Genomic DNA, 45,668 nt, shown 5'->3' on the forward strand with positions numbered 1-45,668 from the left:
GTATAACCCTTTAACAATCCCATCGCTTTATTAATGAGATTATGAGAAATAAGGGAAGCGAAGCGGAGTAACTATATTACTTTGCAATATACATTTAATAAAATAATGCTATATTTTATCTTTATATTTTTTTAAGCTTATAAGTTAAGTTTATTTTAATATTTATATTCTCTCTTAATCTAGAAAATATATTTTTAAATTAAAAGAAACTTAAATATTATTTTTCTTTATTTTTTTTCAGCTAAATTTTTTTAATTAATTTTTGCTTAAATCTTGCATTTTGTTATAATTCAATTATAATTTTTTATTTAAGTTTATTTTTATAATTGATTAAGCTTTAATCGAAAGCTTAAAAAAATAAAAACTTTCAAATTTGCGTTTTAAAAGCTTTTTTGTTTCATTAATAAAAAAGTATTTGTTTTAATTGTTTTTTGTCATTTAAGCTTATTTATTCTTTGATTAAAGTTTTGATTTTTATTTATTTGATTTTATTTCAAAAGATGAAATTTATTTTTTAGTTTAAGGTTTAAAGAAAAAAAAGATTGAAACTTTTATTATAAGATATAGAAATAAAATTAAGCTTAAGAATTAGATTTTTCCATAGTTTGAAAGAAAAAAAATTAAGCTCAAGTTAATTTTTTTTAAGCTCAAGTTAATTTTTTGCTTATATAAAACTTAATCTTATAAATATCTTAATTTTATTAAAGTATGGTAAAATAGCGTTTTGTGTGTTTAAACTTAAATATTTTTTAATTTAAGGTTTGGTGATTTTTTGGCTTAAGTTTATTTTTTTCCTTAAAATTATAGTTCAATTATAATTTTTTTAATTAATGTTTGCTTAAATCTTGCATTTTGTTATAATTCAATTATAATTTTTTATTTAAGTTTATTTTTATATATAATACTATATAATACTATATAATATAATATAATATAATATAATATAATATAATATAATATAATATAATATTAATTATCTTTGGAATAAAAGGAGAAAAAATGAATGACAAAAGAAAAGTTAGGGAATTTCTGTCTTATGCGGAGAAATATCTGTCTTATGTGTTATTTTTTTGTATAGGTTCTTGTTTCGTTGCTTTAATGCTAAGTGCGGTCATTGATAGTGATTTTTACTCACTTTTTATTATTTTATTTTTAACAACTACGATCAGTCCTCTTATTTGTATCGGGTTGTTTACATTAATAGAAAAATTGATAAAAATAATAAAAAAAGAAAAACAATGAAAATTGCATAAAAAATAAGGTGAGAACAATAATGCTTGATTATGAAAAATTTCAAACAATGAGTAAAGAAGAATATTTTAAAAAATATAATGTCGGAATTAGGTTTTTGTTTGGGTGCGATCTCAATCAAAAAAATGAAACTGAGATGATAAGTCTTAGAGTTTTTTTGCCAAAGAAGCACTTTCAAGAATACAAAAACATTGATATTTTTAAAACAATGGACTTGTTTAAAGAAACGCTATTGTTTAAAGGATTAACAGAACAAAGCATTAAGATTGATTTTGAAAAAAGAGAATTTGTAATGCCTGATTTTTTTATTAAACACGATATAGAAATCATTCCTTATTTTACGCAAGGTGGCGAAAAAGAAGAAGAATTAAGCAAAGAGAAATTTTTTGAACTTTTAAAGCAAAACAAGATTAAAGAATTAAACTATTTATGCTTTTTATTTTTCGGCTCTTTTTGTAAAGAAGAGTATGAGTATTTTTATAATCAGGAGTTACTAAAATGAAAATATTAGATTTATTTAAAGTCAAGGCTTATTATTTTTGTAGTTATAAGGCAAATAAAGAGGATAAAATTATAACAGGCAGTTGTTTAGTAGATTATAGTAGATATTTTTGGAAAAAAACAGATTTTGAAGTTGTTTATCATCTTATTTCTAATCAAATAAAAAAAGATTTAAAAGCTACTGGTATTTATTTCACGCAATTTCATAAATTATAAATCGGAGAATTAAAATGAATTATGGAACATTAACAATTAAGCCAAAAGTTTTTGGGACAATTTATGTTATTTTGGTTTTTAGTTCTATGGATAAATAAATAATTATACAAAGGAGAAACAGTGAAATTAAAAGATTTTGATTTTAGGATTTGGGATGGTAAAAAATATTTAAAACAGAAAATATACAATGATAATATAAACAATAATGAGTATATTGCAGTTACAGGAAATGTTGATGATGAAAACTATGTTCTTACTATAGAACATAGTTGCGAAAGCAATTATTACGGTGGAGACTATGATGAATATTGTAAAGTTAAAGACTTTACATCATGTAATTATGAGATAGAATTATTTACAGGACTTTATGATAAAAATGGAAAAAAGATTTATGAAGGGGATATTATTAAATATGTTTATATATTTAAACATGAGCTTCTGGATAAAGGTATGATTAAAAAATTACCTAAAAAAGTAAGCATAGGTTGTATAGGAATTGATAATTTTCTTGGTTTTAGAATATTGAAAAATAAAGAACTTCAATGCTTTATGAAAGATATTGCAAATATCGAAATCATAGGTAATATACATGAAAATGCGGATTTATTAGAAGTTAAGGAGTAAAAATTTTATAATATAATATAATATAATACTATATAATACTATATAATATAAAACTTAAAGTAAGGAGAAAACAAAATGATTATTTCTATTGCAAATGAAAAAGGTGGAAGTGGAAAAACAACTATTGCAACTAATTTGGCTTTTAAATTGGCTTTTGAAGGTATAGATTTAATGTTAGTTGATGCTGATCCACAAAGAAGTGTTGAAACATTTATTGATTATAGGGTCAATAATGACTTGGAGTTGCCTTTTAGTTCTATGTCAAAAATAGGTAGTTCTTTAAGTCAAGAGGTTATTAAATTAAAAGAAAAATATGATAGTATTATTATTGATACTGGAGGGCGTGATAGTAAAGAAATGCGTCAAGCTTTTGTAGTAAGTGATTTAATTTTAATTCCAACTATTGCGAGTGGTTATGATTTAGCTGTTTTAAATAAAATGCTTGAGATCATTAAAGAAGCAAGTGTTATTAACGATAAATTAAAAGTTTTAATTTTTATTAATAGAGCTTCTCCAAATCCATTTTTGAAAGAAAAAATTAAAAATTTAAAAGAATATTTAAATGAGAAAGATATTCCTGATAATGTTAAAATAGCAGAAACTATAATTTTTGAAAGAGAAAGTTATAGAAATGCAGTTTATGATGGTTTGAGTGTTATAGAATTAAAAGAAAAAAATAAAGCTAAAGAAGAAATAGAAACTTTTTATAGTGAAATTTTAGAATATTGTAAAAATTAATTATAAGGAGATTAAAATGTCAAAAACAAATCCATTTAAAAAAATTGATTTTGTTGAAAAAGAAAAGAAAGAAAAAGATTTAAACGATAAATTAGAAAGAAAATTTATTGAAGAAGCTAGAGGTGAAACTAGTTATGAAGCTAAATTAAAAAAGAGTAAATTAATAATAATGGAATATAATTTATATAAGAGATTAATTAAATATATTTCCGAGAAAGGAAGCAGAGTTGAGTCCCAAAATTATGTTATTAATTTAGCTTTAGATGACTGGCTTACTAAAAAAGGTTTTTGAAAAAAAAGATAAATGTATAAGATTATATGGACTTGTCAAAATTGCTTATTTCAAAATAAACTTAAATCAATAAAAGCAGCTAAACAAACTAATCATATTTTAATAGATTTAAATTGTAATAATGAGATAATTTTGACATGCTATAAATGCAAGGCACAAAGTATTTTTAAAATTGATTTTCAATTAATTTCAATTGAAAAAGAAAATAAAATAGAATTTGAAGATAAAAGAATTAAAAGATTAAAAATTTTTAATAAAAATAGAGCTAGTAAAAATAAAAGAATTGTTTTTAATGCTCTTAATTCATTATTTAAAGAAAAATATTATTCAAATGGAAAAATAGATATTAAAACTTTATGTGATGATACTAATTTGAATTATCTAACTGTGGTTAAATATATAAAAGAATTTGAAAAAGAAAATGAAGAATTAAAAAATAAAAATGATATAGATTTGTGAATATCATAGTAACTTTAGAATGTAGGAAATTATTCTAAAGTTACTATTTCTTATTTTCATAATTAAACTTTTAGTTCTTTTAAAATTCTATAAGCTTCTTTAATAAATTGTCTTTTATTTATATATTGAGTTAATGGAATTTTTTTGTCGCTCATTCCCTCGTAAGTAACTTTTTTTCCTAAAGTAAGTAAAGAGCTTTCCGCTTGGGCTATAGCTCTGTGTAATTTTCCATTCGCAAATACCATCATCTCACCGTTATTCATGTTTGCAACTTCATTATGTTCGAAAGCAGGTTTTTCTTCAAAGTCATAAGAATCTTCTATGCTTCCTTCCCCTTTAGCAAATTCTCTTCTTTTTGTAAATTTTCTTTTCATAACTTTAATCTTATCTACCATTTTTTGATAAAACTCTGTGGTTTCTGGATGAAGAGTTTTCATAATAATATGCACTCCTGTTACATCTATAATTTCTTTTTTTTCATATTCAGCTTTTGCTATAACATCAATTTGTGCTAATGATTGAAATATTGGCATAATTGAAATACCTAGAGAACGAGATTTAGATTCTAGTCTTCCAAAACCTTCTATAGCGTAAGAGCCAAATTCATCACCAAAAAATGCAAATGGAATTTTTGGTTCTTTTGCAAATTTTGCTTTTTGAGCTGCAACGCCTTTAATTAATCCTAAAAACAATCTTCCAAGTTCTTTAGGAGTGGTATCAGAGTCCATAGTTGGTAAAGTTACAAAAATGATTTTGTTTCTTTGAGTTGCTTCCCATAAAGAAATATCAGGATTTGGAGCATTAAAAATTTTTCCATAATCAGAACTTAAATTTGTTAAAACATTTCTCCATGCTCCAACACAAACGCTTACATCATAAACTCCTTGTCCCGAGTTTTGTGGATTAATTTTTTTATACATTTCATCTATCCAGTTTTTATCGTTTTTATCACCATTTAAAAAATCATTAATATCAACTTCAATTGTTGTTGAAACATATTTCACATAATCCATTAAACCTATATTGTTTTTTGCTAAATCTTTATATTCTATAGCGTATTTTAGTAAGCTAGCTAAACTCATCATATTTGTTAAAGCTGAAAAATCAAAAATAAAATCTTTTTCATTATCTCTTTTATAAACCATAAGTTTTAAAACATTTTTCATAAATTCTTTTTGTTTTTCTTTCCATTCATTCTCTTCGCCAATTAGTAAAGCTATTAAAATTTCGTATATAGCTAAAGCTCCTCCACTTAATAACGGATTAATAGTATGAGTATTATCCATGTCTAATAAATTTAAATGAACAAAATCATCTTCTCTACCCAAACTTGCTACAAGTCCATAAATTTCTTTTGCAAATTCAACCGTTCCTTTTCCATCTATTATAAAACATCCGCCACCTAGTTTCACATATTGTTCTATAAGCCCTTTCATCAAAACCGATTTTCCTGCACCAATAGTAGCCATAACCAAAAAGTGTCTTTTCATTGTTTCGGCATTAATTAATAAAGGACGAATTTTATTATTTTTCTTTTTTCCGCTTTTAACAGCATCGCCATAAAATTTTTTTACTTCAGTTCCTAAAGAAATAAGATAATCTTTATTTTTTTCATTTGGTATAATAGCTTCTTTTTCATCTTTTTCTTCTTCGCACATTGATAAATTTACTGCAATAAAAGCTGTTAAAATGGAAACGATAATAACAAAAACAAGAATATTAGAATTATTTTTATAAAAAGACATAATTATTAAAAATATTATATTTAAATAAACTAAGCTATTTAAAAATAAAATAAAATCATTATTTTTTCTCAAATATTCCAATATATTCATTCTTTGTGGTTTTATATGCTGAACTCGAGCGTCAATATATTCCATTTTTACCTCATTTCATTTTGTTTTTTAAATTCAAATATTTTTCTATTTATTTCTAATAAATCATTACTTAAAATTTTATTGTTTTTTTCAATTATATTAATCTGAGTTATTATTGTGTTTTTGTTTGTTTCGATACTTTTTTGTAATATTTTTAATACTTCTTCTTGTTTTGATAATCTTGTGATAATATAATTTTTATAATCATTATAAGAAGAATTAATTTGTGATGAACAAACACAAGCGTTAAGTGTTTGACTTAGAATATATAAAATAATAAAAAATCTAATAATCATTTTTTAACCTTTGTATATTGTCTTATCGCTGTCATTTTCTAAAGCATAGCTTTCATCGAAAATTTTATCATTTGTAGGATTATCATTATGCTCTCCTTTTAAATATTCCTTAATTCTATTTTTATGTTCTAAATACTTATAATAAATTACAGCACCTTTTCTTTTGATACAATTTAAATGAACTAGATCAACAGCTCCTAAAAATTCAATTTCTTTTTCATTTTTAGCTAAAATATCTAAATTTGCTACTCCTATATTAAATCTTGAAGTATAATTTTCCCATAAATCTAATAGAAAGAATTCCAAACAATTATTATTTTCTTTTAATTTATTTTCATAATTAATATTAATTTCTTGTTGTTTAATAAAATTTTGTGCTTTTTTGAAAATAATATTATGAATTTTATAATTCTCAATTTCATTTAAATTTTCAATTTTTGTTAATTCCATATTTTTATAATTTATAAAAAATTCAGGAACTATATAACCGTTTTTCATTAGTTTTTTTGAATTTTCATTGACTGATACTTCAATTCTATCTCTTTTTATTATTCTTCTATTTTTATAAAATTCATCAATCATTTTAGAGTTAACCTCATCAAAATATCTCTGCTGGTTTGCTATAATATCAAGTCCTTTAACTTTAATTCTTTTTTTAATATATTTAAGCATTAAAATTAAAAATGGTATTAAAATTAAATAGTATAAACTTTTTTCAGGTTTTGAATCATCAGCAATAAAAAATGTAAAACATATAAATGAAACCAAACCAATTACATAAGAAAAATTTTCATAGATAAATTGATTTAAAATATCTGTTTTTGACTTTTTATAAAATATAAAAGCTAATATAATAAAAAAAATAGATACTATCATTTCTTATCTTCCTGTTCGTTTTCTTTTTTAATATCATCAGGATTTGTTGTAAAAATTTTCATTTCATTTTCTGGAATATCAAATTTCATGTGGAAAATTCCTTTTGAATACCAAAAGCACATTTCATGTTCTTCTGTATTTGTTAATGCTATTTCTACATTTTTTGGAATATCAAAATTTTCTTTAGCTTCATTAATTGCTTCTAATTTTTTCAAAGGAGATAGCATAAAAATTCTTGTATCTAAATTTTTTAATATTCTTTTTGGAATATGATCAGCATCTTGAACGATAAAACATAAATGAACGCCGTATTTTCTAGATTCAAACGCTATCTTTTCAAACATAGTTGTAAAATAATTTACTCTAAAATAATTTCTAGCTTCTTCTATAGCATAAAAAATTTTAGGAAAGTCTAATCCTTGGTTTTTTCTTGATAGTGCATACTCTCTATCTTTTAAATAAGTTTTTTGGAATATAGATAAAAATATTGGAGTGAATAAAGAACTTTCTTTAAAATTATTTAAATCCATGGATAAAAAATCAACATCACTAATATCAATTTTATCAAAATCAGAAAAAATTTCTAATTTATCTATACCATCTAATTTTCTAGCTAAATTTAAATAATCTTGTCTCTCATTTTCTTTAATTTGTTGATTTTGTCCTTCTTTATTTGCAAATTTAATTACATCTATTAGTAAAGGAGTTTTTAGAAAATTAAATTCTTTTTCTTTAATATCTTGCAAAAAAGTAGATTCCAAATAATTTAAATTAATTAATTTTTCATAAACTTCTTTATTTTTATCCTTTAAGTCTCTAACTCTATATCTTTGATATTGTTTTGTATGATATATTTTTCTTATAATTGATTTAAAATTTCCACTTTCATTGCTTGTTAATGGTTCTGAATTTTGCGTTTCTAGAATAATAGAAACCAAATCTGTATTAAATGTTAAATCAGCTTCGAATAATTCTTTATTTTCAAAATCGATAAAGCCAACTAGATTGTAAGAAAAGTCATAAAAATTTGAAGCGATATGTGCTATATTATTATCAGGATTTAGCTTTATTAATCTAATTAATTTTTCATCAGAAAAGCCTATATCATAACTTCTAATTCTTACATTAACTCCATTTTTTCCCAAATTGGAACATTTTCCATTTTCAAAATTTAAACCTATCATTTGAGAGATAATTTTTTGTTTAGCCACAGATTTTCCTGCACCTGATTTAGCAATAATACAAGAGTGCGGGTTGAAGTTTTCTTCTTGAAAAGCAAAATTAACAAAAGCTCCATTTTTATCAATTCCGTAAATATCAGGCGTATTAGTTTGTTTTTTGTGAGTAGAAGCTATAAAATTATGCAAAAAGCTATCTTTAACAATAAAATCAAATTCACTATCTCTAAATTTTAAAGGTGTTTTTTGAAGATGAGAACTTTTATACGATTCTTTGGAAATAAATGAAGTTTTTAAATAACTTCCTAAAGAGCCTATAATTTCACTATCATACTTTTTTAAATAAGCTATTGCGTTAACAACAACTAAATTATATTCTTTGTTTTCATAAGATTTTTTTAATTCTACAAAAGGTTTTTTATCTCCTAGCAATTTAGAATAATTGATTAATTTATCAATATGTTTTTCAATTTGCAAAGTTGAAATATCAAAATAAAACCAAATAGATCCTTCAAAATTTAATTTAAATATTTTTTCTATACTAGCTTGATTTATGTCTAAGTGTCTAAAACCTTGAAAAATTTCAATATCATTATAATTTTTTCTTATAGCTTGTTTTGCTAATCTTTTAAAAATCATAAATTCAGGTTCGCTTAACTCCGTGTTTTTTTGTATAGTTAATGCTGTTTTAAGTTTTTTATCTTCTTCATAAAAATTATTTTGCAAATATTGATTATAAATAATATTGCATAATTCAACTCCACTTAATAAATTAACGCCAAAATATGAAGCTAGAATTTTTATTAAAGTTTTGTTGTATGATAGAATATATTGTTTTTGAAATTTTTCTTGTTTTTGCAAAACATAATAAAAAAAAGCATCGTTATTTTCTTTCAAATTTGAAATTAAAGAATCAATTTCATTGGAATTTATATAATTTGGTAAAGTTGAATAAGAAGAGATTTCAATTCCGAAAAGTTCGGAATAAGGAGTATTGCATAAAATAGAATTTTCTTTAATAGAGTCAATTAACAATAAAGAATTACTGTGATATTCGTTAAATAAAGTATATAATGGTGTTGCTAATTTATCAAAAAAGCAAGAGCTTATATTTGTATTTGGATCTTTCTTTTTAAATCCAAAATAAGTTCCAGCTAATGCTAATCCACTTAAAGCTAATAATGTAATATTCATGAAATTTCCTTATTAATAAATATTATCTTAAATATAATTTTTTATTATATTTAAGATAATATTTAGCCAAAATCTTTAAGATAATGACTTAAAAATCTTTTATAATAATCATAGTTTTTTCCCAATTTATTCCCTTTGTTATAGCATTCAATGGTATTTTTTACATTTTTAAATTTGTTTTTGCATTGATACAAAATATCAACGGCTTTAGAGATATTGTAATCAAGATTAAAAATATAGTCTAATTCCTGTAAGGTAAAATTTTGAGAATTAATTTGCATTAAGCCAACATCTATTTTATAACCTTTTTGTATAAAGAATATGGCTATTTTTTTTAAAGTATTAATATCAGAATTAATTTGGATTAAATATTTATTTTTATAATTAAGATTTTTAATTTTAATATTTTTTCCTATGATATTAACTTTTTTATCACTTACAAATGCTATAACATTTGTATTAAAATTACTTTCAATCTTTGCTATAGTATAAAGTATTTTTTTATCAATATTATATTTTAAAGCATTATATTTTAAAGCGTTTGCTATTTCTTTTGAATTAATATTGCAAAAAGATAAACTAAAAGTTAAAAACATTAAAATTATTATTTTCATTTTTTTATCTTTTTAATTTGATTTACAATATTTTTATTTTCATTTTTGTTTTCATAATATTCTTTAACCTTAGGATTTTTAAATTCCATTGCTTTATTAAGATTTCTATCAGAATAAAAGGTTATAATTGCTTCATCAGAGGGGGATAGTGGCGGGATGAGACCCTCCCCTTTGATTTTATCTGTTGCAATTCTAAAACGCACTCCATTATTATTTTGCCACTCATATACTTTTCCACCTCTACCATCATCAAAAGGCTCTTTGAATACTTTTAAATATTCTCTTATAGAATTACCTAAATTTAAAAGTTCATCTAGGGTAATTTCTCCTTCACTTCCCTTTTCTAAATGAAATTTAATGTGTTTTGCACCTTTGCCTTTATCTCTTTTTATATTATGAAAACCCTTAATATAATGAATTATATAATCTATAACAGCATTTTCTATGAGTTCTAAATCTGTATTTATAAGAGTTGAATTTTTATTATTAAAACTTACATTATAAATACCTCTTATTTCTTGCTTAAGTTTTTGAGTCCTATTTTTAAGTTGTTCTAGCTTTTTTTTCACAATATATCCTAAAAAAGTTGAGCAAAAATATTAAATTTAAAACATATAAACAATAAAAGTCCAAAAGATAACATAGACATTAAAAACGATAAATTGACTATTATAGAATTTTGTTTAACATTAGAATAAACTGGTTTTGTTTTGCCTCCCAACTCTCTTCTTAATTCTTCAATTATTTCGTGTTGTTTTTTAGCAAAATCTTCTTGTAATAAAGATTTTAGAAAATTTGTATAATTATTACCAGAATTTTCTTCACTTTGTTCGATTACTTCTTCGATGATCTCGCTAGTTTCATTAATGTGATTAATCATTTCATTATTTAAAGTATTCATCGTTTTCGTTGAATTGCTTTTTAATATTGATAAATGCTGTGCATTAACCACTGTATCTTCTCTTAATTCCTTAACTTCTTTTTGTAAAGTTAAAACTAGATGAACTAGTTTGTCGCTTAATTCTTTATTTTTTAAAGTCATTTCATCATTCATTTTATCTCCTTTAAATATTTGAAGAATTTGATTTTATAAGTGGATAAATTTTTAAACTTTCTATTCTTAAACCATAAGGATTAATATCATTAGATTTACTTAAATCAAAACTTCCTTCACTAACAATTTTAAATATTCCTTGTTGTTGAGTATAAGCTCCTTGGCTTATAATCCAACTTTGTGCAATAACTTTAATAGATAATTCAATCTTATATTTGTTTCCATTGTATTCATATTTATCCAAAGAATAATCTTTTATTGAAATATATTCTGGAAGTTTATCTTCTGCAACCGCTGAAATAAGCCATTGTGTATAAGCGATTAAATCGCCTAAAGCTTTTTTATTAACTTTTATATTTTTTGCATCATCTGCTTTTGAATCAATATAATAATAAAAAATATTTCTAAGGGTAGGAACGCCTTTTAAAACTTCACCATAATTTTTAAAACTATTTTTTTCAAAATTATTAGTAAGTTGAGATTTTGAAACAATGAAGTTATTTACATAGACTGAAATTGCATATTGTTTTAAATATTCTGCTCTTAAAGGCTCTTTCGTAACCTTTAAGGCTCTCCCATCACTAGTTGTTAGAACTACTTTTCCATTATTATCTTCGACAACTTTTTCAAGTTTTTCCATTCTTGAGCTTATATTTGAAACTTCATAAGCGACTATAAGTAACGATAAACCTATAAATAAACCTACATACTTCCAATTTTTTCCAAAAAATTGTTCGCATTTAAAATTAAGATTTTCTTCTTTTCTTATTTCTTTTTTTGAATGATTATTTTTTTCTTTATTGTTTTCCATTGTCATTTTACTCTTCTTTATTTGAATTATCCGAATTTGCATCTTGAATGATTTTATCAATTTCAGCTTTTGCACCTTGTTCATCAAATTTTTGTGCTAAAATTACTTCTTTGTCTGCTAAAAGCTTTGCGATTTCATATTTTTTTTGCCATTTTTCTTCAATTTGAGATATAGTTTCAATTTCAATTGCTTGTTGCTTTCTAATTTTGGCAATCATTTCTGGTCTTAAATCTCTTCTGATACCATTAACATATTCTTGAGTAGGAATAGCTATCTTTTCATATTTTCTAGCTGATAAAGCTTGTCCTATTTCAATATTTTTTGCAAGGTCGAATTGTTTTTTGTTTTGTTGAACTAGATTTTTAGCTAAATCTTCATTGTTTTCATTGTCTTTTCCATTTTGAATTTTACTTCTAACGAGAGAACTTATATCACTTGGACTAGTATCTTTTAATATTTTTTTATAATTTTTAACGCTTTCACTAATTCCTTTTTTATATTCTTCTAAATTTGCAGGAGCTTGCAAATCTTCAATTTTAATTTCAGATGGATCAGTTTTAGCACCATTACTTTTTGCATAATCCATAAATAAATTTACTACTTCTTGATTTCCTTGTTTTAAATATTCTAAAACTTGATTTTCTGGAGAATTTTTATTTGTTATTGAATTTATATCCCATGTTCGTAAATAAGTTTTCATATCTTGTCCATTAGGTAGTTTAGACAAAAATTGTTTAGTTTCATCATCAGCATTTAAACTCGCATACTCTGCAAAATCACTAACTTGTTTTGAAGCATAATCAGAAAATTTTTTAACTTTTGCATTACAAAAAGCATTAGCTCCACTTAAACCAATTTGTTTTCCGCCTTCTCCGCCTATTAAAGAACAAGAGTCTATTTTTAACTTATCAATTGCACTAGCAATTTTACAAATATCAAAATCTGTATCAAAATCAATTTTTGTATCAAAACAAGTTTCAGAGAGAGATAAAGAATTTGAAAAAATATTATCAAATTTTTTATCAAGTTTCCCAAGAACATTATCAACTACATCATCTAATGAAACGGCATTAAGATTTATTATTGCTAATAAGCTAAAAACTAAAAAATATTTTTTCATTTTATCTCCTTTATTTTTTATTTTTTTCTAAATAGTCAAGTATTAAATAGCGAATAACTTTTTCTTTATCTGTAGTATTGTATTTTTCTACCATTTCTGTATTATTCATAGCCATTACATTTTTTTGTATTTGTTCAAAAGCTGTAAAATTATCTTTTAATTCAAAATAAGCCCAACCAATTAAAACAATAAAAAAAACACTTAAAACAAAAAATATTTTTAATAATAATTTAATTGTTTTCATTTCATATCGCTTTATTTACAAATTTGAAATTCTTCACAAAAATTTTGTTTTTCTGTATTTGTAAAAAATAAAACTTGATAAGATGTTCCTTCGTCAGAAAAAACAACATTAGCTTTTTTCAAAATATCTAAATTTCTTGAGTTTTTTTCAACTGATAAAGTTTTTTTATTTGCAAGTTGTGATACTTTTTGTGGCATTTTATTTATATTAGAATCTCTATAAGATAATTGAACACTATTTTTTTCATTTATATTTAATTCTAAATTTTGATTAATATTAGGTTTTATTTGCGGAATAGAAGCGTATTTAGCAAAAAGTTCATCTATATTAATTTCTTTTTCAATTTTTGAAGGTAAAACTCTAAGTTTCACTAAACCATTATCATCAATTTCTTGCCAAACTTGCGGATAGGTAAGATTTTGATTTTTTATAAGATATTTTCCGATTTCATAAGCTTTCAGTTCGTTTTGATAATTTTTCAACATATCCTTAGCCGCTAAAAATGCTTCTTTAACTCCTTGCTCATAACCACTGCTAAAACCATTTTCATAGCCTCTTTGATAGAAAAAATCTTCTGTGCTAGTATTTTGAGCATAAAGGCTATTTGAAATTCCAAATAAAATAAATAGACAAATTTTTAATTTATGATTTGATTTCATTTTACATATTCTCCTTTTTTATTTACTTTTAAATCAATCCATATTTTTGTTTTTGGAACAATTTGATACAAATAAGGTAAGTCTTCTTTTGCTATGTCAGCAAAAGCTTTAACAGCACTTGCAGTTACATTAACAGCTCCTTTAATTAAATAGTCCAAAGGATCTGGTTTTTCAGTATTTGTATTTTGAATAGCTTGCGGATAAACATTTCCTTGCCCATCAGAAATATTTACATAACTGATGTTTTGTTTTTTCTTGCTTTCTTCTAAAGCTCTTAAATATTCATTAGTTGAATTTTTAACTTCATCACTTCCAAGACTTAAAGCTCCATATCCAACTTTTGCTAACATTCTATCATTAACAAAAGTAGCTATATTGTATGAAGTCTTTTTTTCATTTGTTACAATAGAGCTTTTTACTTCAAATCTTACTCCGTTTTTTTCTATATATTTTGGATCAACTACCAAAGAAGCTTTTTCATTCAAATTGATTAAATTTCCAAACATTACTATTGAGCCAACATTTGTTTGACAATCAAGACGAAGGCTTGCTGGTTGTTTTCCAACATTAATTTCATCTTTTATAAAGCAATAGCCTTTAACAACGGCTAATTCTTCAGGGTTAGTTATATTGGTATCTTTAACTAGATTTTCTTCTTTAATATTTGCGACTAAAATGTTTTCTCCAGTTTTGCCAATAATTTCTACGCCTCTTGGATTTTGAGCTTGAAAATAACGATTCCAATTTAATATAGTTTCACTATAATATTTTTTATTGCTATTTTTATTAATATTTATAGGGTCTAAAGATTTTTCTGTAATAACTTTTCTTCCTTCGCTTGCACTTTGTATAATGCTTTGTGATTCTTTTGAAGCAAAAAGACTTAATGGCAATAAAAACAATAAAATATAATTTTTTTTAATCATTAAAATACCTCATGCCTGTTTTATAAATATTTTGTTCATTTTCCTTTTTTTCTTTATAATTAAAAAAATCCTTTAATGCTAAATTAAAGTCTTCTAAAATTTGCGGATCAATTTTTACTTCTTTGTTTGATGTTTCACTTGGTAAAAAGTATTTTTTATCATTTGGAATATCATTTGTTTGAACCTTTGAACTGCAAGCTATAAAAGAATAAGCACAAAATAAATTACATATTACAACAATTATTTTTTTCATTTTTAGCCTTTTTATTTTTAATAGTAATATCTTTTATAGAAAAATAAATATTTTCACCTACAATTTTTACAAATTTTTCACCTGAATTTGTTGTAATATTTTTTTCAATTTCATATTCTTTTCCACTTTTAACAAACCCTTTTTCTATATAATTTTTACTATCTTTTTCACTGCCTCCTAAGCTATAATAAGACATAGCTTTGGTATTATTAAGAGTAAAAATTTCGTATGATTTTTTAGGAATGCTTTTTGGCTTATTAGAACTTTTAATTTGTTTAATAGGAATTTTTTCAATAATTTTCGTTTCAATAATAACACCTGATGCTTTAGCTTCATCAAGTAATTTTTCATAAAATCTTTTATAAAGATAAGGATAAGTAATAATTTCTTTTATATTTTTTTGAATTTTAAAATCTTTTGCATTAAGTTTAAATTTTGAAATTAAAGATTTAATTTTTTCTCTAGCATCTATTTCTCTTTCAAATTCTCCAAAAGTAATAAATTCTTTTGTTAAATGACTTTCATATCCTTCTCGTGATGAAATTACTTGTAAAAATAGTGCTTCATTTAATGGAATGTTTTCAATATTATAAACAATTAAATAAGGTTTATTGATTTCAATTTTCTTATAAGAAAAACCATCAATTTGAGCTTGAAATTTTAAAGCTTCTAAACCAGCTTCAAAGCCATCTTTAAAATTTTTATCATTTGGTTCATAAAAAGCGTAAGAAGTTGAAGATAAAATTAAAAAGCTAAAAGCTAAAAAAGATTTTTTTATATTTGATATTTTCATTATAAAGTCCTTTTAATATTTGTTTGATTTAATAATAAAGTTTTATCGTAACTTAGTATTGAGTTAAAATTTTGTTTTTTAGCAATTTCTAAAAAATCAAATCCGAGATTATGTTCATTAATTACATCATAAATAGCATCTATTTCTTTTTGCAACTTTTGAACTTTTCTTATAGCATTGTTTAATTCTAAAGCTAAATTTGTTAAAACCATTGCAGTTGCAATTTCATTATTCATTTTTATCTCCTAAAAATCTTAGATTATAGCTATAATCCAAATTTTCATCTCTAAAGCGAATGAAGTTATTATTAATATCTTCAATTAAATACCAGTCTAAAAATTTATCTCCAATTTGATATTCTTTTAGATCATATTTAAAAGTTTTGTCTAATAAGGTAATATCTTTTTGAATTTCTTTTAAATAAACAACCATATCTTTAGGTTTTTGAGTTTTGCTAATTTTTTTAATAGCTTCTTCTTGTTTCATTGCTTCAAAAGAAATATCTGAGATGTCAGGAATTTCTTCTTCTTTTTTAGAAACATTTTTATTTGTAATATTTAAATCTTTTTTGTCTTCAAGGACAAAAGGGTTATTTAGTTTGGGTGGGTTTTGATTTTGAATTTCTTTAGCAGGTTCTTTAAATTCATAAGTTGAATTTTTTTCTACATTTTGTGCTTGAGTAGGTGTTTCAATGCTTTTAGCTTCAAATTCATTGGTTTTTTTATTTGGATTAGTAACTATTAAAAAAATAAATAATAAAACGAAAAATATACCAATAATAGTTATTATTGATTTTGTTTTATTTTTTTCATAGTAATTTTTAATATTATCTATGTTAATTTTTTTCATTTTTATTTCCTTTCAAATTTCAATCTTCATTTAATGTAAAATGGAATTGATTATTTCTAATAATTCCATGTTCTTTTATTTCTTCAAATATTGTTTTGTTTTTATAAAATTTAAAATTTTCTAAAATTCCTTTATTTTTTTCTTCTAAATTTTGAACATGATTGCAAATTACTAGAATGCAAGCTTTTAATTGTTCATATTCTTCATTTGTTTTTTTTATTTTTAACTCCATAATTTCATTTTTCATTTTTAACTCCATAATTTCATTTTCTAAAAAATTTAATCTTTCATTTTGCATATATATATTCCTTGTCTATTTATATATAGTGTTATTATCTACTCTATATTTTTTTCCTTGAATAAATATATTTCCATATTTTTCATCTTCTACAATCCGATAAGAAATATCATTAATTTGTATATAGGAATATTTTCTTTTTGGAAGAGAATTATATTCTTTAATATAAGCCTGAATAACCTCTAAATCATCTAATTTTTCTAAATTGGAATAAGAATAAATAAGATTTAATTTATCCATTTCTTCATTTTTTTCATAAAAAGTTGCTAAAATATTTAAAATGTGATTAACATCTTTTAATTTATAAAGAATAGTTAAATTAGCTATTTTAAAATCTGCATTAGGGCGAATTAAAATTGCATTATTTTCATATTTTAAAACTGCCATAGGAGAGCTAGAATCTACATGGCTAACTATACTACCTTGTGGCAATAAAAGAGTAAAAGTAAAATAAGGGTGTAAACTAATACTATCCATGCTCGATAAAGGTCTAATTACAGGTTTATAGTTTATTTCTTTTTGTGAAAATCTATCAAAAGCTTCTTTAATTTCTTGATCTTTTTTCTGTATAGAATCAATTTCTTTAGGATTTAAATTTAAATAAAATTCATTCGCTTTTAAATCATCATATCCATCGGACTTATTTTGAGTTTGTAACTCGTTTGGAGTAGGTGCAATAAAATTTTTTGGTTCTAGTTCATCCTTAGAAAATGCAAAACTTTGCAAAAGCAATGTAAAAAAACATATTTTTTTAAAATTTGTCATTAAATATCCTTGATTTGATTTTTCATTATCATAAAATGAGAAATTATTTTATTTTCTTTATTATAAATTGAAAAAATTCTGTATTTAAAATCAATGTAAATAAGCAAAAAAATGCTAAATAAAATAAAATATTTAAAAGTATAAGGCATTAAAAAAAAGTCATTAATATAAAAAGATATTAAAATTCCAATTATAAATAAAAAAATAATTAATACTTTTCTTAGTAAATTTTCTAAAAAATTAATTGATAAAAGTAAAATAAAAGATAGTATATAGGCAATAATATTTCTGGTATTAAAATAAAAATCATATTGATTAAAAACAAAATAAAAAATAATAAATATAGGTGCATATTTTAAAATTAAAAAAAGATAAAAATTAAAAGGTTTAAAGGCAAATTGATTATTTAGTTCTAAATTTTTATATATAAAATCACTAAAATTAATTTTACATTTTAGTGATTTGTTAAAACTCCAAAAGAAGTAAGGAAATTTTGTAGTTCTAATATTTAAAAGCTTTTCCATTATTCTAATCCTTCTTTTGAAATTTGGTTAGATTGTAAAGAAATATTTTGTTTTAATAAAAACAATATTTCTTTATTTTTAAGATTTTTTTCGCGAGTTAAAGCAATTTTTTCATCAAGCTCTTTATTATTTTTTTCAATAGATGTTAAGAGATCTTGATATTTTTCTTTCACTATTTTTAACTCATTATTTACTTTATCAAAAGCAGTTTTTAAATCATTTTTTGTTTGCTCTTTACCATTTTGAACATTTTGATTGCAAGGGACATAATAGCATTTAGCAAAAGAATTTGTAGTAAGCAATACAATTGATATAAAAATTGCTTTTTTTACCATTTAACGCTTCTCCAAAAATCATATATTTTGTTAGCTAGTTCGTTAAAATCTCCATATAATGCACGAGAAATTAGCATTACTATAACCGCGTATACAAAAAATCCAGCTATTGCACAACCAGCTAAAATTACAAATAATTTAAAAGTTGATTGATCCTGTTCTGCTTTTTTGGATTGAAATTTATATCCCAAAGCTACACCAACTATCATAGCAACGAGAGGCAAAACCACAGAAAAACCCCAAGACATAATAGCACCTAAAATAGTTTTTCCACCTTCACTTGCACTTCCAATAGCTTCAGCAGCTTCTGCAAATTCATCAGCTGCATTTAAATGAATAGCAAAGAAAAGTGCCATTAAAAACATAATCTGTTTAGTATTTTTAGTATTAAAATTTTTTAAATACTTCATTTGAAATCCTTTATTTTTCAATTGTTTTTAAATATTATCCGCAATTTTACAAAAAAACAAAATTTGAAAAATAAAAGATTTCTGAAACTAGAACAAAATTTCCCACTTTAAGAAAACTTTTATTTTTTTTATTTATTTTTTTAATACAATCACAAGAAAATAATAAATAAGGATAAATTCAATGATTGAAATTAATGCAAAAGAGCCAGAAATTTTAGATAAAGAAACAATTTTAAAAGGGAAAAAAATTGCAAATGGTTTAATATCTAGATTCAAAGAATATAAAAGTAAAGCAGATAATGCAACTTATATTTTAAAGCAAAATAGAATAGATATTAATGATAATGACGCTTATGTTGAAAAAGGCTTTTTTGCATTTTTAGCAGATTTGTTGCAAATTAAAAAAATGAATTTAGATTCTGATAATTTAATTTCGGAACTTTGGAAGAATGAAAAATTATCAAGAGAAAGTTTAGCCAATCACTTAAAAGAAGAATTAAATAAATATTCTAATTTAGAAAAAGAAGTTTTAAAAGAAAAGGGTTTAGAAAATGTTAATTTTGAAAAAATAGCTAAGAATTTAGAAAATGAAAAAATTATAAATTTAACTTCTCAAATTTTAGAGAATAAAATAAAAGATTTTAAAAAAGAAAATCCAAATATAGAAAATATTGCTAATATTGAAAATGATTCAAAAATAAAAGAAATTAAACCTAATGATGTTATAAAAGCTTTCAATTCTTCAAATGAAAAAGAATTAACAAAAGAAAAAATTAATATAGCAAAAAATATTATTACTAAAAGATAAAGTATGAAAAAAATAATTTTATTTTTTTTATTTTTGTTTATTTCTAATTCTTATGCTGGAGTTTGGAGTTCTATGTCTAAAAGTGGATTTAATGAAGCCTATACAGAACTTAATGATTTTGTAAAAAATCAAAATTCTTATATTGAAAAATTTTGGAATGAAGAAATTAAACCAATTATAGATAAAATTGCAAAAAATGAAAAAGAAAAAGAAAAGAAATTAAAAATTTTAAGAGAATTAGAGAAAAATAACTTAATAACCGATAAAAAAATTGAATTCTTATTAAATCAAAAAAAAGAATTATTAAGCAATGAAGCAAATATTATTTCAAAATAATAAATTATATTATTATTGTAATATAATTTTATAATTAAAGTATAATTTTTTAATTATAGAAAATAATGTGTATAGATTTGCAAAAATAAGGAACATAATGAAGCAAATATTATTTCAAAATAATAAATTATATATTCAATTTTATATTTTTTTAATAAAATTATATTACAATAATAATATAATTTTTAGTTTTAAAGGTTAAAAATTGATGAAAGATTTAAATGTTTTAGCAACGAAAGATCATTATTATATTGATAAAAAAACAGATATGGAAACTTCACGGCATAGTGTTGTTGCTCAAAAATTTACAAATAGAGAGCAATTTGTTAAATTTTTTGCAGAAAATTTATTCGTTTTAAATAATTTAAGTGGCAATGAAATGAAATTTTTTATTAATTGTTTAAGTTTTATGAATTATCAAAATACTATAATTATTAATAGTGATTTTAGAAAAGATCTTTCTAAATTATTAGATATTAGTCTTCCAGCAATTTCAAATCATTTAAAAACTTTGATAGAGAAAGAAATACTAATACATTTAAATCCAAAGGATTTAAATGAGTCCGAAAAACAATATTTTAAATTAACAGATAGACAAACTAAAATGTATCTTATCAATCCTAAAGTAGTTGGAAAAGGAAGTTTTAGAGATTTAAAAGAAATGCGTCAAATTTTAATTAGAAGATTTAATTTTGATGATTTAAGATTTGAACAAGAAATTATTGATGAAAGAGAATATAATACAAATTTCGATAAAACAAAAAAATATCAAGTCGCGGATATTATTAAAAGTAAAAATGATAATAGCGAGAATACTACTATTATTATAGATGAAAAGAAAGAAGCTATAGATAATAACAATAATGAAAATAATGCTATTTTATCTTTATCTGCTGAGCTTAAAACAACTTTAAATGAGATAAAAAAAGATTATATTAGACAAATTCAAGGAATTGAAAAAATCGTTAATAAAGTTCAAGATCAGCTTATTGAAAATAATCAAATAGAAGAATATAAAGATTTAAAAACTATATATAATGGATTGTCAAATGTTAAATAACAATAACCTTCTTATCGGGGGGGGTAGTTTTATGCCCCCAATTAATAAAAGTAATTTTTGTAATTATTGGTTCATTTTTGAAGATTCCTTTTACACTTTGTCGAAACAAGCTTTATTTGACGAAGCAAAAAATAATTTGCCTGAAGAATTAAAGAAAATTTTTAATAATTTAAGAATTATTGAATTTCCTAATAAAAATGATATTCTAAATTTATTAAGAGAAAATAGCAATGAAAACATTATTGTTTTAACCAACCAAGAACCTTTTAAAGAATATGAAAATTTATTTATTACTAAAAAAATAAAAAACAAATTTGGTTTATTAAGTTCTCAGCACAAAGAAATGAATTTCAGCGAAGAAAAAATTTTAGAAATGGAACTTGGATTAAGCGTTATAAAATCTCCATTCACTCTCAAAGATATTGGTGGTGCGAAAGCTTTAAAAGAATATACAGATTTGTTAATTAAAGCTGAGAAGAATGGTTTTAAAGCAAAGGGCGTATTTTTAGTTGGAATTCCGGGCACAGGTAAAACATTTTTTCCAAAATGCTTTGCAGGAGAGTTGGGTAGAAAACTAATATTATTAAATCTTTCTCAAATTATGGAAAGCAATGAGCCTATTCAAAAGTTAAATAATATTTTTGAATTTTTGCATAAAAAACAAATTGATTCTAAAGATGAAAAATATGTAATTTTAATTGATGAAATAGAAAAAATGATTGGAAGCTCAAGTGTTAAAGAAAAGCAAATGTTAGGAAGATTGCTAACGATTTTAAATGATATTAATACGCCTGCTTGTGAATATAGTTTTAATGCTATATTTTTTGCAACAGCAAATGATTTAAATTCCATTCTAAAAAATAATCCTGAATTTTTAAGACGGGGAAGATGGGATGAATTATTTTTTATCAATTTGCCGACTCACGAAAATGCTGAAGAAATGTTTAAAATATATATCAAGAAGTTCAACTTAAAATTTGTATTAGAAGAAATAATGAATCTTGATTCTATTTTTGCAGAAATTGAAGCTATTTATCAAAAAGAAAATCCAATTTCTAATAGGTTTCCTTATACTCCTGCAGAAATTGAAAATTTTTGCAAAAGATTAGATTTTTGTAAAAAAGCAAAAGGAGATGAGTTTAACAAAAAAGATATTATAGAATGTATTCAACTAATAATTCCACTTGTGAAATCAGCAAAAGAAGGAATTGAAAAAATGGTTGCACAGTCGGAATTGTTTATAGAAATTTAAATTATTTGAAAGGAGTGGTTGGTCTATGTTTATAAAAGATTATTTTAATATTTATGAAAAATTCTCTAAATCATCTAATTTGTTAAGAAAATTTTCCATAATTAGTCAAAAACAAGCAATTTGTAAATATTTAAAACTCAATAAAAATTTCGTAATTAATAATATTAATTATTGTTTTTTTGAAAGTGAAGAAAATTATTTAATTAGCGTATTTACAAATGACAATTTAAACTATATTCATATTAATAGCAGGAAGACAAAAGAATATCCAAGAAGTTTTGAAAATCAGGAGAACTTTGAAGTGTTTTTATCTATTTTCGCAACCATAAGTGTTTTATTAAATTTAAATTATCAAATTAATAATTTAAATGATTCTAGATTATTGCTGAAACAAAAAGAAAAAATTGAAGATATAGCTTATTGTATTTATTATGATGAAAAATTTAATTTAAATCTTTCCAACTATATTAATGACAAATTAAGCTATATAAAAAATATTTATTACTTTGGCGAAGATTTTTTATTTTGCTTATTCAAAAATTTTTATTTAAAGAATATATTGAAAGAAGATCTTTTCAAAATTCTAAACATTGATGAAGAAGATTTTAAAAAATTATATTCCCATTTTAAATTAAAAATTAAAAAAAATATTAGTGATGAAAATGCTTTAAATCGATTAAAAGGTGAACTATGAATTTTCAACCAAGAATTATTAGAGATCAAAATGATGAAGAATGTTATATCATGAGTTTAAGTGATTTTTGCAAAAAAATTGGAATTTCAAATAAAACTTTTAGAATTAACAAAGAGAAATCTTATAAAAATATTGATTTTTATAAAGAAAAGGGTGAAAAAAAGACTCTAGTAAAAATCAAAGTAAAAGATTTGATTATCAAAAACGTTTATGTCGGAGGCTGAAAGCTTTAAAAAAATATTATATAATGTTTTGTAAAAAGGAGAAAAAATGCTTAATCTAAATATTAGTAAAGTAAATTTTGATGAATTAGACATAAAAAATATTACAAAAAGGGGAATTTTAGATACTTTAAAAAAATTCTGGAATGGAAATTTTGATGAGTATTTAGAATATTTGCAAAGTATAGGAATTAATTATTATGAAAAAATTGACAATATTTATAAATTAAAGCAAACTCTAAATAATGATATTGAAAAATTAAAAGAGAATGTTAAAGATGGAAAGAATGTAGGAAAATTTAATTATCAGGCTATAAGTCAATTTAAAAATTTACAAGAAGTTAGAGATAGTGAATATTATAAACTTAATATAGATCTTAGAGAAGTAAATGATAAAAACACAATAACAAAAATTAAAGATGTTTTTTTGAGTGTTGATAGTTGTTCTTTAGTTGATTTTAAAGAAATAAATGAAGAAAGAATATCTTTAATTTATCATAAAAAAGGAGCTTTAATATTTTTTGATAATTATATTATAGCAAATACAAGAGCTGAAAATATGAGCTTAATAGAAAATTATCAAGTTCCAAAAGATAATAATTTTATCGTTTCAAAGTTTTTGTTATTTTTAGCTACAAAATTAAAAACTGAAAATATTAATGAAAGTTTTTGTTATTCTTATAATAACGGAAAGCAGAGAATTAATAATATTAAAAGTATAGAAGAAATTATAGTTTGGGGAAGATTAAAACCTGAAGAAAAAAAACTTGAAAAAGATAAATTAAAACAACAAGATGAGAATAAAGAAATTGCTAAAGAACAAGCAAAAGTTGAAATTAAGCAAGAAATAAATAAAAATAGAGATTCTTTAGAAAAAGATTCTGTAGAAAGAATATTACAAAATTCTACTTCTAATGTAAAACTTTATAATATATCTTCTCTTTCAGAAAGTGATAAAAATCAAAAAGTTGAAAATGAAATAAAAAATGAGAAAGAAGAAATAGAAAATATTATTAAAAATAGTTTTGAAGTTTATCATTTAAAAGAACTTGAAAAAACAAAAGAAAGACTAAAAAGAGCAGAAAAAGAATCTTATGAAGCCTATAAAGATTTAAAAGATTATTTATATAACGGAACTTCCATTTTAGAAGCAATTAGAAATATTCAGCAAAAATATAGAAATGAAGATACTATTAATTTTGCAAGTTTGCTTTTTAGTAAAGATATTTTAAATTTGAAAAACAAAGAAAATGAAATAAATACATTAAAAGATGAAATTGAAAAAAGTATTAATTATGAAAATGAGCTAATGGATGAAATAACTAAACGAGAAGAAACTATCTCAAAGCTTAAAGGAACTCTTCAAAGTAAAATTAATGAAATTACAGCAATGAGAGATGATTTTGAAAAAGAAATAGCAGAAATAAAATTAGTAGAAGAAAAATTAAAAGAAGTAGAAAAAATTTCAGAAGAGCAAGAAATTACAATTAAAGAGCTAGATAATGAAAATGATATTTTATCCAATGAAAATAAAAAATCAAAAGAAGAATTAATAAGATTAAAAAGCGAAAATGAATATTTAAATAAACAAATTGAAGAAAATAAAAATAGAAATTTAAACAATGAAAATCTGACAAAAGATTATTATAAACTACAAATTGATTTAGAAAAAGAAAAAATTCAAAATCAATATCTTTTACAATCTATAGCAGATTATAAAGAATCAGAAAAAGAATATAAAAGCAAAATTGAAGATTTAACTTCTAAATTAATAGCCAATAATGATAAAACTTCTGATCAAGAGAAAAAAGTAGAGTATACTCCAAGAAGTAAAGATATTTTAGGAAAGATTTAAATAATGATGAAAAAATCAAATTATAGGAAAAAATTATGAAAATATTATCAATTAGCTTAATTGTATTAGTTTTTATAAATAGCCTTTATGCATGTGGTGGTTGTGTAGATTCATATTTAGGTAGCGAAAAAGCAAATGAAGGAAAAATTCAATACGATAAAGGCGAAAATCAAATTGCAAATGCTATTGATAAACTAAATGAAATTATAAAAGAAGAAATTATAGCAAATGAAAAAAATGTTTTAAAGGAAAAAGAAATTTTAACAAAACTTAAAACTGAAAAAACATTAGAAGCTAAAAAAGAATCTTTTATTTTAATGAAAAATAATCAACTTCAAAATATAATTAATAATATTAAAGCTAAATAAATGGAACTCACAATAGAACAAATTGAAATTATTGAATTATCTAAAAAAATGAATAAAAGCGAAATATTAATTATTAATGCTTGTGCGGGAAGTGGAAAAACATTCACTTTAAATGAAATAGCTTCAGCAAATCCAAATAAAAAATTTTTATATCTGGCTTTTAATAAAAATATTGTCGAGGATATGAAAAAAAAAGCAAAAAAAAATATAGATGTTAAAACTTTACATTCTTTAGCTTTTTCTTTTGTAAGAAAAAAAATAGGGAAAATGAATTTTATTAATTCTTATACTATATTTGATATTGAAAAATTTTTTCCAAATCAAACTTCTGAAGAACTTTTTTTAATTTTAAAAGATTTTAATGATTTTTTAATTAATGATGAAAAAGAATTTAAAAATAACTATATAAAAAAACTCTGGAATTTGGTTTTAACTAGAAAATTAGATTTTATACATAATTTCTATTTAAAATATTATTTTTTATATGAAGAAAGTAAAAATTTAGTTAAAAAATATGATTTTATTTTATTGGATGAAGCACAAGATACTAATTCTATTATGCTCGATATTGTTTTAAATAATAATTGCTCTAAAATATTAGTTGGGGATACTTTTCAAAATATTTATGGTTTTAATCAAACTATAAATGCAATTGAAACTGTTCAAGCAGATTATAAAAAAAATCTTTCAAAAAGTTTTAGAAGTAAGCAAGAAATTTTAAATTACGCAGATTATTTTTTATTAAAATATACCAAAAAAAATAAAGTTAAAATGACTTCCAATATTTCCAATAAAGAAAAAAATGAAATTAAAAACAAATCTTATATTATGAGAACAAATGCTGGAATTATTGAATTTTTAGACAAAATTAAATATGATAAAAATATTGAACAATATTGTCTATTGAAAAATCCTGATGACATTTTTCAATTAGTATTTGATATTTTAAATTTTAGATCTAATCGTTTTTCCTATATAAGCAAGAGAAATTCTTTTTTACTTAATTTTAATTCAATGCTTGAATTAAAAAACTATGCCAAAGAAGCTTTTGATAATAATTTAAATAAAGTTTTAATTTTAATTGATAAAAAATATGATTTTAAAGTCTTAAATGCATTAGCCATAAAACTTTATAATAAAAAAAATAAAGAAAATATTTTTTTTTATATCACAAATTCTCATATAAGCAAGGGATTAGAGTGGGATAGTGTAGAACTTTATAATGATTTTCCAAATTTAAATAAATTACAAAATGAAATTAAAAAAGAAAAAAATTTGGAAAAAAAACAAGAAATGGAATTCTTTTTAGAACAAGAAGTAAATTTATTTTATGTAGCTATCACAAGAGCAAAATTTCAATTGCTTGACAAATCGGAAAATAAAATTAATGATACAGCCAGCTAGAAAAAATAATTCAAAAAGCTTTTTAAGAGAAGCTGAAATTGCTATATTTGCAATAAAAGATGATAAAGCTAGAAATTATTTTTTAAAAAAACTAAAAGAAGTTTTTGAAAAAAGAAAAAATCCAAATTGCACTTTAACAGGAGAAAAAGCTTTAAAAACTGAAATATTAGCTTATTTAAATCAATTAGATGAAATTAAAACAGCTAACATATGGTGTAGGGATGTATCTATAGATAGACAAGATATTAACAATCTTTTAATGAACATACAAACAGAACTTCTTAATAATAATATTCAAGGAATAGTTGAACTTCATTTACAAGATAGAGAAATTAATTCTCCACATATCCAATTTATAGGAACTGAAGCAGAAAAAGCCGAATACATAATTGCAACAATTTTAGTTAATCTAAAATACGAAACAAGCATAGAAAATGCTATTGGAAAAAAAAGTGATTTTAAACCATATTATGAAATTAATGATAAGTTTAGGACACAAAATTTAGATGATGAGCTAGAATATAGAGAGAATATAAAAAAAAGAAAAGAAGAACAAAAATTTGAACTAGATAAATTAGATGATTTGATTATGAAATTTGAAGAAGAAATGCAAAAAAATAAATCTCTATTAGAAAAATCAAAAAATGTAAAAAATAATTTTTGGAATAAATTAGAAAAATTAAAAGAATATAAAAATAAAATTAGAAATAAAAATTATAATATCAAAAGAATTAGAAGAAAAATCAGAAGAAGATAGATGTATTTCGTTTGGCATTCAGCCCAACCGCTAAAGCAGTTGGGATTTCTGCCTAAATGAGTTTAAAATAAATTTCATAATAATTGAATAATAAATTATTATTTTGAAGTAAAAGAAAATTATGTTTTTTAAGTTCTAATAGAGAATTTACATCTAAAGCAATTATTTTTTTGTTGGTAAAGTTTTGTTTAGTATTAATTGTATCAAGTTCATTAATATAAGAAGTCATTTTATTAATAGAATCAGTAGCATTAGCCAAAAGTGCTATACATGCAAAATTAATAATTATAAAATATTTAAAAATCAATTTTTATTCCTTAATTTTTTAATTAATTTATCCCAGAAAATAAGCAAAAATATCTTTTTAAATGGATTGTCATCTTTCTTAATATTAAAAAAGAATCTATATAAAAATAAACACCCTATAGAATAAATTAAAATGAAACTTTCAAATCCATCAGAAAAGATATAAGAATAAATAAGAGATATAAAAAAGAAATAAATGTTATTTTTGCAAGCAAAAAAATAAAAAATATTTCTTTTTAATAAATATTGCTCTTTAAATACATCTTTTTTATAACTCATTTTTTAATTCCTTGTTTAAAAAAATTATTTGTTTCTTCAGTTTCAATTTCAGATTTAGAAAACTTTTCATTTAAAGCAATAAATAATTTATTAATCTGTTCTCCATTATCTTTAATTTCAGGTATTTTGTTATATAAATTATAAATTTCATTTTTTGATTTTTCAATTTGCTCTTTAGTAATATTAAATTCATCTTTTTCTAAAAATTCTTTTAAAATAGAAAGTTTTGAAAGATATAAAAAGTATAAAGTTTCATCAGAACAATTGATATTTTCAATTTCTACTGAAAATATATTTTCGATAGAAATGTTTTGTTTATCATCTAATTTTTTTTCTTCAATTATATCGTTTAAGCCTTTCAATATATATGAATGAAAATTATTTAATTTTTGAGCATATTGTGCATCAGAAAATTTATCCAATAAATTATTGTCTCTACCAAAATTAATAAATTGATTAAAAATACTATTTAATTTATTAAAAGTTTTATAATCTAATCTGGCATTTAAACATATTTTGATTTTATTTCTAATTTCCGAAGATTTTTCGTAAATTCTTTTTGCATGAATAGTTATATCTTTAAAAACTATTTTTTCTATTTCATTTTCTGTCATACTTTATTGTCTCCTATTATTATAATTTTTATTGATTTCTTGATTCTCAACTTTTTCATCTTGTGTTTCTTGTGCTTCTTGTTTTCTTTCTTCAGCTATTTTATCCATTTCTGCTTGTGCTTTAGCGATTTTTTCATATAAATCATTATTTTCTTCTTCTAATTTTTCTTCTATTTGCTCTTCTTTTTTCTCATCGTCAATATCTTTATTAGTATTTTCTTTTTCAATTTCATCTTTTAAATCTTCATTTTCTATTTGTAAATTTTCTAAATTTCCATTTTGCTCTTCTTTGTTTTCTACTTCTTCTTTATTTTCAACATTTTCTTCTAATTTTTCACCTTTTTCACCTAAAATTAATAAAGTTTTATTTGAATTTTCAGCCATTTCTTCTTTTAATTCTTGTAATTTTTCTTTTTTTTCAATCATTAAATCATCAAGTTCTTTTTGCAAAATAGCATTTTTTTTCTTTACAGACTCTATCATTTCTTTAATTTCTGCTGTGCTAAATGTTAATAATTCTGTTTGAAATTTCAACATAAAGCCTACATTATTTAAAGTTTCTTTTCTTTTGAAAGGATAATAAATCTGTTCATCATCTTTAATAAAATCAATCATCTTTTGAACATCACTTCGTTCAGTTTCAGTTTCATTTGGATATTTTTGTTCATTTAAAATAGAAATATCTTCTTTAATATCATTTACTTTGGTTGCTAAAGTTTCATTTTCTTCTAATACTTCACAGAGTTCATCTATTATTTTTTTATGTTCTAAATTCTCTAAATCTTCAAAATTCTCTAAATCTTTTAAATAAGATTTAGTAAAATTATTATAATAATTTTCCAAGTTCACAAATCCTTCTTGCTGAAATTCTAATAATAAAGCTCCTGTTTGAGTTAAAAAGAATTGTTTATAATTTTCATCTTCTTGAATATTTTTATCTATATACTTTTTCATTTCTTCTGAAAAATTATCAATATCATTAATATCAATTTTATTTTCTTTTTTAAAAGTATCTTTTAATAAAGTTAATTGCTCAACATATTCTCTATATTTTTCATCATTTTTAAGATTTGCATGATTTTTTAGAGTTTCAATAATTTCTTCCATATTTTTCTCCTTATTTTGTAATATTTTATTTATTGTATACAATTTCTTTTTTTACTGCTTAAAAGATTTCTGAAAGTAGAACAAAATTTCCCACTTTAAGAAATAATTAAAAATTTTTATACTTTTGATTGCAAAATATCTTTTGCTCTAATAAAATTATTTATATTTTTTTGATTATTAATCAATATATCAATTTTTTCTTCATCTGTTGAATTATCATCTATTTCATTTATTTTAATTTCTTCAGTTTCAATCTCAATAATATTATTTTTTTCTTCATTTTTAATTTCGATTTTTTTTTCTATATCATCTTTACGCAAATTAGAAGCTACAAATTTACCTTTTTCGTTTAATAGTTTTGAATAATCTGGTAATAAATTTTTAATTTCAGGACTATTCATATTTATTTTAATTCCATTTTTTCTTAATTTATTTCTAATAGTAAAAATTTCATTGATATTTCTTAAATCTTTTTTAAGTGTATCTAAAAGTATTTTTCTATCATAAGTATCTAATTTATTTTCACTTAAAAATTTTTCTTTTAAAAAAATTTCTTCGTCTGTATTTTTTAATCTTTCATTTAAATTATTAAGAAAAGTATTTGATTTTTCAATTGTGTTTGTTAATCTTATTAAAATATTGTCTATCTCTGGATAAGAATAAAAAATTGAACCATTATCAGCCTTAAAAAACAAATTATTTGGAATATACTCTTTGTCATATTTATTAATTAAAACGCCTTGAACACAGAATTGCTTTGTAAGTTCTCCAATAAAAGTTCTAAAAACTAATTTTAAATCATTTGCTTTAAGAATTTCAACTTCAGCTTCATTTTTAAAATTAATAAAAATATCTTTTATTTTTTCATTAATTTTATTTTTTAAAGATTTATGACTTTCTTCATCTTCTTTATTTTTTGGTTTTTTAGTAGTTTTTATACCAAAGCATTCTAAATTATAATTTTCCTTTTTAAAGTCTTTATTATGTATAAACTCATTTAAAAATTCTATATCATTAAGTAATAATTCTTTTTTTTCTTTTAAAGAAGTCAAAAGTCTTTCATTTTGAAGAATATTTTTTTTGTATTGTTCGAAGTATCTTTCTTCTGTTTTTAACATAGTTGAAATTTTATGTTTTTCTAAAATAAAAGGATTACCAGTAGCAATAGCTTTCATTTCTGAAACATTAGCGATTTCTGCATCAATACTTTCAAAATTTCTTTTTCCGTCTAAAAGATTAATTTTTTTAAGTTGTGCTAAAGGTAAAAGCTTTTGTTCATTGATTTGAAACATTCTTGAATCGTAAGTTTGTTCAGTTGCATATCTATAATGTGAAATTTCAAAATTATCTTTATCTTTTTCAAAAAATAAATTTCCTTGTCTTACAACTCTTCCTGCTCTTTGTTGTAAATCACTAGGTTTCCATGGACAATCTAACTCATGTAAAGCAATAACTCTTTTTTGAACATTAGTTCCTGCTCCCATTTTTGCTGTAGAACCTATTAAAATTCTAATTTCTCCAGCATTAACTTTATTAAATAATTCTTGTTTTTGAATATCTGAATTTGCATCTCCAATAAAAGCAATTTCATTTTGTGAAATACCGCTTTTAACTAATTTTTTTAAAATTTCTGCATAAAGATCAAATTTATCTCCAACTTCTTCCATTAACTCTTCAATAGTATATCGTTTAATTATTTTTTCTTTTCCTTTTTCATTAATTTCTACTTTGGCGTAAAATTCTTCTTCAGTTTCTTCATCTGTTAATAAAACTAATTTTAAATCAGCTATAACTTCTTCAATATTGTTATATCTTGCTTCATTTTCAGCATTTATATTTATTTTTTGAGAATGAAATTTTGAAACACCCATATCGCAAAATATTAATTGAGTAGAAGAAGGATAAGTCTGATCATTATAATGAAACATAACTTTCTCAATTAATTTATTAATTTTAGAATCTTCATAATCACTTGCACTATTATCAATCAATCTAAAATCTAATGCCGCTTTTTTAGCATCAGAAGTGCATTTAAGCATATTGTTATTTCTTGGATCTTCTTTTAGATTATCCATTCTATCAATTATACTTCCTTTGTTATAAAATCCTTTTTCATTTTCAATTCCTATATAACTTTCTATATCATAACTTCTTGGAGAAATAACATTTATAGGGCGTCCATTTTTAATTTTTGGAACTAATCTTCCTGTTTGTTTTTCTATATCTTCATTTGTTACAATATCAACATTTTCTCTATAAGCAGACATTAGTTCTGGAACATTAATAAATTGAGATAATCTTGAGGTTAATTTGTAATTAACTCCGCTACTATCAAGTTCTTCATTAAAAGTAATTTTTGTAAAAGTTTTTTGCCAATCATCAAAATGAGAAACTCCCAATTCTTCTAATATTTTTGGTTGTAAAAACTTTTGCATAATATAAAATTCTGCAATAGAATTGCTTACTGGAGTTCCTGTCAAAAAATACAATTTATAATTATTTTGATGACAATAACTTGTAGCACAAAGCATTTTCATAGCTTTAAAAGAATCATTTAATGGAAGTCCTTTAACACTATCCTGATTTGTATCAATATATAAGTTTTTAAAATTATGAGCTTCATCAACAACTAAAGCATCTATTCCTAGTTCTTCAAAAGCAATTTCTTCATCGTATTTTTTTCCAATAGCTCTTTTTTCGAGTTTAGCTTCTAAATATTTAATTTTTTTATCTATAGTTTTTCTTAAATTTTTTAAATCTTTTTCACTTGAAACCTTTATTGTTTTTGTTAAATAGTTTTTTAAATTTTCAGCATATTCATATAAAATATTTGTTTGAAAACTTTCCATAACGTTAATATTTTCAAAAGTAGAATGCTTCATAATGATTGCATCGTAATTACCATATTTAATTTTATATAAAAATTCTTTTCTATCTTTTTTATCTTTAATTTTATCCCCTACTAATATATTTGCATTTGGATAAGCAAATAAAAATTCTTTTTCCCATTGAGTAGCTAAATGATTGGGAACTAAGAAAAGAGCTTTTTTAACTATTCCCATTCTAACTTGTTCCATAATCAAAGTAATCCCTGCTAAAGTTTTTCCTGCACCAACTTCGTGTTCTAAAAGCATGCTATTTTTTAAAATACCTTTAAAAACAGCATTTTTCTGATGTTCTCTTAAAGTTATATTCTTATTTAAATACGGTGTTTCTAAATATTTTGAAAAACTAAAATTAGTTTTATTGTAAACATTTAAAACTTCATTATATTTTTTTTCTATTTTTTCTCTTACATTTTTATTATTAAAACAATAAGATTCAAAATAATCTTTAACAGCTTCTGCGTTCTCTAAAGCAATTTTTGTTGGAATGTTTTCATTAACTTTAACTTTTAATTGTGGATTATCATCTTTTTGTTCATAATGAAAAACTTCTAATGATTTTCCATTAATTATTTTTTCTATTAATGTTTTTAAATCAAAAAATAACTCACTTTTTTCATTATAAACCATCAAATTAATACCATTATCGTTTAAATCAGTATTTTTAATTTCTTCTTCAACCAAAATATTTTCATCTCTATATTCATCATAATTTTCTTTTAAAATTTTAAAATTCTCAAATACATACAAACTATTCACAAAATTAATATCTATAATAATTTTATCAGGAGAGTGAAAGAAAGTGTTTTTAATAAAATCTTTATAAATCTCAATATCTATATAACTTGCACCAAAATTAAGCTCTATATCTTCAAATTTAATATATTCTGGAAAATATTTTTTTAATTCTAATGCAACTTCTTCAAGTGGTAATGAAAAATTGTTAAAACTAATGTTTTTTTCAATCATTTCTTTAATTTCGTTATATTTAGCTTTAACATTTCCTGTTAAAAATTCATCTGCTAAGATATAATCACTTTTATGTTTATCTCTATCAGAGTTCAAAACATGAAAAATAAGTCTTTTTTCTAATAAATCAACTAAAATTTTTTCCAAATCTTTGTCTTTTGAATAATTTTTTAAAGTATTTAAATCTATATAACCTTTTTCTGTTAAAGTTTTTTGCAAAGCTTCTTCATTGCTTTGTGCCAATTTTCTTTCATAAGGAATATAAATCCTTTCTTTTAAAAAATCAGCTTCTAAATAAGTATTTTTATTATTTAATGTTACTTTCTTTTCTGTAGAGAAAATAGAAAAAGAATTTATTTTATCAAGTTCAATTATATCTTTTAATCTATGTTTTAAAATCAATCCATTTTTATCTTTTTTACTATTTCCTAAAGAGTTCAAAAATTTAGAATCACTTAAATTTAAAATATTTCTTCTTATAAATCTTAAATTTTCTTTTTCCCTTTTTAATACTTCATTATCAATAAGATGATTTCTTTCATTTGCTAAATTTTCTTTTATTAAATCTCTATACTTAATAATTTCACTAGCAATTTTTTTTTCTTCGTGGTTTAAATAGCTTTTATATACAAATTTACTTTTATTTTCTTTAATGATATTTTCTTCATTAATTAAATATTTTTTTTCTAAAGGTAATTCATCTTCAAAATAAGCTTCTTCACAAGAATCTATGTCTTTTTTAATATAAATTTTATCATTCATTAAAAACATACTACCAATGTTAAGTTTTTTTATATTTTGAAATTCTTTTAAACTTAAACTATCATAATCAATAAAAGTATATTTTTTTTCAAAAGGCGGATTATCTTTAAAAATGAAAGAGTGTATTCTTTCCATACGATTTATTATTTCATCATTATAATTATAATCTGGTGCTTTTACTTCCATTGAAAATCTACCAAACTGATTAGAACCTAAAATAGGATTTCCAATTATTTGCTCTGGATTTTGAATAAAATAATTATTAATTTCTACATAATCTTCATCACTTAATTTAAACAGATTTACATCCATAAAAATATTATTTGATTCTGTTTCCATTTCAAAAGATTCTTTATTATTTTTTTTATTAAAAATTCTTTGGTAAAAAAATATATCAGTTGAAACATCAGCATGAGAATTTTTAAAAACATCATTTGGCATTCTAAAAGCTGAAATAAAATTTCCTAAATCATTTAAAATTTTTCTATGCTTATTCCCATTGGAATCTAAAAAATAACTTGAAATAATAAAAGATAAAATTCCATTATCTTTTAAAAGCTCACTTGATTTAACAGCAAAATAATTATGGATTGATAGATTATTTCCTAAACTACCCATATCTTTAATTTTTAATTGTTCATAAGGTGGATTACCAACAACAACATCATATTCTTTTTTATTAAAATCAACTTTTTCAAAAGAATTATTATAAATTCTTACATTTGGATGTAAAAATTTAGCAATAGTTGCTGAAATTAAGTCTTTTTCTACAGCATCAAATTCATAATTTTGCGGAGCACAAGAAAAGAATTTTCCAATACCACAACTTGGTTCTAAAGCCTTAATTTTATTATTTTTACTTACACCTAAAGAATCTAATCCTTTATAAATATTTTTTATAATAAAATCAGGAGTAAAATAAGCATTATAAGAAGAGTCTTTTAAATCTTTATATAAATCATCATCAATTAATTCTTTTAATTCTAATTTATATTCTTCATATTTTTCATTATAAAATAAATCTCTTAATCCTCCAAAGGCAGTATATCTAGCAAGAATTTTCTTTTCTTCTTCGTTTGCAAAAAGCCTATTTTCATTAAATATTTTTTGAGTAAGTTTAATAGCTTCAATATTTGCTTCAATTCTTTCTTTTACACTTAAATTTACAGGATATTCCCCTTTATAATTTTCCTTATCAAATCTTTTTAAAAATTGATGTGTTTTAAAAGATTTAAATTTAAATTCGCTTGTTCTTGATACTGATTGAGGTTCTCCTTGATCTGTTGTATTGTCATATTCTTTAAATTTATTACTTGTATTAATTTCTGATTGCTCATCGGTATTGTTATGCTCTCTATTAATTTCAAGCGATTTATTTTCTTCTGCATTAATGCTATTTGATATTCCATTGTTATTATCAATAACAATCTCATCGCTTGCTCCAAAATCAAATTGTTGTTCTCTTGGTTTTTCTTTACTAGTGAATTTAAAATTTTCACTATGTAAATTATTGGATGTGTTTTCACTATTTTGTCCCAATAACTCAACTTCTGACTGACTAGAGTTAAAATTATTAATATTCTCATCATTTGAAAGCTCTTTGGAAATATCATCCTTAATTGATCTATCGTTTGTGATATTTTCTTCGCTTCTTCGCTTAAAATTAACATGTTCTTGTTCTTGTATTCTCTCATTAACACCCACAATTCCTCGTTGTAAGTATAAATTTTCCTCTCGATTAAATTGATTACTTGATAACTCAGTTCTTGTTTCAAGCTCATGCAAAGTTCTTCTATTTTCTCCTGATTGTTCTTTAAAATCTCTAAAATCATCTCCTCTTTTTCTGTTAATTCCGTTATTATGCTGTTCTCGAAGTTGAATTGTTGAGTTATTAAACACTCTTGCAAATATTCCATTTTCTTTTCTATCGCTATCATTTCTTTTTTCAAAATTTTCATCATCGATTTTATCAATATATTTTCTAAAACTATCAAAAATTCTGTTTGAAAATTTTCTAATATATGATTTTGTAATGTCGGAATATAATATATCATCAATTCTTGTAATAATGGATTGGTTTCGATTAATTCCATCTTTATATTCAGTTCTTGAAAATTCATCAAAAATGAATCTATCTCCATTTTGTCCAAAACTTCTTTGGCTTGTATTTCTAGTTGCTTTACTTTCTCTATCTCTTTGGAATTCAATTGTTTCAAATTGAGTAAATCCATTTTTATTCTGAAATTGTCCAATTCCTCCTGATATTTCTCCTGAATTTTTGATATCTCTATTTGATATATTTTCTTGTTGCTTAAATCTATCCTCTTGAATTTGTTCTTCAACTCTATTAATTTCATTGGTTTTATGTTCCGAAAATTCATTAAAAGTTTGTCTATTTTCTTGCTCATTTTTGTCAATATTTCTTGTTGTATCGTATTGAGTATCATCAGTTGTTCTTGTTCCCCATCGTTCGCTTCTTCTAATATTTTCATCGCTTGTGTAAAAGTTATTATATTTTCTTTCATCATCATTTCTGGTAAATTCATCATCTCTTGTAAGGTTATATTCATTTTTTAAATCCTTTAATTTAATTTTTTTAAAATAATCTTCTAGCTTAACTTCATAATCTTTACTATAAATTAATATATCATCATTTTTATAAATTATATTTAATTCTATATTATTGTTTATTAAAATTTTATTCAATTCTTCATCATTACTATGATTAAAACTAAAATTACTTGCATTTGTAGTTATAAGTGGATTTTCATTAAGTATTTCATTTGCAATAAAATTTTTAATTTCATATTTTCTTTCTTTTTTTTGAGAATTTTTTTGAATATTTATTAAAAAACCATTAAAAATATTTTCTTCAATTTTTATTATTGTTCCAAAAGATGAATTTATATTATTGTTATTTTCGTGATATAAAAAAAGAATATTGATTTTATTTTCTTCCATATTATTTTCCGTAGACAAATTAATCCTAGTTTTTAAATAAAACTAGGAGATTTAATTAATTCTTATTGTTTTTGAGTTCTTAGGTTTTTAACTTCATCAGAACTAAATAACTCATTTTGATTTTCTGTTTTTTCTTGCATTCTACTTTCTGCTTCAGCCTGTGCTTTATCAACAGCATTAATTTTACTTTGAATATGATTTTGATGTTCTAAAGCTTTTTCTTGCGTTCCTTCTTCTAAAATTTTTCCTTCCTTGTCTGTCTTATTGTAATAACTAAAATCATTGTTTTCTATATAATTAGAAACTTCTTGATTTCTGGCTTCATAATAATCTTTCCAAGCTTTACATTCTTCACTATTTGCTAAAGCTTTTTCAGGATTATTATTTAAAAAAGTTGTAAAAGCTTTTTTTAATTTCTCAATGGATTTTTCTAAGTAATTCATTTTTGCATTAACTAAAGATAAGCCACTGTTTTGATAAACTTCGCCCGTTTCAAGATCAATTTGTTCTTTAAAATATTGATCACGATTAAGTTTAGAATCTACCATTAATTCATTTTTCTCTTTATTAATCCAACTTTGGAATTGACTTGAAATAATAGTATCTTTAGGAATTACTTCTTTGATCATTTTATCGAAAGCATCTGCAATTACTATAGAAAATTTATATTTAGAATTCAAATTATAAGGATTCCAAGGTACAAATATTTCTTTTCCTATTTCATTTGTGTATTTAGACATATTAATCTGATCCGTTTTTTCTTGTGCTTTAAGCATAGCTTGCCCTAAATCTGAACTAATTAGCTTATTATAAGCTTCATCACCTAAATTTTGGAATTTCATTTTTTCTCCTTTTAATTAAAATAGTGGCGAAATAATAAAATAAAAAAAAATTTTTTTCTTAAAAGTTTTCTTAAAGTGGGAAATTTTGTTCTACTTTCAGAAATCTTTTATTTTTCAAATTTTGTTTTTTTGTAAAATACTTCAAAAATTGGCAAAGGAAATAAAATGAAAACAAGAACAAATCGATATTTGTTCATACTATTATCAATAGTCTTTATTTTTTTAGTTAATTTAAAACTTTATGCTAGTGATAATAATTATAAAAAAACTTTAACTTTATCTAAAAATGAAAAAATTGAAAAAATAATTCAATTTTATAAAGAAAGATTAAAAGATATTCCAAATTTAGAAATTAAATTTGTAGAAGAAAAAAATAATTTTCCTTTTGAAGCTTATGTTTTTGAATTCAAAACAAACAAAGAACAAACAAAAGAAGTTATTTTTATAAAAGATAATTTTTTCTTTAATGAGTATGTAGATTTCAACACTTTAGAATTTTCAAAAGATAAAGTCCAAGAAGAACTATCAAAAGATAAATATTCTAATATCATCAAAGAACTCATGAATGATAAAAAATATATTATAACCTTAGGAAATGGAAATAAAGAAGTTTATGTTTTTTCAGATCCAGAATGTCCTTTTTGTCAAAAACACTTAAAAAATATTGATGAAAAATATTTAAAAGAACACACTATTCATTTTATTTTTATAAGCGTTCATGATAATTTTAAAATCTTAACTGCACTCTATAACGATTTGGACAAAGCTAAAACAAAACAAGAAAAACTAGCAATTATTAAAAAATTCTATTTTGGAGACAATGATTATAAAGATTTTAATTTTAAAAATAATGAAAAATATAAAGAAGAAGAAATTAAAAAAATATTTGATAAATATCTTAAATTAGGAGTTAATTACACTCCATTTATAATTAATTGGAAGCTATAATGGAACTGAATGCTATTCCAACTCAACTTATAACAACTGCTTTTGTTTTTGGCTTAGCAGCTCTAGCTTTCTCAACAGCTCCATTTTTATTCACTCTATCTAATGGAATTTTAAAAGCAAGAAATGGAAACACTTCATCAAGTTCAATAATATCTGTTTTTTGTATCGCTTTTATATTACACACAGCTTCTTGTATATTTTTTATCTTAGGTATAAAATTATTAGATATTTTAAATAATTTATATGAAAGCAATTATTATACAAATAAAATATTTCCAATTTTTTGGGCAAGAGGCGAAAATGAAGTATTTCAATTAGCAGGAGCAAGTGGCAGTTTAGAAGAAAAAGGTGCTTACTTACAATTATTCGCATTACAAACTATAGTTGATTGGATAATAATTATTATTCCAATTCTTATTTTTATAACTGCCTCTACTTATGGAGCTATTCAAGCTAGAAAAGATACTATGCACACGGATTATTTAAGTTTTTTTATTTGGATGGGAATATCGAACATTATTGCTTTCTTTCTTTTTTTTATATGGGCTAAAATTGCTAGTTTAGCCCTATTTATACCTAACGGAGCTGATTTAATAAGCAAAATGTTTGAAATGTATAAAAATTTACCTATATAGGAGTAACTATGAGATTTTTTTCTTTCAATACAAAAAATAATGGATTTTTAGCAACAGCAATAAAAAAAGAATATGAGAATTTCGAAATTGAAAAAATATATCAAATGTTTAATAAAAATAAAAATGATTTTATAAAAATTAATTTTGATAAACAATTTGATGATATTTATACTTTTACAAACAAAGAAGATTTAATTGATTTTTTTAAAACAGAAAATATTGATGAAGCGTTTTTTAAGATAAAAGATTTTATTTATTATTGGGATAATGAAAATCAAGAAGTTTATAATTTAGAAGATATCGTTGCAAAAAGAAATATTAAAAAAATTAATGAAGAACATTTTTATTTAATAAATGATGAAAAAATAAACAATAAACTTGAAAAATGGTTTAATTCCACTGATATGATAAGTCTTTCTAAAACAACTCAAATAATATTTGATGAGTGTAAAGCAGATTTACATCATAATATTTATGAAGTTTTTCCTTATTCTATTTTAATGATAGGTGATAAACTTGCTTATTTAAGTAAAAATTTAAGTAATCAAACAAACATACAAATACTTAATGAAAATTTACTTCCAAAAGATTTAAAAGATGAATTAAATTTTATAAATTTTAATCAAAAAAAACCTGAAGAAATACTTGCAAATTTAAATAATTATCTAGAAGCAGAAAAAGATCAAATTACAAATTCTAAAAATAGAAAATTACTTAAAAACTTTTATGAAATAAAAAATAATAAACTTGATAAGCTTATAGAAAGTATTGATTTAGCTACAAATGAAATGAAACAAACTGGCTTATTTGATGAAGAAGAAATAAAGCCAACTTATAAACCAAATTCAAATTATCAAAATCGTGAAGATTTAATTGCAAAAAAAAGGAATAAAAGATGAAGCTATTTATTGCAGAAAAACCTGAACTTGGAAGAGCAATTGCAGAAGGCATTGATGGAAAAGCTGAAAATTATAAAACTCATATTGTTAAAAATAATAATATTATAACTTGGGCATTTGGACATATTATGAAATTAGCAGAACCAGAAATTTATGATGAAAAATATAAAAAATGGAATATTCAAGCTTTGCCACTTGATATAAAATTTCCTTTCAAAAGAATTCCCATTACAAGTTCTGAATCTCAATTAAAATTAATTATAAAATTGATAAATGATAATAAAGTAAAAGAAATTATACATTGTGGCGATGCTGATGAGGAAGGACAAATTTTAATTGACGAAATTCTTTACTACTCAGGAACTAAAAAACCAATCTTAAGATGTTTAATCAACGACATAACACCAAAAGCTATAAAAAAATCAATTAACGAAATGAAGCCAAATTCAGAATTTAATGGACTAAGTGAAAGCGGTTTTGCTAGAAGTGAAGCTGATTGGATAGTTGGACTTAATCTTACAAGACTTTATAGCATTTTAAACAATAATAAATTAATTAGCGTTGGAAGAGTTCAAACTCCAATTTTGGCTTTAATAGTAAATAGAGATTTAGAAAATAAAAATCATATTAGCAAGCCTTATTTTGTAATTAATGGTGAATTTGATATCAATAATGAAATAATAAAAATTCCATTAAAAGTGGAAGAAAAAATTGAAGATGAAGAAATTGCTAAAAAAATAAAAACAGAAACAGAAAATCAAAATGTTAATTTAAAATTAAAAATTAATCAAAAATTAGAATATCCACCACTTCCATACAATTTATTAAATCTTCAAGCAGAAGCAAGTAAACTTTATGGTTTTTCGGCTAAAAAAACCTTAGATATTACGCAAAATCTTAGAGAAAAGCATAAAGCTATAAGTTATAATAGAAGCGATTGTGAATACTTACCAGAAAATATTTATAATGAAGCTCCACAAATTATAGAATTGATTAAAAATAATTTTAATGATGACATAGGACAAAATAATGTAAATTTAAACATTAAATCAAAAGCATTTGATGATACTAAACTTTCAGCACATTATGGAATTATTCCTACTCAAAGTAAAATTGATATTAATAAACTTTCAAAAGATGAAAAATTAATTTATACTCTAATTACTCAAAGATTTTTAATGCAATTTTATGAACCATGTAAATACGATAGCTACAATTTAGAAATAAATATAAAAGATTATGTTTTTTCAACAACATTAAGAGTAGATACAGAACTTGGTTTTAAAGAATATTTCAATAAAAATGAAAAAGAAGAAATTGGCTTTTTGAAAAATATTAAGGATAACGATCTTGCAAAATGCCAAAATATTGAAATTAAAGCTGAAAAAACTAAGCCAAAACCATTTTACACTATGACTACTTTATTAAAAGATTTAAATCAAGTTTCTAAATATGTTAAAGATGAAAAAATCAAAAAACTTTTAATAGAAAAAGATAAAGATAAAAAAGGCGAAAATGGCGGAATAGGAACTCCAGCAACAAGAAGTAATCACATAGAAACTTTAATAAACAGAGGCTATATTGTAGTTTCAAAGGATAAAAAGCAAGTTGTTAATGCTACAGAACTTGGAATTAATTTAATCCAAAATTTAGATCCTATATTGACAAATCCAGACATGACAGCTTTATGGTTTGAATCTCAAAAAGAGATACAAGAAGGAAAACTAAAAAGAAGCGATTTTTTAAATTCAATTAATGATTTTATTTTAAAAATAATTGATAATGAAAAGAGTTTAAACAAAAAAATTGTTTCTAATGAAGAAAAAGAAAAAATAACTTGTCCTAAATGTCAAAAAGGTTTTTTAAGAGAAATAAATGGAAAATTTAGAAAATTCTTTTCTTGTTCTGAGTATTCTAATGGTTGTGATTTTAAGGCGAAATCTGTTAATGGAAAACCTGAATTAGAAAATAAAAGCACTAATTTAAATACATCTTTTAAATGTCCTCAATGTAATCAAGGAAACTTAATAAAAAGAGAAAGTAAAAATGAAAAAAACAAATTTTGGTATGGTTGTTCTGAATGGAAAAATGGTTGTAAATTTATGTGTCCTGAATTAAATGGCGAACCTAATTTAAATGCTAAAAATAATTTTCAAAACAATTATAAGCAAAAGGTTAAATACAAATGAAAAAAATAATTTTATTTTTATTGCTGTTTAATTTCTTATTTGCAGAAGGAACAAATAATGGGCAAGGAGTTGTTTCTGAAACTACTAAAGAAGAAATGCAAAAAATATTTCCTAATAGTGATGATGACATAGATTCTAAAAATGGATGTAGTTGGGAGTGTAGAAAGGTTAATAGCGGATATGGAACTCAAATCATAGGATTTGATTTTAAAAATGGGACAACTTTTTGTAGAGTTTATAAAAATGAAAATTTTGATTTAGATTTAAAATTTAATGCTTCAAAAACTAATTTATCTTGTGCTAAACAAGTGTATACAGGACTTGATACTGAATTAAAAAATTATGAAAATATAGATAGAAAAATTAATTTAGAAAGTATAATTAAATGGACGCCAAGCGATACTAAAATTAATTTTGCAAAATATTTAGTTGCTTTAGCAACTTTAAATCCAAATATTATTGATAGAGAAAAAACTTATAATTTAGGAGAATTAACCTTAAAAGATGGTATAGATAATTTTAGCATTAAAACTATACAAAAAAATCAAAGTTTTATGGATTTTTTGATAGCTCCAAATTCTGTTTTAAATCAAAATAAAGGATTTTCTACTTCAAGTATAAGTTTGCAAGAAACTTCAGCTGTAGATGGTTTTAATAAAAACAATATGGCGTATTTTTCAAATCTATTTTTAGCCAATGAAAAAATTTATCAACATTTACAAATTCTAATTCTTGTTTTAGTTGGTGGATTTTTTCTTACTTCAATTAGTGCAGAAAAAATTCAAGCTTACTTAGAAAATAGGGGCGAAAATGAAGGAAAGCAAAAATTTTTACATAAATTTTATATTCCAATGATTATGATAGGAACATTTTTTATGCCTATACCCGAAGGAAATGGTTTAGCTCACTCAACAATTATGCAAAACGTCATTAGATATTTTGCATTAAAATCAACAGATATTGCAGATATGGCTAGTGCAATTGGTGGAAAAACCTATATGGATAAAATTTATAAAAGTATAGGTGGAGTAAATATTCAAGGTATTAAAGCCTTATTAGAAAAAAAGAAAGAAAATGAGTTTCTTATAAGTCAAGGAGATGAAATTTATAAAAAAACTTGTTCTTTAAGATATAAAAACCAACTATCTGCCATTAGAGAAAGCTATATCACTTCTTTAACAGATGAAGATAAAGAAAAAATAAAACGATTTTTAGCTGAAGATAGTAATGATATGGCAGGAAAAAATGGCGATATTTCCTTGGAAGCTTGTATAGCTTTAGAAGCTGATATTTTAAAAGCAAGAAATGAAATAACTAAAATAAATTCTCAAATGGAAAAAATTGATAAATTAAGAGATAACACTCAAAAAATCAATGAAATGAAAAATCTTGATGCTTATTTTGCAGTAAGAGAAATGCAACTTGGATGGATAAATTCTTTATTTACGCCAAGTAGTGCAATTTTAGCAGAAGTAACTATGTTTAAAGAAGAGCAAGGTGATGAAGATGAACAAAAAGAAAGGATGATTAAAGCAACTAAAAAAAATATTCAAAACACTAAAGAAAATATAAATAAAGGAGATATTGAAATTAGTAAAGATGATATTACAGATAGCTCTTTAGGATGGATAGCAGGTAAATTAGTATGGATGATGTTACCAGGAGCTTCAACTATAAAAGATTTTGTAATGGAAAATACTGGAAAATTCATGGCTGTAATTCAAGCAGCAGCAGCTTCTACTGTGCCAATCATAGGAACAGTAGGTGGAGCTATCGTTGGATACATAACAGGAACAGTTGCCTCAACAATTACAGGATATGCTATAGCTATAATGTTAATAGAATGGACTTTTCAAAAAATACCATTATTGGTTTGCACTACAGCTTCTATTATAATATTTGTATCTTATTTAGTTTCTTTGATAAAATATTTTTATATTTCACCATTCGTTGTAGCTTTCTCCTTAGCAACTAAAAGAATGGATAAAATTATTGAATTCTTAATTAATGGTATGGCTATATTTTTAAAACCCGTATTAATTATTCTCTTTATATATTTATCATTATTTATAAATGTTTTAGTAGACGAATTTTTCTTATTTGTTTCTGTAGAACAATTTACAGGAATTAAAACTAGCGTATATAATTTTCACACTAACTTTATTATAGGTGCAATCACAGGCTTATTAACTATATTTGCAAAAATTGCTTCAGCGGTAATTATGTGGAATTTAATTATTAAAGGGCCTTCATGGGCTTTATCATTAGTAGGTATTGATGGAAAACAAAGTGAAATGATTTCTCAAGGTATGGAAAACACTTTAAACAAGAGAGCAAATATTGTTTAAAGAAATCTCAAC

Annotated in this window: 48 protein-coding genes; 22 read left to right on the forward strand and 26 right to left on the reverse strand. The window is 22.7% G+C overall.

The annotated features are described in order from the left end of the window. Positions 1-999 precede the first annotated feature (999 nt). The 7 genes from AJ936_RS00050 to AJ936_RS00080 all read left to right on the forward strand — a co-directional run bounded on the left by AJ936_RS00050 (position 1,000) and on the right by AJ936_RS00080 (position 4,081). On the forward strand, positions 1,000-1,242 hold the full coding sequence (locus tag AJ936_RS00050) for a hypothetical protein (RefSeq protein WP_070273886.1): 243 nt from the start codon (positions 1,000-1,002) through the stop codon (positions 1,240-1,242). 31 nt (positions 1,243-1,273) lie between these two features. Continuing rightward, positions 1,274-1,753, forward strand: a complete 480-nt coding sequence (locus AJ936_RS00055) for a hypothetical protein (RefSeq protein ID WP_070273887.1) — start codon at positions 1,274-1,276, stop codon at positions 1,751-1,753. Next, entirely contained in the window at positions 1,750-1,968 is a 219-nt protein-coding gene (locus AJ936_RS00060; RefSeq protein ID WP_070273888.1) for a hypothetical protein, read from the forward strand. The genes AJ936_RS00055 and AJ936_RS00060 overlap by 4 nt, the downstream gene beginning before the upstream one ends. Positions 1,969-2,088: 120 nt before the next feature. Then, positions 2,089-2,592, forward strand: a complete 504-nt coding sequence (locus AJ936_RS00065; protein ID WP_070273889.1) for a YopX family protein — start codon at positions 2,089-2,091, stop codon at positions 2,590-2,592. Between the two features lie 75 nt (positions 2,593-2,667). Then, a complete protein-coding gene (locus tag AJ936_RS00070; RefSeq protein WP_070273890.1) occupies positions 2,668-3,330 on the forward strand; it encodes an AAA family ATPase in 663 nt (220 codons plus the stop codon). A 16-nt stretch (positions 3,331-3,346) separates the two neighbouring features. After that, positions 3,347-3,622 carry a hypothetical protein gene (locus tag AJ936_RS00075; RefSeq protein WP_070273891.1) on the forward strand — a complete coding sequence of 92 codons (276 nt, stop codon included), beginning with the start codon at positions 3,347-3,349 and terminating at the stop codon, positions 3,620-3,622. Positions 3,623-3,754: 132 nt separating this feature from the next. Beyond that, entirely contained in the window at positions 3,755-4,081 is a 327-nt protein-coding gene (locus AJ936_RS00080) for a hypothetical protein (protein WP_126221500.1), read from the forward strand. 62 nt (positions 4,082-4,143) lie between these two features. Here AJ936_RS00080 and AJ936_RS00085 read toward each other — a convergent pair whose 3' ends face one another. The 20 genes from AJ936_RS00085 to AJ936_RS00185 all read right to left on the reverse strand — a co-directional run bounded on the left by AJ936_RS00085 (position 4,144) and on the right by AJ936_RS00185 (position 19,157). Next, positions 4,144-5,961: a type IV secretory system conjugative DNA transfer family protein gene (locus tag AJ936_RS00085; protein WP_070273893.1), complete on the reverse strand. Its 1,818-nt coding sequence runs from the start codon at positions 5,959-5,961 to the stop codon at positions 4,144-4,146. A gap of 2 nt (positions 5,962-5,963) precedes the next feature. After that, positions 5,964-6,254: a hypothetical protein gene (locus AJ936_RS00090; protein ID WP_070273894.1), complete on the reverse strand. Its 291-nt coding sequence runs from the start codon at positions 6,252-6,254 to the stop codon at positions 5,964-5,966. Positions 6,255-6,257: 3 nt separating this feature from the next. Beyond that, positions 6,258-7,130, reverse strand: a complete 873-nt coding sequence (locus tag AJ936_RS00095) for a hypothetical protein (protein WP_070273895.1) — start codon at positions 7,128-7,130, stop codon at positions 6,258-6,260. Then, positions 7,127-9,502 (reverse strand): ATP-binding protein, encoded by a 2,376-nt coding sequence (locus AJ936_RS00100; RefSeq protein WP_070273896.1) that lies wholly within the window; start codon positions 9,500-9,502, stop codon positions 7,127-7,129. The genes AJ936_RS00095 and AJ936_RS00100 overlap by 4 nt, the downstream gene beginning before the upstream one ends. A gap of 62 nt (positions 9,503-9,564) precedes the next feature. Beyond that, positions 9,565-10,116 carry a transglycosylase SLT domain-containing protein gene (locus AJ936_RS00105; RefSeq protein ID WP_070273897.1) on the reverse strand — a complete coding sequence of 184 codons (552 nt, stop codon included), beginning with the start codon at positions 10,114-10,116 and terminating at the stop codon, positions 9,565-9,567. Beyond that, on the reverse strand, positions 10,113-10,685 hold the full coding sequence (locus AJ936_RS00110; protein WP_079861687.1) for a hypothetical protein: 573 nt from the start codon (positions 10,683-10,685) through the stop codon (positions 10,113-10,115). Before AJ936_RS00110 ends, AJ936_RS00105 begins: the two co-directional genes overlap by 4 nt. An 8-nt stretch (positions 10,686-10,693) precedes the next feature. Then, on the reverse strand, positions 10,694-11,170 hold the full coding sequence (locus AJ936_RS00115; protein WP_070273898.1) for a hypothetical protein: 477 nt from the start codon (positions 11,168-11,170) through the stop codon (positions 10,694-10,696). A 10-nt stretch (positions 11,171-11,180) separates the two neighbouring features. After that, on the reverse strand, positions 11,181-11,987 hold the full coding sequence (locus tag AJ936_RS00120; protein WP_126231988.1) for a hypothetical protein: 807 nt from the start codon (positions 11,985-11,987) through the stop codon (positions 11,181-11,183). A gap of 1 nt (position 11,988) precedes the next feature. Continuing rightward, positions 11,989-13,101 carry a hypothetical protein gene (locus AJ936_RS00125; RefSeq protein ID WP_070273900.1) on the reverse strand — a complete coding sequence of 371 codons (1,113 nt, stop codon included), beginning with the start codon at positions 13,099-13,101 and terminating at the stop codon, positions 11,989-11,991. Between the two features lie 10 nt (positions 13,102-13,111). Continuing rightward, entirely contained in the window at positions 13,112-13,345 is a 234-nt protein-coding gene (locus AJ936_RS00130) for a hypothetical protein (RefSeq protein WP_070273901.1), read from the reverse strand. 11 nt (positions 13,346-13,356) lie between these two features. Continuing rightward, positions 13,357-14,004 (reverse strand): hypothetical protein, encoded by a 648-nt coding sequence (locus AJ936_RS00135; RefSeq protein WP_070273902.1) that lies wholly within the window; start codon positions 14,002-14,004, stop codon positions 13,357-13,359. Beyond that, positions 14,001-14,930 carry a hypothetical protein gene (locus AJ936_RS00140; protein WP_070273903.1) on the reverse strand — a complete coding sequence of 310 codons (930 nt, stop codon included), beginning with the start codon at positions 14,928-14,930 and terminating at the stop codon, positions 14,001-14,003. The genes AJ936_RS00135 and AJ936_RS00140 overlap by 4 nt, the downstream gene beginning before the upstream one ends. Continuing rightward, positions 14,923-15,183 carry a hypothetical protein gene (locus tag AJ936_RS00145; RefSeq protein WP_070273904.1) on the reverse strand — a complete coding sequence of 87 codons (261 nt, stop codon included), beginning with the start codon at positions 15,181-15,183 and terminating at the stop codon, positions 14,923-14,925. Before AJ936_RS00145 ends, AJ936_RS00140 begins: the two co-directional genes overlap by 8 nt. Then, positions 15,155-15,976, reverse strand: coding sequence for a hypothetical protein (locus AJ936_RS00150; protein WP_070273905.1), 822 nt, complete (start codon positions 15,974-15,976; stop codon positions 15,155-15,157). Before AJ936_RS00150 ends, AJ936_RS00145 begins: the two co-directional genes overlap by 29 nt. Next, on the reverse strand, positions 15,976-16,212 hold the full coding sequence (locus AJ936_RS00155) for a hypothetical protein (protein WP_070273906.1): 237 nt from the start codon (positions 16,210-16,212) through the stop codon (positions 15,976-15,978). Before AJ936_RS00155 ends, AJ936_RS00150 begins: the two co-directional genes overlap by 1 nt. Then, entirely contained in the window at positions 16,205-16,825 is a 621-nt protein-coding gene (locus AJ936_RS00160; protein WP_070273907.1) for a hypothetical protein, read from the reverse strand. The genes AJ936_RS00155 and AJ936_RS00160 overlap by 8 nt, the downstream gene beginning before the upstream one ends. Positions 16,826-16,844: 19 nt before the next feature. Further along, positions 16,845-17,123, reverse strand: a complete 279-nt coding sequence (locus AJ936_RS00165) for a hypothetical protein (protein WP_070273908.1) — start codon at positions 17,121-17,123, stop codon at positions 16,845-16,847. A 15-nt stretch (positions 17,124-17,138) separates the two neighbouring features. Further along, positions 17,139-17,888 (reverse strand): hypothetical protein, encoded by a 750-nt coding sequence (locus AJ936_RS00170; protein WP_070273909.1) that lies wholly within the window; start codon positions 17,886-17,888, stop codon positions 17,139-17,141. Positions 17,889-18,411: 523 nt separating this feature from the next. Next, on the reverse strand, positions 18,412-18,747 hold the full coding sequence (locus tag AJ936_RS00180) for a hypothetical protein (protein WP_070273911.1): 336 nt from the start codon (positions 18,745-18,747) through the stop codon (positions 18,412-18,414). Then, positions 18,741-19,157, reverse strand: coding sequence for a hypothetical protein (locus AJ936_RS00185; protein ID WP_070273912.1), 417 nt, complete (start codon positions 19,155-19,157; stop codon positions 18,741-18,743). The genes AJ936_RS00180 and AJ936_RS00185 overlap by 7 nt, the downstream gene beginning before the upstream one ends. A gap of 181 nt (positions 19,158-19,338) precedes the next feature. Between AJ936_RS00185 and AJ936_RS00190 the strand changes: the two genes are divergently transcribed. The 10 genes from AJ936_RS00190 (at position 19,339) to AJ936_RS10160 (ending at position 27,912) form a co-directional block, all read left to right on the forward strand. Further along, on the forward strand, positions 19,339-19,965 hold the full coding sequence (locus AJ936_RS00190; RefSeq protein ID WP_070273913.1) for a hypothetical protein: 627 nt from the start codon (positions 19,339-19,341) through the stop codon (positions 19,963-19,965). A 3-nt stretch (positions 19,966-19,968) separates the two neighbouring features. After that, a complete protein-coding gene (locus tag AJ936_RS00195; RefSeq protein ID WP_070273914.1) occupies positions 19,969-20,301 on the forward strand; it encodes a hypothetical protein in 333 nt (110 codons plus the stop codon). A 205-nt stretch (positions 20,302-20,506) separates the two neighbouring features. Next, positions 20,507-21,361: a hypothetical protein gene (locus tag AJ936_RS00200; RefSeq protein ID WP_148123991.1), complete on the forward strand. Its 855-nt coding sequence runs from the start codon at positions 20,507-20,509 to the stop codon at positions 21,359-21,361. A gap of 136 nt (positions 21,362-21,497) precedes the next feature. Beyond that, positions 21,498-22,613 carry an ATP-binding protein gene (locus AJ936_RS00205; RefSeq protein ID WP_186820504.1) on the forward strand — a complete coding sequence of 372 codons (1,116 nt, stop codon included), beginning with the start codon at positions 21,498-21,500 and terminating at the stop codon, positions 22,611-22,613. 25 nt (positions 22,614-22,638) lie between these two features. After that, positions 22,639-23,307, forward strand: a complete 669-nt coding sequence (locus AJ936_RS00210) for a hypothetical protein (protein WP_070273917.1) — start codon at positions 22,639-22,641, stop codon at positions 23,305-23,307. Then, on the forward strand, positions 23,304-23,531 hold the full coding sequence (locus tag AJ936_RS00215) for a hypothetical protein (RefSeq protein ID WP_070273918.1): 228 nt from the start codon (positions 23,304-23,306) through the stop codon (positions 23,529-23,531). Before AJ936_RS00210 ends, AJ936_RS00215 begins: the two co-directional genes overlap by 4 nt. Positions 23,532-23,577: 46 nt before the next feature. Then, positions 23,578-25,383, forward strand: coding sequence for a hypothetical protein (locus AJ936_RS00220; protein WP_070273919.1), 1,806 nt, complete (start codon positions 23,578-23,580; stop codon positions 25,381-25,383). A 35-nt stretch (positions 25,384-25,418) separates the two neighbouring features. Beyond that, entirely contained in the window at positions 25,419-25,751 is a 333-nt protein-coding gene (locus AJ936_RS00225; RefSeq protein ID WP_070273920.1) for a hypothetical protein, read from the forward strand. Then, positions 25,752-27,155 carry an AAA family ATPase gene (locus AJ936_RS00230; protein ID WP_070273921.1) on the forward strand — a complete coding sequence of 468 codons (1,404 nt, stop codon included), beginning with the start codon at positions 25,752-25,754 and terminating at the stop codon, positions 27,153-27,155. After that, entirely contained in the window at positions 27,139-27,912 is a 774-nt protein-coding gene (locus AJ936_RS10160; protein WP_070273922.1) for a hypothetical protein, read from the forward strand. The genes AJ936_RS00230 and AJ936_RS10160 overlap by 17 nt, the downstream gene beginning before the upstream one ends. 52 nt (positions 27,913-27,964) lie before the next feature. Here the strand turns inward: AJ936_RS10160 and AJ936_RS00240 are convergent, their stop codons facing one another. The 6 genes from AJ936_RS00240 to AJ936_RS00265 all read right to left on the reverse strand — a co-directional run bounded on the left by AJ936_RS00240 (position 27,965) and on the right by AJ936_RS00265 (position 38,637). Further along, positions 27,965-28,219, reverse strand: coding sequence for a hypothetical protein (locus AJ936_RS00240; RefSeq protein ID WP_070273923.1), 255 nt, complete (start codon positions 28,217-28,219; stop codon positions 27,965-27,967). After that, positions 28,216-28,497 (reverse strand): hypothetical protein, encoded by a 282-nt coding sequence (locus AJ936_RS00245; protein ID WP_070273924.1) that lies wholly within the window; start codon positions 28,495-28,497, stop codon positions 28,216-28,218. Before AJ936_RS00245 ends, AJ936_RS00240 begins: the two co-directional genes overlap by 4 nt. After that, positions 28,494-29,111 carry a hypothetical protein gene (locus AJ936_RS00250; RefSeq protein ID WP_070273925.1) on the reverse strand — a complete coding sequence of 206 codons (618 nt, stop codon included), beginning with the start codon at positions 29,109-29,111 and terminating at the stop codon, positions 28,494-28,496. The genes AJ936_RS00245 and AJ936_RS00250 overlap by 4 nt, the downstream gene beginning before the upstream one ends. Positions 29,112-29,114: 3 nt before the next feature. Continuing rightward, positions 29,115-30,218, reverse strand: a complete 1,104-nt coding sequence (locus AJ936_RS00255; RefSeq protein ID WP_070273926.1) for a hypothetical protein — start codon at positions 30,216-30,218, stop codon at positions 29,115-29,117. Positions 30,219-30,334: 116 nt separating this feature from the next. After that, the gene (locus AJ936_RS00260) at positions 30,335-37,795 is read right to left on the reverse strand and encodes an SNF2-related protein (protein WP_070273927.1); all 7,461 of its coding nucleotides are present in this window, start codon (positions 37,793-37,795) and stop codon (positions 30,335-30,337) included. 62 nt (positions 37,796-37,857) lie between these two features. Continuing rightward, the gene (locus AJ936_RS00265; protein WP_070273928.1) at positions 37,858-38,637 is read right to left on the reverse strand and encodes a hypothetical protein; all 780 of its coding nucleotides are present in this window, start codon (positions 38,635-38,637) and stop codon (positions 37,858-37,860) included. A 165-nt stretch (positions 38,638-38,802) separates the two neighbouring features. On the opposite strand from AJ936_RS00265, the gene AJ936_RS00270 reads away from it, so the two are divergent. Genes AJ936_RS00270 through AJ936_RS00290 form a run of 5 tightly spaced genes read left to right on the forward strand, consistent with a single transcriptional unit; the run spans position 38,803 to position 45,656 of the window. Next, positions 38,803-39,585, forward strand: a complete 783-nt coding sequence (locus tag AJ936_RS00270) for a thioredoxin fold domain-containing protein (RefSeq protein ID WP_070273929.1) — start codon at positions 38,803-38,805, stop codon at positions 39,583-39,585. Next, positions 39,585-40,220 (forward strand): hypothetical protein, encoded by a 636-nt coding sequence (locus AJ936_RS00275; protein ID WP_070273930.1) that lies wholly within the window; start codon positions 39,585-39,587, stop codon positions 40,218-40,220. The genes AJ936_RS00270 and AJ936_RS00275 overlap by 1 nt, the downstream gene beginning before the upstream one ends. Before the next feature lie 8 nt (positions 40,221-40,228). Further along, the gene (locus tag AJ936_RS00280) at positions 40,229-41,119 is read left to right on the forward strand and encodes a hypothetical protein (protein ID WP_070273931.1); all 891 of its coding nucleotides are present in this window, start codon (positions 40,229-40,231) and stop codon (positions 41,117-41,119) included. Further along, positions 41,116-43,308 carry a DNA topoisomerase III gene (topB, locus tag AJ936_RS00285; protein ID WP_070273932.1) on the forward strand — a complete coding sequence of 731 codons (2,193 nt, stop codon included), beginning with the start codon at positions 41,116-41,118 and terminating at the stop codon, positions 43,306-43,308. The genes AJ936_RS00280 and topB overlap by 4 nt, the downstream gene beginning before the upstream one ends. Continuing rightward, a complete protein-coding gene (locus AJ936_RS00290) occupies positions 43,305-45,656 on the forward strand; it encodes a hypothetical protein (protein ID WP_070273933.1) in 2,352 nt (783 codons plus the stop codon). The genes topB and AJ936_RS00290 overlap by 4 nt, the downstream gene beginning before the upstream one ends. The last annotated feature ends 12 nt before the right edge of the window (positions 45,657-45,668 follow it).

Origin of the sequence: Campylobacter sp. BCW_6877, assembly GCF_001762445.1 — a bacterium.
Lineage (GTDB): Bacteria > Campylobacterota > Campylobacteria > Campylobacterales > Campylobacteraceae > Campylobacter_D > Campylobacter_D jejuni.

What these genes read in the sequence shown, in the direction of transcription:
- AJ936_RS00100 (WP_070273896.1), bottom strand. Translation starts at nt 9,502, where the DNA reads ATGAATATTACATTATTAGCTTTAAGTGGATTAGCATTAGCTGGAACT.
- AJ936_RS00050 (WP_070273886.1), top strand. Translation starts at nt 1,000, where the DNA reads ATGAATGACAAAAGAAAAGTTAGGGAATTTCTGTCTTATGCGGAGAAA.
- AJ936_RS00255 (WP_070273926.1), bottom strand. Translation starts at nt 30,218, where the DNA reads ATGGAAGAAATTATTGAAACTCTAAAAAATCATGCAAATCTTAAAAAT.
- AJ936_RS00170 (WP_070273909.1), bottom strand. Translation starts at nt 17,888, where the DNA reads ATGACAAATTTTAAAAAAATATGTTTTTTTACATTGCTTTTGCAAAGT.
- AJ936_RS00210 (WP_070273917.1), top strand. Translation starts at nt 22,639, where the DNA reads ATGTTTATAAAAGATTATTTTAATATTTATGAAAAATTCTCTAAATCA.
- AJ936_RS00190 (WP_070273913.1), top strand. Translation starts at nt 19,339, where the DNA reads ATGATTGAAATTAATGCAAAAGAGCCAGAAATTTTAGATAAAGAAACA.
- AJ936_RS00185 (WP_070273912.1), bottom strand. Translation starts at nt 19,157, where the DNA reads ATGAAGTATTTAAAAAATTTTAATACTAAAAATACTAAACAGATTATG.
- AJ936_RS00055 (WP_070273887.1), top strand. Translation starts at nt 1,274, where the DNA reads ATGCTTGATTATGAAAAATTTCAAACAATGAGTAAAGAAGAATATTTT.
- AJ936_RS00220 (WP_070273919.1), top strand. Translation starts at nt 23,578, where the DNA reads ATGCTTAATCTAAATATTAGTAAAGTAAATTTTGATGAATTAGACATA.
- AJ936_RS00085 (WP_070273893.1), bottom strand. Translation starts at nt 5,961, where the DNA reads ATGGAATATATTGACGCTCGAGTTCAGCATATAAAACCACAAAGAATG.
- AJ936_RS00275 (WP_070273930.1), top strand. Translation starts at nt 39,585, where the DNA reads ATGGAACTGAATGCTATTCCAACTCAACTTATAACAACTGCTTTTGTT.
- AJ936_RS00095 (WP_070273895.1), bottom strand. Translation starts at nt 7,130, where the DNA reads ATGATAGTATCTATTTTTTTTATTATATTAGCTTTTATATTTTATAAA.
- AJ936_RS00150 (WP_070273905.1), bottom strand. Translation starts at nt 15,976, where the DNA reads ATGAAAATATCAAATATAAAAAAATCTTTTTTAGCTTTTAGCTTTTTA.
- AJ936_RS00180 (WP_070273911.1), bottom strand. Translation starts at nt 18,747, where the DNA reads ATGGTAAAAAAAGCAATTTTTATATCAATTGTATTGCTTACTACAAAT.
- AJ936_RS00120 (WP_126231988.1), bottom strand. Translation starts at nt 11,987, where the DNA reads ATGACAATGGAAAACAATAAAGAAAAAAATAATCATTCAAAAAAAGAA.
- AJ936_RS00060 (WP_070273888.1), top strand. Translation starts at nt 1,750, where the DNA reads ATGAAAATATTAGATTTATTTAAAGTCAAGGCTTATTATTTTTGTAGT.
- AJ936_RS00155 (WP_070273906.1), bottom strand. Translation starts at nt 16,212, where the DNA reads ATGAATAATGAAATTGCAACTGCAATGGTTTTAACAAATTTAGCTTTA.
- AJ936_RS00070 (WP_070273890.1), top strand. Translation starts at nt 2,668, where the DNA reads ATGATTATTTCTATTGCAAATGAAAAAGGTGGAAGTGGAAAAACAACT.
- AJ936_RS00225 (WP_070273920.1), top strand. Translation starts at nt 25,419, where the DNA reads ATGAAAATATTATCAATTAGCTTAATTGTATTAGTTTTTATAAATAGC.
- AJ936_RS00115 (WP_070273898.1), bottom strand. Translation starts at nt 11,170, where the DNA reads ATGAATGATGAAATGACTTTAAAAAATAAAGAATTAAGCGACAAACTA.
- AJ936_RS00145 (WP_070273904.1), bottom strand. Translation starts at nt 15,183, where the DNA reads ATGAAAAAAATAATTGTTGTAATATGTAATTTATTTTGTGCTTATTCT.
- AJ936_RS00160 (WP_070273907.1), bottom strand. Translation starts at nt 16,825, where the DNA reads ATGAAAAAAATTAACATAGATAATATTAAAAATTACTATGAAAAAAAT.
- AJ936_RS00135 (WP_070273902.1), bottom strand. Translation starts at nt 14,004, where the DNA reads ATGAAATCAAATCATAAATTAAAAATTTGTCTATTTATTTTATTTGGA.
- AJ936_RS00265 (WP_070273928.1), bottom strand. Translation starts at nt 38,637, where the DNA reads ATGAAATTCCAAAATTTAGGTGATGAAGCTTATAATAAGCTAATTAGT.
- AJ936_RS00245 (WP_070273924.1), bottom strand. Translation starts at nt 28,497, where the DNA reads ATGAGTTATAAAAAAGATGTATTTAAAGAGCAATATTTATTAAAAAGA.
- AJ936_RS00165 (WP_070273908.1), bottom strand. Translation starts at nt 17,123, where the DNA reads ATGCAAAATGAAAGATTAAATTTTTTAGAAAATGAAATTATGGAGTTA.
- AJ936_RS00075 (WP_070273891.1), top strand. Translation starts at nt 3,347, where the DNA reads ATGTCAAAAACAAATCCATTTAAAAAAATTGATTTTGTTGAAAAAGAA.
- AJ936_RS00230 (WP_070273921.1), top strand. Translation starts at nt 25,752, where the DNA reads ATGGAACTCACAATAGAACAAATTGAAATTATTGAATTATCTAAAAAA.
- AJ936_RS10160 (WP_070273922.1), top strand. Translation starts at nt 27,139, where the DNA reads ATGATACAGCCAGCTAGAAAAAATAATTCAAAAAGCTTTTTAAGAGAA.
- AJ936_RS00260 (WP_070273927.1), bottom strand. Translation starts at nt 37,795, where the DNA reads ATGGAAGAAAATAAAATCAATATTCTTTTTTTATATCACGAAAATAAC.
- topB (WP_070273932.1), top strand. Translation starts at nt 41,116, where the DNA reads ATGAAGCTATTTATTGCAGAAAAACCTGAACTTGGAAGAGCAATTGCA.
- AJ936_RS00290 (WP_070273933.1), top strand. Translation starts at nt 43,305, where the DNA reads ATGAAAAAAATAATTTTATTTTTATTGCTGTTTAATTTCTTATTTGCA.
- AJ936_RS00280 (WP_070273931.1), top strand. Translation starts at nt 40,229, where the DNA reads ATGAGATTTTTTTCTTTCAATACAAAAAATAATGGATTTTTAGCAACA.
- AJ936_RS00195 (WP_070273914.1), top strand. Translation starts at nt 19,969, where the DNA reads ATGAAAAAAATAATTTTATTTTTTTTATTTTTGTTTATTTCTAATTCT.
- AJ936_RS00090 (WP_070273894.1), bottom strand. Translation starts at nt 6,254, where the DNA reads ATGATTATTAGATTTTTTATTATTTTATATATTCTAAGTCAAACACTT.
- AJ936_RS00125 (WP_070273900.1), bottom strand. Translation starts at nt 13,101, where the DNA reads ATGAAAAAATATTTTTTAGTTTTTAGCTTATTAGCAATAATAAATCTT.
- AJ936_RS00270 (WP_070273929.1), top strand. Translation starts at nt 38,803, where the DNA reads ATGAAAACAAGAACAAATCGATATTTGTTCATACTATTATCAATAGTC.
- AJ936_RS00215 (WP_070273918.1), top strand. Translation starts at nt 23,304, where the DNA reads ATGAATTTTCAACCAAGAATTATTAGAGATCAAAATGATGAAGAATGT.
- AJ936_RS00140 (WP_070273903.1), bottom strand. Translation starts at nt 14,930, where the DNA reads ATGATTAAAAAAAATTATATTTTATTGTTTTTATTGCCATTAAGTCTT.
- AJ936_RS00130 (WP_070273901.1), bottom strand. Translation starts at nt 13,345, where the DNA reads ATGAAAACAATTAAATTATTATTAAAAATATTTTTTGTTTTAAGTGTT.
- AJ936_RS00105 (WP_070273897.1), bottom strand. Translation starts at nt 10,116, where the DNA reads ATGAAAATAATAATTTTAATGTTTTTAACTTTTAGTTTATCTTTTTGC.
- AJ936_RS00250 (WP_070273925.1), bottom strand. Translation starts at nt 29,111, where the DNA reads ATGACAGAAAATGAAATAGAAAAAATAGTTTTTAAAGATATAACTATT.